The sequence below is a fragment of the Methylobacterium platani genome (assembly GCF_001653715.1).
Taxonomy (GTDB): Bacteria; Pseudomonadota; Alphaproteobacteria; order Rhizobiales; family Beijerinckiaceae; genus Methylobacterium; species Methylobacterium platani.
The window spans coordinates 226,254-274,500 of sequence record NZ_LWHQ01000006.1; the positions used below are offsets into that span (position 1 = coordinate 226,254).

A 48,247-nucleotide genomic window follows, 5' to 3' on the forward strand; every position below is an offset into this window, starting at 1 on the left:
GTCCGGGAAAGGGGGAGACTCGCGAGGATCGTCCGCCCCTATGGTCGGGCCGAGGTCGCGGTGTCGTGTACCGTGGCTGAGCATAGGATAGCCTCGGCTGTTCTAGAACTTGCGACAGACGACCCCGCCCGAACAGGCACCGGGTTCGCGGGCGGGAGGGTGGATGGTCGCGACGACGATCACCGGGGCGCCGTCGTGATGGCTACAGCCGGAAATCCTCGCCCAGGTAGAGCCGGCGCACGTCCTCGTTCGCCACGATCTCGTCGGGGGTGCCCTCGGTGAGGATGCGGCCCGAATGCACGATGTAGGCCCGGTCGATCAGGCCGAGCGTCTCGCGCACGTTGTGGTCGGTGATGAGCACGCCGATGCCGCGGCCCTTGAGGTGCATCACCAGTTCCTGGATGTCGCCGACCGCGATCGGGTCGATGCCCGCGAAGGGCTCGTCGAGCAGCATGAAGGAGGGCGAGGAGGCGAGCGCCCGGGCGATCTCGCAGCGCCGCCGCTCGCCGCCCGACAGCGCGATCGAGGGCGACTTGCGCAGGCGGGTGATGTTGAACTCCTCGAGGAGCGAATCGAGCTTGCGCTCCCGCGTCTTGCGGTCGGGCTCGACCACCTCGAGCACCGCCCGGATGTTGTCCTCGACGTTGAGGCCGCGGAAGATCGAGGCCTCCTGCGGCAGGTAGCCGATGCCGAGCCGGGCGCGCTGGTACATCGGCAGCCGGGTGATCTCCTGCCCGTCGAGGCTGATCGTGCCGCGATCGGCCGAGACGAGGCCGGTGATCATGTAGAAGATCGTGGTCTTGCCGGCGCCGTTGGGGCCGAGGAGGCCCACCGCCTCGCCGTTGCGCACGGTCAGGCCGGCATCGTGCACCACGGTGCGGGCGCCGTAGCTCTTCTTGAGGCCGGCCACCGCCAGGATGCCGGGCCCGCCGAATCCGTCGGCGGCGCCGGGCTGGTCGAGCGCGACGGCACCGGCCCGGCGCCCGCGGCCGAACAGGCGCCCGAGGCGCGAGACGGCCGGCGTCGCAAGGGCCGAACTTGCCGCCGAGCTTGCCGTCGAACTCGCCTGGGCTTGCAGCGGCAGGGCGGAAGAAAGGGTCACGGGCTCTCTCGCGAAGGATGCCGGCGAAGGATCCCGGCGGTGCCCCGCCGCGCCGGCCTTTCCGCCCCAGGCGGCCGTGCGACGGGTGAACGGCGCCGGTTTAGCCGAAGCCGGGCCCTGCCCGCAACGCGCGCCGCGCGCCCTCGCGTGTTCTGGAACACGCGGCCTCGTTACGCTTACAAAGGACCTCGACCGATCTCTCCCGCCCGGACGGCCCGATGCTCTCGCTCCTCGACCTCTGCGCCCGAATCGACGACGGCCGGCTGACGCCCGAGGGGGCGGTCCGCCTCGTGCGCGCGGCGATCGCCGCCCGCGAGCCGGAGGTCGGCGCCCTGGTCTGCGTCGATCCCGCGCCGGTCGTCGCGGCGGCCGGGCCGCTCGCCGGCATCGCGGTCGGGATCAAGGACATCATCGACACCGCCGACCTGCCGACCCGGATGGGCTCGGCGATCTACGAGAGCTGGCATCCGCGCGCCGACGCCCCGGTGGTGGCGCGGCTGAAATCCCTCGGCGCGGCGCCGCTCGCCAAGACCACCACCACGCCCTTCGCCTTCCTCGACCCCACCGCGACCCGCAACCCGCATCACCCCGGGCACACGCCCGGCGGCTCCTCGGCGGGCTCGGCCGCCGCGGTGGCGGCCGGGATGCTGCCGCTGGCGCTCGGCACCCAGACCGGCGGCTCGGTGATCCGCCCGGCGGCCTTCTGCGGCGTCGTCGGGGTCAAGCCGTCGTTCCGGCTGCTGCCGACGGTCGGGGTGAAGTGCTATTCCTGGGCCCTCGACACCCTCGGCCTGTTCGCGGCCGGGGTGGCGGATGCCGCCCACGCCCTGGCGCTGCTCGCCGACCGGCCGGCGATCGGGCGGACGCACGACGGGAGCGCGCCCCGCATCGGGATCGTGCGCCAGGAGTTCTGCGCCGCCCCGGACCCGGAGGCGGAGGCCGCCCTCGGCCGGGCGGCGGCGGCCGCCGAGCGGGCCGGGGCGGTGGTGCACGACCTCGCCCTGCCGGCCCGGTTCGGCGAGGCGTACGCCGCCCACGGCACGATCCAGGACTACGAGGCGCGCCAGGCACTGGCGTGGGAATACGCGGCGCACCGCGACGCCCTGCCGCCGCGCCTGCGCGCCGCCCTCGACGCCGCGCAGGGCATCGAGACCGCGGCCTACGACGCCGCCCGCCGCACCGCCCACCACGCCCGCCGCAGCCTGAAGGACGTCTTCTCCGAGGACGGCCCGGACGTGCTCCTGACCTATGCCGCCCCCGGCGCGGCGCCGGCCGGCCTCGACCAGACGGGCGATTCCCGCTTCAACCGCCTCTGGACCCTGATGGGCGTGCCCTGCGTCACCCTGCCGGTCGAGCGCACCCCCGCCGGCCTGCCGGTCGGCGTGCAGGTGATCGCCCGGTTCGGCGACGACGGGCGGGCGCTGGCGGCGGCGGGGCTGATCGAGCGGGCGCTGCGGGGCTGAGCGGGCCGGTCGTCGGGTCCGGCCGCGATCGCGGTCAGGCGGCGGCCGGGCGGCGGCTCGCGACCTCGGGCAGCTCGCCGGCCGGACAGGGCCGGCCGAACAGGAAGCCCTGCAGCTCGTCGCAGCCGACCTCGCGCAGGCGCGCGGCCTGCTCGGCGGTCTCGACGCCCTCCGCCAGCACGATCATGCCGAGCGCCCGGCCGAGGCCGACCGCGGCGCGGACGATCTCGTCGCTGCCGCCGCCCTCGCCGGCCTCCCCGAGGCCGGCCACGAAGCAGCGGTCGATCTTGATCTTGTCGAAGGGGAAGCGGCGCAGGTAGCTCAGGGACGAGTAGCCGGTGCCGAAATCGTCCATGGCGGTGCTGACCCCGAGGGCGCGCAGCCGGTGCAGGATCGCGAGCGTCGCCTCGTCGTCCTGCAGCAGCACCGATTCGGTGATCTCGAGCTCGAGCCGCCCGGGCGGCAGCCCGCTCGACGCCAGCGCCCGGGTCACCTCGTCGACGAGGGCGTCGCCGACGAACTGCACCGGGGAGAGGTTCACCGCCACCTTGATGTCGGCCGGCCAGGCGGCGGCGTCGGCGCAGGCCCGGCCGAGCGCCCAGGCGCCGAGCCGGCGGATCTGCCCGGTCGCCTCGGCGATCGGGATGAACTCGCCCGGGCTGACGAAGCCCTCGCGCGGATGGCGCCAGCGCAGCAGCGCCTCGCAGGCCCGCACCCCGGTGCCGTCGGCGGCGACGATCGGCTGGTAGTGGAGCTCGAGCTGCCCCTCGGCGAGGGCGCAGCGCAGGTCGGTGGCGAGCTGCCGGCGCCGCTGCAGGTCGGCATCCATCGCGGGATCGAACAGGCACCAGCCGTTCCGCCCCGCGGCCTTGGCCTGGTAGAGCGCGACGTCGGCCTGGCGCTGAAGCTCGGCGGTGGTGGTGCCGGCGGCCTCCGTCGTCGCGAGGCCGATCGAGACGCCGATGCCGATCTCGTGGCCCTGGACCTCGAAGGGCTGGCGCAGGAGCCGCACGATGCGCTCGGCGAGCGCCGCCACGCCGGCCGGATGCGAGGGCGCGCAGCGCATGACCGCGAACTCGTCGCCGCCGAGGCGCCCGACGAGGGCCGCGGTGCCGACCGCGTCCCGCAGGCGCCGGGCCACGAGGCGCAGCAGCTCGTCGCCGACCGGATGGCCGTAGGTGTCGTTGACCTCCTTGAAGCCGTCGAGGTCGAGGCAGAGCACGCTCACCGCCTCGCCGGCGCCGCGCTCGGCCAGCGCCGCGTCGAGGCGCCCCTGGAGCTGCGCGCGGTTGGGCAGGCCGGTCAGGGCGTCGTGGCCGGCCATGTGGGCGATGCGCGCCTCGCTGCGGCGGCGCTCGGTCACGTCCTCGTGGGTGCAGATCCAGCCGCCCTCGGGGATCGGCACGTGCACCACCGCGATGGCCCGGCCGTCGGCGAGGTCGCAGGTGAAGCGCGCCGGCAGGCGGCCGGCGGCGATGCGGGCGCAGGCCGCCGTCAGCAGGTCCGCCCGCGCGTCGGCCACGCCGAGATGGGCGATCAGCGCGGCGACCGGCGTGCCGGGCCGGCGCAGGGCCTCCGGCACCGCGTGCATCTGGGCGTAGCGCGCGTTCATCACGATCAGCCGGTCGTCGCCGTCGAACAGGCACAGCCCCTGGGTCATGTGGTCGAGGGCGATGCCGAACTGGGCGTGCTGGGCGCTGAGCTCCCGCTCGCCCCGCTCCCGCGCCTCCGCCGCCGCCCGGGCGGCCTCGGCCGCGGCGAGGCGCGCCTGGGCCCGCGTCTGGCGCAGGCCGAGCAGCGCCACGCCGGCGAGGCCGAGATCGAGGATCAGGGTGGCGGCGCCGATCAGCCAGGCCTGCTGGCGCCAGGCCGCGAGGCTCGCCTGCGCGGTCCGGCTGACGCTCAGGATCATCGGGTAGCGCGCCAGCGCCCGGGTGCCGGCGATGCGGTCCTGCCCGTCGATCGGGCTGACCGTGCGGAACACGCCGCCGGCCGGGCTCGTGAGGGCGATCCGCAGGGCCGCCGTGCCCGGGAAGGTCTGGCCGACGCTGCCGTCGCGCTCGGGGTAGCGGACGAGGAGCGTGCCGTCGTTGCGGAAGAGCGAGACGACGGCGTCGGGGGCCGGCGCGATCGCCGCGTAGAGCCGCGCGAAGTAGCCGAGCTCGACGGCGCCGAGCACCATGCCGAGGAAGGATCCGTCCGGCGCCCGCACCTTGCGGGCGATGTAGATCGTCCAGACCCCGTCGCCGCGGTTCTGCACCGGCCGGCCGATGGCGCGGTCGAGGGCCGGATCGCCCGCCAGCGCCTTGAAGTAGTCCCGGTCGGCGATGTTCACCGTCGGGATCGGCCAGTAGCGGCTGAAGTTCATGAGGTTGCCGTGCCGGTCGATCACCGTGACGGCGTTCACCTGCGGCAGGGCGGCGATGCGGGTCTTCAGGGCCTCGTGCAGGACAGGCGTCGCCGCGACGGCGGCGTAATCCGCCTCCCCGGCGACCCCGGCGGTCCGGAACTCGCGGATCACGCTGTCCTGGACCAGCTCGATCGCCTGCAGCGCCCGGTCGGCCTGGTCGGCGAGGACCGTGGAGAACCCGACGAGCCCGCGCTCGGTGGTGGCGACCGCGTGCCCGTGCAGGCCTTGCACCAGCAGCCCCGCGGAGGTCGTGGCGAGCACGGCGAGCAGGCCGGCGGACAGGGCCACCATCCGGAACGAGCGACCGCGCGGGCGATCGGGCGGCTGCGGGATGTCGGTCGGAGGGCCCACGACTGTCGCCTGATGCCTTGGGGTGCGGAGATCGTCCCCGTGTGCACCCGGCATCTTTAAGAAGCGTTGAAAACGACGCGCGACCGCTCCTCGTCGAAAGGTCATGACTTAGGGAAACGAACGACGTCGCGGGCGGGCGCGAGGACGGGACGGCGTGCCGATCAGGCCGGATATCCCCGGCGACGGCCGATCGGCCGCCCGCGTCCGGACCGCCGGGCCGGTCGCGGCGTCTGCGCGATCCGTCCGTGCGTCCAGAGCAGGGCCCGGTCACGTTGCAATCGGGCGCTGCTCTATAGCACTTCACGATCGCGTTGCAATCGAGAAGCTCTCCAGGTCTTTGATTTTGCCGCATTTTCTGAGACGGACCGGTATCCACGTCGTCGGAAAATGCTCCAGATCTTCGATTGTGCCGCATTTACTTCGCCCGACTGGCGGCCCTTCGGTCGGAAAATGCTCTCGGGGTGCATGCCGCCGATCGCGTGACGACGGCGCGACGGACCGGACGCGATTCTCGTCGATCGTGATCTTCGGATCGGTGCCGGATATTCCCCGCACCGTCGCCGGGCGCCGACGGTCCGCGCCGGCGCGCCGGGCGGCGGCGTCACAATCCTCCGTCCTGCAGCCGGTACCAGGTCACCACCGCCGAGGCGTAGAGCCGGTGCAGCCCGTGCAGCGGCAGCGGCGTGATCGGCGTCGGGGCGATCGGCAGGGCCTCGGCATCGCCGCGCGCGAGGTGGGCGGCGATGGCCTGGCCCATGCGGGTCTGGAGGCCGACGCCGCGGCCCTGGCAGCCGATATCGATCAGCAGGCCGGGCTCGGGCGCGTGGAGATGGGGCAGGTAGTCCCGGGTGACCGCGACCCGGCCGCACCAGCGATGGTCGAAGCCGATCCCGGCGAGCTGCGGGAACAGCTTCGGGACGATCCGCTCCAGATGCGCCCAGTCGCCCGCGCCCCTCGGCTCGCGGAACGGCCCGCGCCCGCCGAGCAGCAGCCGGCCGGTATGGTCGAGGCGGAAGTAGAGCAGCAGCTTGCGGGTGTCGGAGGAGACCTGGCCCTCGGGCAGGACGCTGCGGCGCAGGTTGTCGGAGAGCGGCGTCGTGGCGACCTGGAAGGAATTGGCCGCGATGATGGTCTGGCGGAGGTTCGGCCACAGGTCGCCCGAATAGCCGTTGGTGCACAGCACCACTCGCTCGGTGGTCAGGCTCGGACCGGGGCCCGTCCGCACCGTCCAGACGTCGCCCCGGCGCGACAGGCCGGTCACCGGGGTGTCGGTGTGGATGCGGGCGCCGGCCGCCAGCGCCGCCTTCGCGAGCCCGCGGGCATAGGAGAGCGGCTGCACCGCGCCGCCGCGCCCGTCGAGCCAGCCGCCGAGATAGCGCTCGGAGCCGATCAGCCGGGTGGCCTCGGCCTTGTCGAGGAGCTTGGTCGGGGCGCCGCGCCGCGCCCATTGCTCGGCCCGGCGCTCGGCCTGGGCCAGCCCTTCCGCCGTGTGCGCGCCCTGGATCCACCCGGTGCGGGTGTGCGGCACGTCCATCCGGTGCCGGGCGATGAGGTCGAACACCGCGTCGGCGGTGCCGGCCCCGAAGGCGGCGAGGCGCTCGCCGCGCTCCGGCCCGAACATCTGCACGAGTTCGTCGGGATCGTGCTTGAGGCCCGGGATCACCTGGCCGCCGTTGCGGCCCGAGCCGCCGAAGCCGATCTCGCGCGCCTCCAGCAGCACCGGCCTCAAGCCGGCCTCCGCGAGGTGGAGCGCCGTCGACAGGCCGCAGAATCCGCCGCCGATCACGACCACGTCGGCCCGGCCGGACTCCGCCAGCGGCGCGGTCGCGGGGGCCGGGGCGGCGGTGGTGGCCCAGAGGGCCGGCCCGAGCGGGAAGGGTTCGGTCATCGGGTACGCCTCGTCACAGCGGGTTCAGCACGCGCCGCAGGAAGTCCTGGGTGCGGGGCTGCTGGGGCCGGCCCAGCACCTCGCGGGCCGGGCCCTCCTCGACGATCACGCCGCCGTCGAGGAACAGCACCCGGTCGGCGACCTCGCGGGCGAAGCTCATCTCGTGGGTGACGACCACCATCGTCATGCCCTCCTCGGCGAGCTGACGCATCGTGCCCAGCACCTCGCCGACGAGCTCGGGATCGAGGGCCGAGGTCGGCTCGTCGAACAGGATCGCGTCGGGCCGCATCGCCAGCGCCCGGGCGATGGCGACCCGCTGCTGCTGGCCGCCGGAGAGCTGCGGCGGATGCGCCTCCTCCTTACCGGACAGCCCGACCCGGGCGAGGAGCGCCCGGCCGCGCTCGGTCGCCTCCCGGCGGTCCTCGCCCTTCACGTAGATCGGCCCCTCGACGACGTTCTCGAGCGCCGTGCGGTGCGGGAACAGGTTGAAGCGCTGGAACACCATCGAGACCTGGACCCGGACGGCGCGGATCGAGCGGTCGGCGCGGTCGACCTTGCGGCCGTTCACCGTGATCGTGCCGGAATCGTAGGATTCGAGCCCGTTGATGCAGCGCAGGACCGTCGACTTGCCCGAGCCGGACGGCCCGATGACGCAGACCACCTCGCCCTTGGAGACCCCGGCGGTGATGCCCTTGAGGACCTGGAGCGCCCCGTAGGACTTGCGGACGTCGGTCAACACGATCATCGCCGGCCGGCCTGCTTCTCGAAGTGGCGCACGATCAGGATCAGGGGCAGGCTCAAGGTCAGGTACATCAGGGCGACGAGGGTGAAGACGCTGGTGTTCTTGAACGTCGCCGAGGCGATGAGCTTGCCCTGCAGCGCCAGCTCCGCCACCGTGATGGTCGAGGCTTGCGAGGAATCCTTCAGCATCATGATCATCACGTTGCCGAAGGGCGGCAGCGCGGTGCGGAAGGCCTGCGGCAGCAGCACCCGCCGCATGGTGAGGCCCCAGCCCATGCCGATGGTCTGCGCCGCCTCGACCTGCCCCTTGTCGATCGCCTCGATGGCGGCGCGGAAGTTCTCGGCCTGGTAGGCCGAGTAGGCCAGCCCCAGGCCCAGCACGCCGGCCTGCACCGCCGACAGCGACAGGCCGTAATCCGGCAGCACGAAGTAGATGTAGAACAGCTGCACGATGATCGGGATGCCCCGGATCACGTTGATGAAGGTCGCGGCGAAGAACGAGAGGGCGCGCACGCCCGAGACCCGCATCATCGCCCAGACGAGGCCGAGCGCGGTCGAGACCACGAGCGAGCCCGCCGTGATCAGGATCGTCAGCCACACGCCCTGGAGCAGGATGGGCAGGAACTCGCGGGCATCCGACAGGAAGCTGTCCATGGAACCGATCGATCCGGTCAGGACGGGTTCACGGAGGGCTGCAGGCCCCACTTCTCCAGGATCTTGGCGAGCTCGCCGCTCTCCTTGATCTTGGTCAGCCCCGCGTTGATCTTGGCCAGCAGGGCCGTGTCGTCCTTGCGCACGCCGATGCCGACCGAGCCGACGACCACCGGCTTGTACGAGGCGACGAGGTGGGCGTTGGGGAAGTTGCCGCTCTTGAGGTTGTAGGCGATGATCGGCGCGTCGGCGAAGATCGCCTTGACCCGGCCGGCATTCACGTCGCGCAGCATGTCGGGGAAGGTGTCGTAGACCTTCACCTCGGCGAACTGGCCCGATTTCTTGAGCGCGTCGACGAAGGCGGTGCCGACCTGGGCGCCGACTGTCTCGCCCTTGAGGTCGGAGAAGGCGGTGTAGGCCTTGGTGTCGGCCTTGGGCACCACCATCCCCTCGCCGTAGGTGTAGACCGGCTCGGAGAAGGCGATCACCTCCTTGCGCGGGGGCGTGATGAACATCGCGGCCGAGATCGCGTCGATCTTCTTCGCCGTCAGCGCCGCGATCAGGCTCGAGAACTGGAACGGCTCGATCTGGACCGCGAAGCCGGCCTGCTTGCCGATGGCGGTGATGACGTCCACCATCACGCCCTGGATGGTGTTGGTCTTGGTGTCGAGGAAGGTGAAGGGGACGCCCGTCGGCGTCGAGCCGACCCGGACCGTCTCCTGCGCCAGGGCCGGACGGGCCAGCGCGCTTCCCGCCAGCAGCACCAGGGCCGCGCCCGCGGCCCGCATCAGACGCCTCATCGTCACGCTCCCCTGCCGATGTCGGGCGGCGCTCGACGCCGCCTCCGAATTTCATTGACATGAACATCAGGCCATAATTCGTTGCATCACGCAATCCGATTTCATGCACATGAAACAGGCGGCAGACGGACCACGAAACGAGCACGCGGCGGCCGACGGCGCGACGGACGGCCTGGCCGCCGACCGGGCGGTCGGGCAGCGCCTGCGCGGCCTGCGGCAGGAGCGCGGCCTGTCGCTGAAGGCCGTGGCGGCGGCGACCGGGCTGTCGATCGGCTATCTCAGCCAGGTCGAGCGCGGCCTGTCCTCGCCCTCGCTGCGGGTGCTGACCCGGGTCGCCGACATCCTCGGCGTCGGGCTCGGCGCCCTGTTCGACGGCCCGGGGGCGCCGGCCGCCGACGGCATCGTCACCCGGGCGGGCGAGCGGGCGGCGCTCACCCTCTGGCGCGCCGGCATCACCAAGCAGCTCCTCACGCAGGGCGACGGGGCCCTGAGCCTGTTCCTGATGCAGCTCGCGCCGCTCGCCGGCACCGGCGACGAGCCCCTGGTCCACGACGGCGAGGAGGCCGGGCTGGTGATGGAGGGCGCCCTCGTCCTCACGGTCGAGGGGCGGACGGCGGAGCTCGGGCCCGGCGACAGCTTCCGCTTCGCCAGCCGGCGCCCGCACCGCTACCGCAACCCCTCCCCCGACCGGCCGGCCGCGGTGCTGTGGGTCAACGCGGTGCCGCGACCGTGAGGCGCCCCCAGGAAAATCGTCTCAAATCCGCCGTTGCGCCGACAGCTTTTACGATGCGTGAAGTGAACAGGGGGAGGGTACCTGCCAACGGAGCCGGAGCGGCATCATGACCAGGCAGAGCGGGTGCGGGCAGTGCAGGAGCGGCGAGCCGCTGCCCTTCGCCTTCACCATGGCCTTCCACCCGATCGTCGACCTCGCGACCGGCGGGGTCTGGGGCTACGAGGCGCTGGTGCGCGGCACCGAGGGCCAGGGCGCGGGCTTCATCCTCGACCAGGTCAACGACGACAACCGCTACCACTTCGACCAGGCCTGCCGCACCAAGGCGATCGAGCTCGCCGGCGGGCTGTTTCCGGCCGGCGACGTGCGGCTGTCGATCAACTTCCTGCCCAACGCCGTCTACGAGCCGGCCGCCTGCATCCGCGCCACCCTGGAGGCGGCGCGGCGGATCGGATTCGCGCACCGGCGGATCATGTTCGAGTTCACCGAGAACGAGCGCATGACCGACGTCGCCCACGTCCAGCGCATCGTCACCGATTACCGCCAGCGCGGCTTCCTGACCGCGCTCGACGATTTCGGCGCCGGCTATGCGGGCCTGGGCCTCCTGGCGCGGTTCCAGCCCGACCTGATCAAGCTCGACATGGAGCTGATCCGCGGCATCGCCGGCTCGCCGGCCCGGCGGGCGATCGTGTCGGGGGTGATCGGCATCGCCCGGGCGCTCGGCGTCGCGGTGATCGCCGAGGGCGTCGAGACCCCCGAGGAGCTCGCCGCCCTGCGCGAGGCCGGCATCACCCTGTTCCAGGGCTACCTGTTCGCCCGGCCGGCGGTGGCGGCCTTGCCGGAGCTGAGCCTGCCGGGGATGCGGCAGGCGGCGTGATACGACCCCCGCCTGTCGCGCCGCCGGGCCAGCCGAGCCGCGCTCACGGCACCAGCACGATCGCCCCGGTGACCGCCCGCGCCTCGGCGGCCGCGTGCGCGTCGACGACCTGCTCCAGGGGAAAGCGCGCCCCGATATCGACCGCGACGTGGCCGCGGCCGATCGCGTCGAACAGGTCGGCGGCATTCGCCCGGAAGGTGGCCGGGTCGGCGTTGTGCGGGAAGACCGAGGGGCGGGTGAGGAACAGGCAGCCCTTCTTGTTCAGGAGCTCCGGGTCGATCGCCGGGGACGGCCCGGACGCCGCGCCGTACGAGACGACGAGCCCGAACGGGGCGGCGCAGTCGAGGGATTTCAGCAGGGTGTCCTTGCCGACCGCGTCGTAGACGACCCGGGCCCTGGCGCCGCCGGCGGCCTCCAGAAAGGCCTTGGGCCAGTCGGGATCGGTGAGGTCGACCACCGCCGCGCAGCCGGCGGCGAGCGCCGCGTCGCGCTTCTCCGGCGAGCCGGTGGTGCCGATCACCCGGGCGCCGAGCGCGGTCGCCCAGCGGGTCAGGATCTGGCCGACGCCGCCGGCGGCGGAATGGACCAGCAGGAGGTCGCCCGCCTGCACCGCGTGGGTCTTGCGCAGGAGGTACTGCGCCGTCATGCCCTTGAACAGCAGGGCGGCGGCGGCCTCGTCGCCGACGTCGTCGGGCAGCCGCACGAGCTTGTCCGCCGGCACGTTGCGCCGGTCGGCATAGGCGCCGACGCCGGCATTCATGGTCGCGACGCGGTCGCCGGCCTTCACGTCGGACACCTCGGGCCCGACCGCCTCGACGACGCCCGCCGCCTCGAAGCCGAGCCCGGTCGGCAGGTCGAGCGGGTAGGCGCCGCGGCGCTGGTAGATGTCGATGAAGTTGAAGCCGATCGCGGTCTGGCGCAGTTGCACCTCGCCCGCCGCCGGGGCGGGGAGCGGCCCGCTCTCCAGACGCATGACCTGCGGCGGGCCGAACTCGGTGACGACGACGCGGCGTTGGGTCGACATGTCGGGTGTCTCCTTCGGGGCTGCCCCGCTCGTCCGGCCGGGCTCAACCCGCCGGGCGGCGCGGGGTTGCGCCCCGGCGCGGGATCGTGTCGACGGGACGGCCCCTCAGCGCTCGGCCGGCGCGGCCGCGAGGCCCCGGCCCGGGCCCGGCTCGCCGGGCGCCAGCTCCTCGAGGCTGCGGTTGCGGGTCTCGATGCCGAACAGCCCGACGCAGACGGCCTGGAGCAGCAGGGCGCCGACCAGCATCGCCAGCACCGGCACGACGCCGCCCTCGGCGTAGAGCCAGACCACCCCTTGCGGGATGAAGATGCCGGCGATCCGCCCCGCCGTGCTGGCGACGCCGGTGCCGCGCAGGCGGTACTCGGTCGGGAACAACTCCGGGATATAGGCGGCGATGCCGAGCGCCACCATCAGGTAGATGCAGGTGAACAGCCCGAAGCCGACGACGGTGGCCAGCGCCATCGAGGGCGCCAGCGTGTAGGCGATGCCGAGGAGCGCCGCGACGACCGACGCGACGGTGAGGCCGTTGCGCCGCCCGAGGCGCTCGGCGATCACCGCGCCGAGGCAGGCCCCGACCGGCCCCCCGAGCGACATGAAGGTGGTGTAGCCGAGCGACGAGCCGACGCTGAGGCCCTGCTTGACCAGGAAGGTCGGCACCCAGGCGACGAAGCCGTAGATCGACACGTTGATCATCACGTTGATGACGGTCGCCACCAGCGTGCGGCGGATCACCGGGCGGCCGAACAGCACCCCGAGGCCGGGGTCGCGCACCGGCCCCGCCCCCGCGACCGGCTGCGGCGCCGGCAGGGTTCGGCCGTAGGACGCCTCGATCCCGGTCAGCACCCGGTCGGCCTCCTCGGTCCGGCCGACGGATTCGAGCCAGCGCGGGCTCTCCGGCATGCTCTTGCGGGCGTACCAGACGGCAAGCGCGCCGATGCCGGCGATCGCGAACATCGCCCGCCAGCCGAAGGTCGGGATCACCAGGTAGCCGACCAGCGTCGCGGCGAAGAGCGCCGTGTTGGTGATGATCGACAGGTAGGCGGCCCAGCGCCCGCGCTGCGCCGGCGGGATGAACTCGCCGATCGTGGCGTAGCCGATCACGATCTCGGCGCCTAACCCCACGCCCATGAAGAAGCGCAGGACGATCAGGGTCCACATGTCGGGGGCGAAGACGGCGGCGAGCGAGGCGAGCCCGAAGATCATCAGGTTCGCCTGGTAGGTGAACCGGCGCCCGAACCGGTCGCCGAGGATTCCCGCCGAGAAGCTGCCGATCACCATCCCGATGAAGGTCGCCGACAGGAAGGCGGCGTTGAGCCGGAGGTCCGACCAGCCGTCCTTGACGAGGGCGCCCAGGATGCCGCCCGCGAGGTAGATGTCGAAGCTGTCGAAGAACATCCCGGCGCCGATCAGCCACAGGATCCGGCGGTGGAAGCCGGAGATCGGCAGGCGGTCGAGGCGCGCCCCGGCCGAGATCGTTGACGCCATCGTCGGGTCCCCTCCCCTCTCCCGGCCGGGCTCTCCCGCCCGGCCGGCGCCCCTGTGCGCGGGCGGATTTCTCAAGTCGTCAGGCCGCCAGGATCTCGGGCCAGGCCGAGACGTGGGCGCCGTGGGCGGGCAGGCGCCGCTCCATCTCGCCCTCGAGCCAGCGCGTCGCGTCGCGCAAGGGCGCGAGCGCGATCCCGGTCGCGACCCGGTCGCGCTCCAGCATCGAGACGAGGTCCTCGGTCGCGATGTTGCCGGTGGCGCCCGGCGCGAACGGGCAGCCGCCGAGGCCGCCGAGGCTCGCATCCAGGACCGTGACGCCCGAGCGGAGCGCCGCGTCGGCATTGGCGTAGCCGGTGTTGCGGGTGTTGTGGAAATGCGCCCGCATCGGCAGGCCCGGCACGGCCTGCGCCAGGGCGGCGAAGCGCTCCTCGACGATGGCTGGCGTCGCGACGCCGATCGTGTCGGCGAGCGAGATCTCGTCGACGCCGGCCTCGGCGAGCGCCCGGGCGATCTCGATCACCCGGGAAAGCGGCACCTCGCCCTCGAACGGACAGCCGAAGGCGACCGCGATCGTCACCGACCGGAACAGGCCGGCCGCCTTCGCCCGCCCGGCGAGGCGGTCCCAGGCCTCGACGAGGCCGCGGGCCGTCGTCCCCTGGTTGCGGGCCGCCATCGTGTCGGTCGCCACCGCCACGAAGCTGATCTCGCGCAAGCCTGCCGCCAGCGCGCGCTCGAAGCCGCGCTCGTTGAGGACGAGGCCCGAGACGCTGAGGCCCGGCAGGTCGACGACCCGCGCCAGCACCGCCTCGGCATCGGCCATCTGCGGCACGCGCTTCGGGTTGACGAAGCTCGCCGCCTCGATCCGTTTCAGGCCCGCGGCCGCGAGCCTCTGGATCATCTCGACCTTGGTGTCGGTCGAGAGCAGCCGGTCCTGGTTCTGCAGCCCGTCGCGGGGGCCGACCTCGACGACGGTGAGGGAGGCGGGGCGTCGTGCAGTCATGGTTCCCTCCCGGCTCATGCCGCGTCGCGGGCGGACCCGCCGATCACCTTGTCGGCGACGAGCCGCGCGAGGTCGTCCGGCCCGAGGCCGAGGAGCCCGCGGAAGATCTCGTCGTTGTGCTGGCCGAGCTCCGGGCCGGCGGTGACGACCCGGCCGGGATTGGCCGAGAGGCGGGGCGCTACGTTCTGCATCTTGAGCGAGCCGAACAGCGGGTGGGCGACGTCGACGATGGTCTTCCGCGCCTTGAAATGCGCGTCCTCCAGCATCTCGGGGGCGCGGTAGATGTCGCCGCGGGGCACGCCCGCCTCGTCGAGGATGCGGCCGAGCTCCTCGCGGTCGAGGGTCGCCGTCCAGGCGGCGATGAGGGCGTCGAGCTCGGCCTGGCGCTGGCCGCGCTCGGTATGGGTGGCGTAGCGCGGGTCGGCCGCGAGCTCGGGCCGGCCCATCGCGGCGGCGAGGCGCTTGAACACGCTGTCCTGGTTGGCGGCGATCAGCACGTAGACGCCGCTCTTCGTCGGGTAGACGTTCGAGGGGGCGATGTTGGGCAGGATCGCGCCGGTGCGCTCGCGGATGTAGCCGGTCTTGTCGTACTCGGTGACGAGGTTCTCCATCACGGCGAGCACCGCCTCGTAGATCGCGCTGTCGACGATCTGGCCGCGGCCGGTCCGGGTGCGGGCGTGCAAGGCCATCAGTCCGCCGACGCAGGCGAAGGTGGCGGCCAGCGTGTCGCCGATCGAGATGCCGGCCCGCGACGGCGGGTTGGAGGGATCGCCCGCGACGTAGCGCATCCCGCCCATCGCCTCGCCGATCGCGCCGTAGCCGGCCTTCTGCGAGTAGGGACCGCTCTGGCCGTAGCCGGAGACGCGGATCATGATCAGCCGCGGGTTGATCGCCGAGAGTTCGTCGTAGCCGAGCCCCCACTTCTCCATCGTGCCGGGGCGGAAATTCTCGATCAGGATGTCGGCTTGCGCGACGAGGCGCCGGATCAGGTCCTGGCCCGCCGCCTCGCGGGCGTTGATCTCGATCGACTTCTTGTTGCGGGCGATGACCGGCCACCACAGCGACTGGCCGTGCGGCTTCTCGCGGCCCCATTCCCGCATCGGGTCGCCGGCGCCCGGCTGCTCGATCTTGATCACCTCGGCGCCGAAATCGGCCATCAGCTGGCCGCAGAACGGCCCGGCGAGGAGCTGGCCCATCTCGAGGACGCGCAGGTCCGACAGGGCTGGCGCAAGGGCAGGTTCCGTGGTCTGGATCATCGGGCGTTCCTCTTGTTCCCCAGACCCTAGTCTGGCAAATTTGTCTGGACAAGTGGCGAGCGCCGGCTTCGGAGGGAAATGTGTCCGGCAGGGCGATGGGGGTGCGGGAGCAGGGCGCCGAGGAGGCGGGCCCGCTCAACGAGCGGATCGCCCGGGCGCTCCAGGAGGAGATCCGCGCCGGCCTGCACCCGGTCGGCGCGACCTTGCCGACCGAGACGGCCCTGTGCGCCCGCTTCGAGGCGAGCCGCTTCACGGTGCGCGAGGCCCTGCGCAAGCTGGTCGAGAAGGGGCTGGTCGAGCGCCGCCAGGGCGCCGGCTCGACGGTGATCGCGACGAGCGCGCAGCCGGGCTTCGCCCAGGTCTTCGACGACCTCGCCGACATGTTCGAGTACGCCCGCGACACCCATTTCGACGTCGCCACGCTCGGGATGATCCAGATCGACCCGGAGGTCGCCGGCTTCGTCCAGGCGCCGGTCGGCGCGTCCTGGCTCAAGGCGGAGGGGGTGCGCTGGACCGCCGCGCGCGACGCGACGATCTGCTTCGTCAGCGTCTACGTGCATGCCCGCTTCGCCCCCCTGCTCGCCGACCTGCGCGAGGTGGGAGGCGCGGTCTACGGCCTCGTCGAGGCGCGCTCGGGCGAATTGATCGCCGAGGCCCTGCAGGAGATCACCGCCCGCCCGATGCCGCCCCCGGTCGCCCGTGCCCTCAAGCGCCCGCGCGGCAGCCCGGCGATGCGCTTCGTGCGCCGCTACTACGACGTCAGCGGCGGCATCATGCTGACCTCGGTGAACTGGCACCCGGGCGAGGAGTGCCGCTACACGACGCGGATCCGGCGGGGGGAGTGGCGGGCGTGAGGCCGCTCCCGATCGTGCGGGCGGTGCGAGGATAAGGCCGCGGGCTCCTCCTCTCCCCGTGGGCGGGGCTAGCGGATTCACGCTTCTCCTCCGAGAGCTAACCCTCCGTGAAGGTGCGCGTTTTCCCCTCCCCCTTGTGGGGAGGGGTTAGGGGTGGGGGTGGTGCAGAAGGCACCGTTGCGCTCTATCCGGCACCACCCCCACCTCCGGCTCCTCCCCACAAGGGGGAGGAGAGGCGCGCTACCTTGAGAGGGAAAAGCTCTCGAACCGAGATGTGTGAACACGCTAGGCCCGCGGGGAGAGGAGGAACTCCCGCGCCACACCGGGCCGCAGCTTCCGCCGTCCACCCTGCCCTGACGCCACCCGACATCGCCATTGACAGACCGGAAACGAAGGCTAACCTGTCCGGACAACTGCACCGATGCAGGATGGGGGATGCCGCAAAGGCGCCCCGCGCCCCTCGCGCCAGCGGGGTGGCCAGGGAGGAACGGATGGGTCAGGCCCGCAAGCTGCGCGCGCTCCTCGCGCGCCCCGAGATGGTCGTGGCGCCCGGCGCCTATGACGGCATCACCGCGAAGTTCATCGCCCAGGCGGGCTTTCCGGCGGTCTACATGACCGGGGCCGGCACCGCGGCGGCCCTCGGCTACCCGGATTTCGGCCTCGTGACGATGAGCGAGATGGCGGCCAATGCCGGCAGCCTCGCCCGCGCCGTCGACGTCCCGGTCATCGCCGACGCCGATACCGGCTACGGCAACGAGCTGAACGTCACCCGCACGATCCAGGAATACGAGATGCGCGGGGTCGCCGGCCTGCACATCGAGGACCAGGTGAGCCCGAAGCGCTGCGGCCATCTCGACGGCAAGGAGATCGTGCCGCGCGAGGAGTTCGTGGCGAAGATCCGCGCCGCCGTGGCGGCCCGGCGCGACCCGGATTTCTTGATCATCGCCCGGACCGATTCCCGCGCCGTCGCCGGCTTCGACGAGGCGGTGGCGCGGGCGAACCTCGCGCTTGCCGCCGGCGCCGACATGGCCTTCGTCGAGGCGACGCAGAGCCTCGACGAGATGCGGGCGGTGCCGGCCCAGGTGAAGGGCCCCTGTCTCCTCAACGTGGTGCGCGGCGGCAAGACGCCGGACATCGCCATGCCGGACGCGCAGGCGATGGGCTACCGGCTGGCGATCCTACCGAGCCTCCTGTTCGGGGCCGCCATGGAAGCCTTTGACGCGGCCCTGACGACGCTGCGGGAGACCAACGCCCCGCCGAGCTCGGCCGGCGCGCCGGCGATCCGCGAGCGCTTCCGCCGGCTGGGCGCCGACCAGTGGGAGGACTTGCGGACCCGGTTCCGGGACGGCGACCGCGACGCCCCCGCCGTCGCGGCCGAGTAGGCGCCATGGCCCGCACCCTCCTCGACAGGCTGTGGGACGCCCACGTCGTCGCCGATCTCGGCGACGGCTGGTCGCTCCTCCACGTCGACCGCCACCTGCTGCACGACCTCTCGGGCACGGCGGGGCTCGACGCCCTGGCGGCGAGGGGATTGCCGGTGCGCAACCCGGAACTCGCCTTTGCGACCGCCGACCACGCGGTGTCGAGCGCCCCCGGCCGGACCGGCGAGAGCTACGCCCCGGGGGCGCCGCTCTGGGCCGGCCTGCGGGCTCGCGCGGCGGAGGCCGGCCTGCACTATTTCGAGCTCGGCCAGGTCGGCCAGGGCATCGTCCACGTGATGGGGCCGGAACTCGGCATCACGCTGCCGGGCGTCAGCCTGATCTGCGGCGACAGCCACACCTGCACCCATGGCGGGCTCGGCGCGCTCGCCTTCGGCGTCGGCTCGTCGGAACTGACCCACGCGCTTGCCACCCAGACCCTGCGCCAGAAGAAGCCGAAGAACCTGCGGGTGCGGTTCGAGGGCGCGATGGGCCGGGGCATCGCCCCCAAGGACCTGATCCTGCACCTGATCGGCCGGCTCGGCGCCGATGCCGGCACCGGCTACGCGATCGAGTATGCCGGTTCGGCGATCCGGGGCCTCGGCATCGCCGGCCGGATGACGGTCTGCAACCTCTCGATCGAGCTCGGCGCCAAGATCGGCTTCGTCGCGCCCGACGACACCACCTTCGCCTACGTCGAGGGCCGGCGCTTCGCCCCGAAGGGCGCGGATTTCGAGCGGGCGGTCGCCCATTGGCGCAGTCTCGCGAGCGATGCCGACGCGGCGTTCGACCGCGAGGTCGTGATCGACGTCGCCGCGGTGACGCCGACGGTGACCTGGGGCACCAGCCCCGAGCACGCCATCGCGATCGACGCGGCGATCCCCGATCCGCGAGCGGCGCCCGATGCCGAGCGGCGCGAGGCCTGGCGCGCGGCCCTCGACTATATGGGCCTCGAGCCGGGCCGGCCGCTCGCCGGAACCCCGGTCGACTGGGTGTTCATCGGCTCCTGCACCAATTCGCGGATCGAGGACCTGCGCGAGGCCGCCGCCCTCGCCCGCGGGCGCCACGTCGCGCCGGGCGTCACCGCCTGGGTGGTGCCGGGCTCCGAGCGCGTGAAGCGCGACGCCGAGGCCGAAGGCCTCGACCGGGTGTTCCGCGAGGCGGGCTTCGCCTGGCGCGAGCCGGGCTGCAGCCTCTGCGTCGCGGCGAACGGCGAGCGGGTGCCGCCGGGCGCGCGCTCCGTCTCGACCTCGAACCGCAACTTCGTCGGGCGCCAGGGCCCGGGCGCGCGCACCCACCTCGCCAGCCCCGCCATGGCGGTCGCGGCGGCGGTCACCGGCGCGATCACCGACGCGAGGCGGATCTGATGCAGCCCTTCACCGCCGTCACCGGCCCGGCAGCCCCCTTCCTGGAGCCGAACGTCAACACCGACGTCATCATCCGCATCGAGCGCCTGACCGGGGTGCCGCGGGAGGATCTCGGCCGCTACGCCTTCGAGGCGCTGCGGCACGGGCAAGAGGGCGATTCCGCCTTCATCCTCGACACGCCGACCTTCCGGGGCGCGCCGATCCTGATCGCCGGGCGCAATTTCGGCTGCGGCTCCTCGCGCGAGGGCGCGGTCTGGGCGCTGATGGGACTGGGGGTCCGGACCGTCGTCGCCGAGAGCTTCGGCGACATCTTCTTCAACAACTGCTTCCAGAACGGCGTGCTGCCGGTCGTGCTGCCGAAGGACGCGGTCGACCGGCTCGCCGCCGAGGCGACGGGCGGCGCAGGGCTGACGGTCGACCTCGTCGCCGGCGAGGTGCGCGCGCCGTCCGGCGCGGTCGTTCCCTTCACGGTCGATCCGCAGCGCCGGCAGGCCCTGCTGGAGGGGCTCGACGAGATCGGCGTCACGCTGACGCGCGCGGACGAGATCGCCGCGTGGCAGGCGCGCGACCGCGCCGCGCGGCCCTGGATCTGGGCCGCCGCCTGACGACGCATCCGAAGAAAAGCCGGCGAGACGGGAGAGAAGCGATGATCGTGAGAACCTTGCGGGCCGGTGCCTTGAGCCTGCTCATCGCCGGCGCGGGCCTCGCCGAGGCGCCGGCCCGGGCCGAGACCATCACGGTGACGCATTGGGGCTCGGCCTTCTACGGCGCGCCCTACGCGGTGGCGCTCGAGAAGGGCTTCTTCAAGAAGCGCGGCCTCGACATCACCGGCTTCCTCACCTCGGCGGGCGGCGGCACCTCGGTGCGCAACACGCTCGCCGGCGAGGTGCCGTTCGGCGAGGTGGCGCTGCCGGCCGCCATCCTGGCGATCCAGTCCGGCCAGCCGATCAAGATCATCAGCGGCGGCGTCGAGAGCGTCGAGGACATCCTCTGGATCACGCAGCCCGACGGCAAGGTCGGCTCGCTCGCCGACCTCAAGGGCAAGAAGGTCGCCTACACGGCGCCGGGCTCCGTCACCAACATGATCATCCTCAACTGCCTGCAGAAGGCGGGGCTGGAGCAGAAGGATTTGCAGCTCGTCGCGGCGGGCGATCTCGGCGCCAACCTGTCGGCGGTGCTCAACCGCGCGGTCGACGCCGCGATGTCGGGCGAGCCGCTGTGGTCGGGCAACCAGGGCAAGGTCAAGGCGGCGTTCTGGGCCAAGGACTGCATGAACCCGGCGCTCACCCAGACCGTGGGCATCACCACGGCCGAGTTCGCCAAGACCGGCGGCGACAAGCTGCGCGCCCTGATCGAGGCCCGGCGCGAGGGCGTCGCCTACATCAAGGCCCATCCGGACGAGGCGGCCGACATCGTCGCCAAGGCCTATAGCGGCGACCCGAAGATCTTTCGCGAGGTGTTCAAGCACTTCGTCGGCTTCGAGTATTTCGGCGACGGCCGGCTGCACTACGACAACATGAACCGCATGCTCGACGGCATGAAGCTCGTCGGCCGCCTCAAGGGGCCGGTCGAGTGGGGCCAGGTCGTCGACACGTCCTTCCTGCCGAAAGACCTGCAGGCCTCGCAGTAGGGAGCCGTCATGGCCGTCGTTGCCCTCAGCGCCGATCCCCGCGGCATGCCCGCTCAGACCCGCGAGGTTCACGCCGCCCTGCGCGGGGTCACCCGCGTCTACGGCCGGCTCGCCGCGCTGGGCCCCCTCGACCTCGACCTCGTCAAGGGCGAGTTCTTCTCGGTCGTCGGCCCGTCCGGCTGCGGCAAGTCCACCCTGCTCGACGTCCTGTCCGGGCTCGGGCGGCCGAATGCCGGCAGCGTGACCTTCGAGGGCGCGCCGGTCGCCGGCGTGCCGGACGGGGTCGGCATCGTGTTCCAGGAGGACGCCTCGTTCCCCTGGCTCACGGTCGCCGACAACGTCGCCTTCGGCCTGCGCCGGGCCGGCACCGATCCGGCCGAGATCGCCCGCCGGGTCGATTACGCGCTCGGCTTCATGGGGCTGACCGACTTCGCGGGCGCCTACCCGGCGCAGCTGTCCGGCGGCATGCGCCAGCGGGTCTGCATCGCCCGCACCCTGGTCACGCAGCCGCGCCTGATCCTGCTCGACGAGCCGTTCGGGGCGCTCGACCAGCAGACGCGCCTGCTGATGGGCGACGAGCTCCTGCGGCTGTGGCGCGAGACCGGCGCCACGGTGCTCCTCATCACCCACGCCCTCGACGAGGCGGCGATGCTGTCCGACCGCATCGGCGTGATGTCGTCGCGGCCCGGCCGCTTCATCGAGATCGTCGAGACCGGCTGGCCGCGCGAGCGCGACAGCCGCATCGTCGCGGAGGAGCGCTTCGGCCACGTCACCGCCCGGCTGTGGTCGCACCTGCGCGAGGAATCGCTGAAGGCGATCGGCAAGAAGAGCGTGCCATGACGCGGGAGCGTGAGGTGATCATGACGCGGGAGCGCGCCGTCACACTGACCCGCATCGCCTGGATCGCCGGCTTCGTCGTGCTGCTCGAGGCCGTGTGCCGCCTGCACCTCGTCAACCCGCTGACCCTGATCCCGCCGAGCGAGATGGCCACGACCCTGTGGGGCATGCTCGCCTCGGGCGAGATCGCCGGCGACATCGCCCGCACCTTCTCCACCGTGGCCATCGCCGTGGTGCTGGCGGTGGCGATCGGCTTTACCCTGGGCGTCGCGATCCACGCGCTGCCGCGGGTCCGGCAGGGCCTCGATCCGCTGCTCGCCTCGTACTACTCGATCCCGACCTTCGTCTTCTACCCGCTCTTCGTCGCCATCTTCGGGCTCAACAGCGTGCCGCTGATCGTGCTCGGCATGGCGTTCGGGGTGCCGGCGATGATCCTCGCCACCCTCAACGGGCTCGACCGGGTGCCGCGGGTGCTGATGCGCACCGCCCGGTCCTACCGGCTCGGGCGGCTCGCCACCCTCGCCCACGTGGTGATGCCGAGCGCCCTGCCCTACCTGCTCACCGGCGTGAAGCTGGCGCTCGCCTACGCCTTCATCGGCATCATCGCGGGCGAGTTCATCCTGGCCGATGCCGGGCTCGGCCACGCCATCGCCTACGCCTATGACGGCTTCGAGAACCGCACGATGTACGCCCTGATGCTGTTCGTGCTCGTGGTGGTCACGGGATTGAACATGACCCTGCACGCCTGGGAGGGCCGCCTGATGCGCCGGCGCGCACGCGCATGAGCGGCTCCGCCGCGCTCCCCGCCACCGGCCCGCGCGGCCCGTGGCTCCTCGACGGGCTCGTCACCGTCCTCGTCCTGCTCGGCCTGTGGCAGGGGCTCCACGCCTATGCCGGCGAGGCCGCGATCGCCTCGCCGCTCGCGGCCTTCCGGCACCTGTCGGGCCTTCTCGCGAGTGCCGGCTTCTGGTCGCATGCCGGCGCCACGCTCACCGCCTTCGCGGGGGCGCTCGTGATCTCGGCGCTGCTGGGCATCGGGCTCGGGCTGGTCCTGGGCCTGCGCCGTTTCGCCGGCGAGGTCGCCGAGCCGATCCTGGCCGGCCTCTACTCGATCCCGAAGGTCACGCTGTACCCGGTGATCCTGCTGGTCTTCGGCCTCGGCCTCGGCGCCAAGGTGGCGTTCGGGGTGATCCACGGCGTGATCCCGATCACGCTGTTCACCCTGACGGCGGTGAAGGGCATCAACCCGGTGCTGATCCGCACCGCCCGGGCGATGCGCCTGAGCCAGGCCGCGACGATCCGCACGATCCTCGCCCCCGCCGTGCTGCCCGAGATCGTGACGGGGCTCAGGGTCGGGTTCTCGCTGACGCTCCTCGGGGTGCTGGTCGGCGAGATGTTCGCCTCGCAGAAGGGGCTCGGCTTCCTGATCGTCAACGGCATCAGCCTGCACAACGTCAAGCAGACGACCGCGGTGATCCTGATGCTGGTGATCGTCGCGGTGGCGGCGAACGGCGTGCTGCTGTGGCTCGACCGCCGGTTCATCCACCGCGCCGCCTGAGCGCAGCGCCCGACCGCGCAGCCTCCCGGAACACCGGTCCCTGGTAGCCACCATCTGCATACAGCTTCAGCAGGAACGGATGGAGACTAAACAGCGTCGCCATGACCCATACCCTGCCATCACGATCCTGCATGTCATACGGCTTCCGCTTGATCTGTTCGGAAAAATGTAGAGCGCGTCTCCCCTCTCCAGGCGATGCCGGGCAAGCCCGGCATCGCCTGGAGAGGGGATCCCGCGCCCTGCTCGTCTTGGAATGGATCAGCCGGAAGCCGTACCAGCCGGATGTACCAGAGCGCGCATCAGCAGATCTCGCGTATCGACGAGGAGACGGCGCTTCCTACCCTTGATATTCTTGCTCGCATCGTAGCCGGACGGGTCGATCCTGCGCCCCTTTTTCTGCGCTCTTGACGCTTTGGCTGTCGATGATCGCTGCGGTAGGAATGACCTCACGTCCTGCCTGTTCGCGGCAGAGGACGGAGAGGGCGTGATGGATGCGCAGGAGGGTTCCGTCATTTTTGGGACGAAGCGGTTTCCACTTCGTCCGAAAATGCTCGAACCTCGCAAGTCGAACTGGGCTCAGGGTGCCCGGTAGCGCGCCTCCCGTGCGTCCCAGGCCTCCTTGTCGACCGCCCGCTGGCGCTCCTCGAACGAGGCGAGGCGGTCGGCCACCTCGGCGAGCGAGCCGTCGCGCTTGAGCGCGCCGAGCACGTCGAAGGAGGCCTTGAGCGCCGCCTGGAGCGCCGCATTGGCGTAGAGGACGATCGAGAAGCCCATCCCGGCCAGCCGCTCGCGCCCGGGATCGGGCGTGCGCCCGCCGAACACGATGTTGGCGACCTGCGGCACCGGCAGGTCGCGGGCGATGCGCGCCAGCTCCTCGACCGAGACCGGCGCCTCGACGAAGGTCGCGTCGGCCCCGGCCTCGACATAGGCCTGCGCCCGCGCGATCGCCCGGTCCAGGTCCTCCACCGCCCTCGCGTCGGTGCGGGCGATGATCTGGAGGTCGCCGTCGCGCCGCGCATCGACCGCGGCCTTGATCTTCTGCACCATCTCGCCGGGCGGAATCACGTCCTTGCCGGTGAAGTGGCCGCACTTCTTCGGGAAGACCTGGTCCTCGATCTGGATGCCGGCGGCGCCCGCCCGCTCGAGCAGGCGCACGGTGCGCACCATGTTGACGGCGTTGCCGAAGCCGGTGTCGGCATCGACGATGATCGGCAGGGTCACGGCGTCCGCCACCGCCGCGACGGCGCTCGCCACCTCGGTGACGGTGGTGAGCCCGATATCCGGGGCGCCGAGATGCATGTTCGCGACGCCGGCGCCGGTCACGTAGACCGCCTCGAAGCCGAGATCCTCGATGACGCGGGCAAACAGCGCGTTGGCGGCGCCCGGCACGCTCACCGCCTCGCGGCGCGCCAGGATCGACTTCAGGGTCTCGGTGGCTCGCATCGTCTCGCCCGTCCTCATATCGGCGGCATCGCCCCCGCTCCGGGACGCGGGCCGGTCGCCCGGCGCCGCCCCGCGCGAGGAGGCTTCGCGAGCCGCCCCGGCCTGTCAATCGCGGCCGGAACGCGGCTCCCGTTCGCTCCGCGCATGCGGCATCCGGTGCGCCGGGCCGGCTTCGTTCCGGCACCGATTGACAACCCGCATCCCCGATGCAACTTTGTACGGACATACAAACAAATAGGGAGGAGCGCGGTGCCAGATGCCCGCCATTCCGCCGCGAAGGCGGACCGAACGGAGCCGCCCGGCGAGGGCCTGCTCTCCGGGCTCCGGGTGCTCACCTTCGAGCAGTTCGGCGCCGGCCCCTACGGCTCGATGTTCCTGGCCGATCTCGGCGCCGAGGTGATCAAGGTCGAGAATGAAGCGGCCGGCGGCGACGCCTCGCGCCAGATGGGCCCGCACCTGCTGGGCGGGAACGACAGCCAGTATTTCCAGACCTTCAACCTCAACAAGAAGAGCATCGCCCTCGACATCAAGACCCCGGCCGGCCGGGAGGCCTTCCGGCGGCTGGTGGCGAGCGCGGACGCGGTCATCAACAACCTGCGCGGCGACCAGCCGGGCAAGCTCGGGATCGACCATGCGAGCCTGAGGGACGTGAATCCGCGGATCGTCTGCCTGCACATCTCGGCCTATGGCCGCGACAACGCTCGCCGCGACTGGCCGGGCTACGATTTCCTGATGCAGGCCGAGGCCGGGCTGATGAGCCTGACCGGCGAGCCCGACGGGCCGCCCGCCCGGATGGGCGTATCGATGATCGACTTCATGACCGGCATGACCGGGGTGACGGGGCTGCTGGCCGCGGTGATCCGGGCCCGGGCCACGGGGCGGGGCTGCGACGTCGATACCTGCCTGTTCGACGTCGCCCTGCACCAGCTCACCTATCCGGGCACCTGGCACCTCAACGAGGGCGAGGTGCCGGCGCGGCTGCCGCGGGGCTCGCACCTCGCCCGCACGCCGGTGCAGACCCTGCGCACCGCCGACGGCTGGATCTTCGTCGGCTGCATGATGGACAAGTTCTGGGACGCGCTCGTCGCCGGGCTCGGCCGCCCCGACTTGGCTGCCGATCCGCGCTTTGCCACCGCGGGCGCCCGCCGGGACAACCGGGACGCGCTGACGGCCGCCCTCGACGATGTCTTCGCGACGAAGCCGACACAGGCCTGGCTCGAGATCCTGTCCGGCCGCCTGCCGGTGGCGCCGGTCCACGACGTGGCGCAGGCGCTCGCCAACCCGTTCGTGGCCGAGACCGGCATGATCGCCCGGATCGACCATCCGGCGCGGCCCGGCCTGCGGGTGCTGGCGAATCCCCTCAAGATCGACGGCCACCGGCCGGCGGCCGCCCCCTGCAGCCCGCTCGGCGCGGATACCGGCGACATCCTCGGACTTGCGGCGGAGGCCGTGGCATGAAGCTCACCGGTCTCAAGGTCGTCGATCTCTCGGTGTTCCTGCCCGGTCCGTACCTGACCATGGTGCTGGCCGACCACGGCGCCGAGGTGATCAAGGTCGAGCCCCCCGGCGAGGGCGATCCCGGCCGCGCCATCGGCCCGGCGGACGGGCCCTCGACGGTGTTCTTCCGCAACGTCAACCGCGGCAAGCGCAGCGTCGTCCTCGACCTCAAGTCGCCGCAAGGCCGCGAGGCGCTGCTGGCCCTGTGCGCGGAGGCCGACGTCTTCGTCGAGACCTTCCGGCCCGGCGTGGTGAAGCGCCTCGGCGTCGATTACGAGGCGGTGCGGGCGCGCAATCCCGGCATCGTCTACTGCGCGATCAGCGCCTTCGGGCAGACCGGGCCCTATGCCGGAATGCCCGCCCACGACCTCGCCACCGAGGCGCTGGCGGGCTCGATCGGCATCACGCTGGGGCGCGACGACGCGCCGGCGATCCCCGGCATCCCGGCCGCCGACATGCTGGCCTCGCTCCACGCGCTCTCGGGCGTGCTGATGGCGCTCCTGCGCCGCCAGCAGACCGGGCGGGGCGACTACATCGACGTCTCGATGCACGAGAGCGTCCTCGCCTCGATGCCGAACGTGCTCGGGCCGGCGCTGGCAGAAAACCGCCACGCCAACCCCAAGCACGAGCGCAGCATGGGCGGCTCGGCCTTCTACCAGGTCTACGAGACCGCCGACCACCGCCACGTGGTGCTCGGCGGCCAGGAGATCAAGTTCGTGCGCACCCTGCTCGGCAAGCTCGGCCGCCTCGACCTCGTGCCGCTCTGCGAGGCGGGCCCCGGGCCGCACCAGGCGCCGCTGATCGCTTACTTGCGCGAGGTCTTCCTCACCCGGAGCCAGGCCGAGTGGGTGGAGTGGTTCCGCCCGCTCGACGTGTGCTTCGCTCCCGTGAAGACCCTGCCGGAGGCGCTCTCCGACGAGCACGCGCTTGCCCGCGGCATGATCCTCACCGACGCGGCCGGGCGGCGCCACGTCGCCCCGGCGATCCGCTTCCGCGACGAGCCGCCGGAGCCGCGCCTGCGCGAGCCGGCCCTCGGCGAGCATACCGGCGCGGTCCTCTCCGGCCGGCCCGCGACCTGACATCCCCCCCCACCGAGGACGACGACCCATGCCGAGCGCGACGATCAACGGACACCGGATGCACTACGAGGTCCACGGCACGGGCGAGCCCGTGATCCTGTCGGGCGGCTGGGGCACCTTCTGCCACGGCGGGGAGCGCCACCTGCCGCAGGGGCTCACCGAGCGCTACAGCGTGGTGATCTTCGACCATCGCGGCATCGGCGAGTCGGACGACGACCTCTCCGTTCCCGCCACCACCGCCCTCTACGCCGAGGACGTGATCGGGCTCTCCCAGCATCTCGGCATCGCGCAAGCCCACCTCGTCGGGCTGATCGGGATGGGCGCCTGCATCATGCAGGAGGTGGCGATCCGCCGGCCGGAGCTGGCCCGCTCGATGGTCAATACCGGTGCCTGGATCGCGGTCGACCGCTTCCTCGCCGACCAGTTGCAGATGCTGCTCGACGTCCACGCCGAATCCGGCTTCCTGACCTTCCAGAAGGTCGTCTCGCTGCTCTCCTTCGAGCCGGACTACTACGCCCGCACCATCGACCGGCTGCTCGGCGAGACCGGCGTCTGGAGCGAGCTCAACGGCCGCGTCCCGGCCCATGCCCGCCTGATCGAGGCCTGCCTGGCCCACGACGCCCGCGACCGGGCGGGCGCCATCCGGGCCCCGACCCTCGTCCAGCATGCCGGCCTCGACCAGGTGACGGGGCCGCGCACGACGAAGCCGATCGAGGCGGCGATCCCGAACGCCGAGGGGCTCGACATGCCGCTCGCCGCCCACGTCATCGCCGGCTCGACGCGCAAGGCCGAGTTCGCCGACGCGCTGCTCGGCTTCCTCGCGCGGCACTAGAGCATTTTCCGACGAAGTGAAAACCGGTTCATCGCAGAAAATGTAATAAAACAAAGACTTAGAGAGCTTCGCGATTGCAGCGCGATCGTGAAGCGCTCGAGCGACACCCGAGACAGACGGCCGCCAAAGGCCGCGTCACCAGGAGGAAACCCCATGGCCCACATCGTCAATGCGGGGGCGCGGCTCGACCGGCTCCCGGTCTCGCGCTTCCACTGGCGAATGCTCTGGCTGATCGCCGCCGGCGGCTTCGTCGACGCCTTCGACGTCTACCTCGCCAGCAGCGTCGTGGCGGCGCTGGTCAAGGACGGCTTCGCCACCCTGCCGCAGGGCGCGCTGTTCGTCTCGAGCGGCTTCTTCGGCATGCTGATCGGGGCGGCCAGCTCCGGCTATCTCGGCGACCGCTACGGAAGGCGCTTCTCCTACCAGACCAACCTGGCGATCTTCGGCCTCGCCTCGCTCGCCGCGTGCTTTGCCCCCAACATCACGGTGCTGACGCTCTGCCGCTTCGTGATGGGCATCGGGCTCGGGGCCGAGCTGGTGGTGGCGGCCGGGACCTTGTGCGAGTTCATCCCGCCCTCGCATCGCGGACGCTGGGGCGCGCTGCTCGGCATGCTGATCAATGTCGGGCTGCCCGCAGCCAACGCCGCCGGCTACTTCCTGATTCCCCAGTTCAGCTGGCGGGTGATGTTCGTGCTCGCCGGGATCGGCGCCTTCGGGGTCTGGATCCTGCGCAAGCAGATGCCGGAATCGCCCCGCTGGCTCGAATCCCGCGGCCGGCTCGACGAGGCGGAAGCGACGCTTTCGAAGATCGAGGCCGAGGTGGCGGCCGAGCGGGGGGCGCTGCCGGCGGTGCCGGTCACCCGCGACCTGCGCCAGCCCGGGATGCCGATGCGGGCCCTGTTCTCGCGGGCGCTCGGAGGGCGCACCTTCGTGGCGGCGCTCTCGCACGTCGCGATCAACATCGCGGTCTACGGCATGATCGCCTGGATCCCGACCTTCATGGTCAAGCAGGGCCTGTCGGTGGTCCAGTCCCTCGGCTTCACCACCCTGATGACGGTCGGCGGGCCGTTCGGCGCCCTCGTCGGCTTCCTGCTGGCGGACCGGCTGCCGCGCAAGGCCTCGATGGTCGGCGCCTGCGCCGTCGTCGGGCTGTTCGCCCTCCTCTACCCGCAGACGACCGACCCGGCGGCGGTGACGGCGGTCGGGTTCGGGCTGGTGAGCGCGATCTACTTCCTCGTCGCGGTGGCGTTCTACTCCTACGGCCCGGAGCTGTTCCCGACGGCGCTGCGCCTGCGCGGCGGGGGCTTCGCCAATGCCTGCGGCCGGCTCGCCTCGATCACCATGCCGTACGCGGTGGTCTGGCTGTTCACCGCCTTCGGCGTCTCGGGCGTCGTCGGGATGGTCGTGAGCGTGCTGGCGCTGCTCGCGGTCAGCGTCCTGCTCCTGCCGGTCGAGATGCGGGCGAGCTCCCTCGAGGAGGCCGAGAGCGAGGGCGCACCCGATCCCGTCCGCGGCCTCGCCCGCGGCCGGCTCGCCTGACCCTGTTCTCTCCGGAAAGGATTCTTGTCATGCATCCCTCCTACGTCGATCTCTTCACCCGCCGGGTCGCCATCGATCCGCGCCGCACCGCCCTCGTCCCGGTCGACCTGCAATACGCCTCCGGCAGCCGCGACCACGGCCTCGGCGCGCTGCTTGCCCGCGAGGGCCGGCTGCACGAGGCCGCCTATCGGTTCGACCGCGTCGACCACGTGGTGGTGCCCAACACCCGCCGGCTGCTCGACGGCTTCCGGCATGCGGGCGCCCGGGTCGTCCACGTCACCCTCGGCTGCGAATTGCCGGACTTCTCCGACGCGCCGCCCAGCACCGCGGCGTTCTTCCGCGCCACCAACAACACGGTTGGCACCCGCGAGCACGAGATCGTCGACGCCCTCGAGCCGCTCCCGGGCGAGCTCGTCATCAACAAGCGCACCCAGGGCGCCTTCGCCTCGACCGGCATCGAGGGCGTGCTGCGCTCCCTCGGCATCGACACGATCGTGGTGACGGGCGTCTCGACCAACAACTGCGTCGAGACCACGGCGCGGGAGGCCTCGGACCGCGGCTTCGGGGTGGTGATGGTGTCGGACGCCACCGGCACCTGCAGCGAGGCGATGCAGGAGGCGACCCTGCGCGGCTTCTCGCGCCTGTGGGGCCGCGTCGCCGACACCGCCGAGGTGCTGCGCGAGATCGCCGCCGCGCCGGGCGCCCGCGCCGCGGCCTGAACCCGTCCCGGGGGCGCCCCGCCCCCGGGACGCGACACCGGCCTCATGGAACCGGGGCGCCCGGCGGAGGCTTCGAGGCCCATCGCCGGCGCGCCCCGCGCCGCCCTGCACGGAAGATCCCATGCCCCAGCTCGCTCCCGCCGACGTCGCCATCCTCTTCGCCGACCTTCAGGACAGCATCGTCGGCCACGCCGCCACCGCCGACGAGGCCGCCCTCCGCAAGTCGGCCGGGGCGCTCGCCGGCGTCGCCCGCGACCTCGGCCTGCCGGCCTTCGCCTCGGTGGTGCCGTTCGGCACCGACGACCCCCGGCCGATCGCCGAGATCACCGCGATCCTGCCGGACATCCCGGTCCTCAAGCGCGGCGGTCCCGCGGTCTTCGCCCACCCGCCTTCCCGCGACGCGCTCATCGGCACCGGCCGGCGGGTGCTGGCGATCGCCGGGGTGGCGAGCGAGGTGGTGGTGCTCCACGCCGCCCTCGCGGCCCGGGCGGCCGGCCTCGACGTCCACGTGCTCCTCGACGCCGGCGGCGGCTTCTCGGACCGCACCGAGGCGGCGGCCCTGCGCGAGATCGAGGCGGCGGGCGGGATCACCAGCTCGGTCGCGAGCTTCGCCACCCGGTTCGCCGACACGTTCGACACGAGGGAGGGGCAGGCGGCGATGGGGGCGCTGGTGCGGTTGATGGGGTGAGGGGGTGCCCCTCGAGCCCCGTCGATCGAGATGTTCCCGGACCAGGATGAAGCGCGGGCTTTCTCCTCTCCCCGCGGGCGGGGAGAGGCCTTCGCCCCCCCTGTCGGGGGCGAAGGGAGCGGAGGCGAAGCCGGAGCGAGGGTGAGGGGGTGTCTCCGGAAGAGCCACATCCGGCACCTCCCCCTCACCTTCGGCTACCGCCTCGCCGTATCCCTTGAACAGGGACACGGCCCTCTCCCCGCCCGCGGGGAGAAGGGAATGCGCACCCTCGTTCTGCGAATTGTCCAGATCCCTGAGAGCGAGTTCAGCCCGCGACCCGCAAGACCACCACCCGCAGCGGCTGGCGCAGGACGAACCCGCCTTCCCCCCGCGCCGCCTGCGCGCGGACATCCTCGCCGATCGCCGCGCGATCCGCACGCGCCGCGGCCGCGCGTCCAGGGTCGCCGGCGGTGACCCGGGCGAGGAAGGCGTCGAGATCCGCGAAGGTCTCGACACGGTCGACGACCGTGTCCCGCTCGATCGCCACCACGCCGTCGGCCGCAAAGGCCGCGAGCGCCGCCGCCGCCTCGGCGCGGATCGCGGTCTCGTCCTCGATGCGGCGCATCGCCCGGAAGAAGCTGCCCTCGGCCAGGGGCTCGACCACCACGATGCCGCGGCCCGGGCCGGTGACCCGGGCGGCCTCGCGCAGGGCCGCCCCCATGCCGGGGCCGGGGACGTGGTGCAGGGAGTTGACGAAGACCGCGCCGTCGAAGGTGCCGTCGGCCCAGGGCAGCGCCTCGGCCGCGCCGGGGCGCAGGTCGGCCTCCGGCAGGCTCGCCCGCGCCTGCGCCAGGGCCGTCGCCGACGGATCGAGGCCCGCGACCGTGGCGCCGCGGGCGGCGAGGGCGCGGGCGAGCGCACCGGCGCCGCAGCCGATATCGAGGAGGCGCCGGCCGGGGAGCGGCGCGAAGGCCTCGGCGATCAGGTCGAGGGCGGTGGTCATGCGCCTCGAGCCGAAATCATCTGAGCCAGAATCGCTTCGGCCTGGAGCAGGATCGGCCGGTCGACGAGCTTGCCGTCGACCACGATCGCCCCGGGGCCGGTGGCGCTGGCCTCCACCACCCGGCGGGCCCAGGCGATCTCGTCCTCGCTCGGCGACAGGCCGGCATTGACCGCCGCGACCTGGGACGGGTGGATGCAGAGCTTCGCCCCGAAGCCGAAGCTGCGCGCCCGCGCCACGTCCTCGGCGAGCACGTCGTCGCGCTTCACCGCGACGGTGACGCCCTCGACCGGCGCCCGGAGCCCGGCGAGCACCGATTCGAGCACCAGCTGGCCGCGGACGAAGTCGAGCTCGCGGCCCTGGCCGCGGATGCCGGTCTCGGTGCAGAAATCGACCGACCCGAAGGCGAGGCGATCCAGGCCCTCCGCCCCGGCGAGCGCCCGCAGGCCCGCGATGCCCCGCACCGTCTCGACCAGGGCGACGATCGTCCGCTCGGGCGCCAGGACCGCCCGCAGGGACCGGATCTGGTCCGGCTGTTCCGCCTTCGGCAGCATCAGCCCGGCGAGGCCCGGCAGGCCGGCGAGCGCCGCGACGTCGTCGGCGTGCCAGGGCGTGCCGGCGGCGTTGACCCGCACCATCGCGGCGCCGGGCGCGGCGCGGGCGAGCCAGTCCGCCAGCGTGTCGCGCGCCGCAGCCTTGGCGTCGGGCAGGACCGCGTCCTCGAGGTCGAGCACCACCCGGTCGGCGCCGCTCGCCAGCGCCTTGTCGAAGCGCTCCGGGCGGTCGCCGGGACAGAACAGGTAGCTGCGCTCACGCCTCATCGGTTTCCTCCTGCCTGGATCGGGCCGCCGGGCGCTCGCGCCGGAACACCGCCGAGTAGCTGAACCGCTCGGCCGGGTGCACGCTGGTCGCGACCTCGATCACCTCGGCCCGGCGGTTGAGGTAGAGCCGGCAGATCCACAGGGCCGGCGCGCCGGGCGCGGCGCCGAGGCGTTCCGCCTGGTCGGGCGTGAGCACCACCGCGCGGATCTGCTGCTGCACCTCCGCGACGCTCTCGCCGAACTGCTCCTCCAGGCGCACGTAGACCGGCACGGTCGAGCGCCCGCCGACCTCGCGCACCGCGCGGAAGGCCGGATGGATGTAGATCTCGGTGACGCAGAGCGGCGCCTCCGCCTCGCCCTCGCGGTGGCGCAGGCCCCGCATGTGCAGCCAGGACTGCCCGACGGGCGCCTGGGCCAGCGCCGCGATGTCCTCGGCGAGCGGCGCCATCTCGACGTCGAGAATCTCCAGCACCGTCTCGGCGGTGTATTGCTGCAGGTCGTCGAGGCCCTGCATCACCTGCCGGTAGGCGGTGCGCGACTGCGCGCTCAGCACCCTCGTGCCGACCCCGGCCTGCCGGCTGACGAGGCCGAGCTCGACGAGGCGCTTGATCGCCTCGCGCACGGTGAAGCGGCTCGCCCCGAACTGCTCGCACAGGGCGAACTCGGTCGGCATCAGGGCACCGACCGGGTAGCGGCCCGATTCGATCTCGCTGATCAGGGTCTGGGCGAGCTGCAGGTAGCGGGGCTGCGGAGCGATGAGGGCCATGGGACCGGGGATTGGGGGAAGCGGGATGACCGCGGGTGAGGTCGCGATCATCACATATGATGGCGGTCGCGTCTGTCATCTCCCCGGCGGTGCCGTTGGTGAGGGTTGCGAGCGGATGGGCCGGCGCTTCGTCAGATCGTGGGGCGCGGCTGCTGCGGCTTCCGCATGATCCGTTCGAATGAAGGTTGGACGCGCCTCCCCTCTCCCGTGTGGGAGAGGGGCCGGGGGTGAGGGTGCTACGGTTCCGCAGAAGACGCTGACAGTCCCGCTGTCAGCACGACGGTCACAGTTCCACACGGAAGCGTGTCACCCTGCGCGATCTTCGATCGCCCCTACCCCTCTCCCACTGGGGAGAGGGGATCCCGCGATCTCCCGGTCCCGGCGGCTCGTCCCCTCACCGCACCACCGCCCGCTCCCGCAACCCCCGGATCGCCTCGCCGGAGAACCCGGCCCGCCCCAGCACCGCGTCGGTATCCTGCCCGAGATCCGGCGCCGCCTTGACCGGATGGGCCGCACCCGCGACCCGGACCGGCGAGGCGATGCCGCGGATCGCGCCGTGGCGGGGATGGGCGAAATCGAGGACCCGCTCCTGCTCGTGGACGAAGCCGTTCTCGAGGGCCTCGCGCACGTCGTGGACCGGCGCCACCGGCACCGCGCCGCCGAGGATGTCCATCCACTCGGCGGTGGTGCGGACCGAGAGCGCGGCGTCGATCGCCGCGTTGACCCGCGGCCGGTTGGCGAGCCGCGCCTGGAAGGTCGCGAAGTCGGGATCCTCCAGCCATTCCGGATGGCCGACGCGCTCGGCCAGGATCCGGAAGAACTTCTCCTTCTGGCACATGATGAAGATCCAGCCGTCCCCGGTGCGGTAGAGCTGGCTCGGGGTGAGCGAGGGGTGGCTGGAACGGGGCTCGCGGGTCGTGACGACGCCCTTGTTGAGGTACCACGACCCCACGTAGCAGAGGTTGTGCAGCGCGACGTCGAACAGGCTGACGTCGTAGTCGCGCCCGCGCCCGGTGCGGCGCGCTTCCACGACACCGGCGAGCAGCGCCATGGCGGCGGTGGTGCCGGTCATCAGGTCGATGATCGACAGGCCCATCCGGGCCGGCGGGCCGTCCGGCTCGCCGGTGACCGAGAGGTAGCCGGCCTCGGCCTGCATCAGGTAGTCGTAGCCGGGCCAGGCCGCCCGCGAGCCGGTGCGGCCGTAGGCCGAGAGGTGGACGCAGACCAGCGCCGGGTTGACCGCGCCGAGGCTGGCGAAGTCGAGGCCGAGTTTGGCCGGCAGGTCGCCACGCAGGTTGTTGAACACCGCATCCGCCCCCGCCGCCAGGGCGCGCAGGACCTCCCGGCCCTCCGGCGCCTTGAGGTCGAGGGCGAGCGAGCGCTTGTTGCGGTTGAACGCCTCGTAGAAGTGGCTGTCGCCCGGCTCCAGGAAATGGGGACCGACATGGCGGCCGATATCGCCGCCATCCTGCAGGTTCTCGATCTTGACGATCTCGGCGCCGAGATCGGCGAGGTGCTGGGTGCCGAACGGCCCGGCACCGTACTGCTCGACCGACAGCACCTTGAGGCCGGCGAGCGGCAGGGCGGGCGAGGGACCGGAGGCGGGTCCCGCCTCGGCGGCGTGGTCGGGCTGGAGAGCCTGCGCCGCCCCGACCGCGAGATCGTCGTGCAGGGCGTCCATCAGACCGGGTTCCTCTCGACGAGCTGCTTGGCGATGATGATGCGCTGCATCTCGTTGGTGCCCTCGCCGATGACGAGGAGGGGGGCGTCGCGGTAGAGCCGCTCGACGTCGTATTCCTTCGAGTAGCCGTAGGCGCCGTGGATGCGCATCGCCTCGGTGGCGTTCTCGACCGCGGCCTCGGTGGCGAAGTACTTCGCCATGCCGGCCTCCATGTCGCAGCGCTCGCCCCGGTCGAAGGCCTCGGCGGCGCGGTAGGTCAGGAGCCGGGCGGCCTCGACCCGGGTCGCCATCTCGCCGAGCTTGAGCTGGATCGCCTGGTGCTCGCAGATCGGCTTGCCGAAGGTCTTGCGCACCTGCGAATACGCCACCGCCTCCTTGAGCGCCGCCTGGGCGACGCCGACGCCGCGGGCCGCGACGTTGATGCGGCCGAGCTCGAGCCCGCCGAGGATCTGCTGCAGGCCCCGCCCCTCGGCGCCGCCGACCACCCGGTCGACGGGCACGCGGTAATCCTGGAACGAGATCTCGCAGGTATCGATGCCCTTGTAGCCGAGCTTCGGCAGCTTGCGGCTGACCTCGAAGCCCGGGCCCTTCTCGGCGATGAGGAGGCTCATGCCCTTGTGGCGCGGGTTCGCCGCCGGGTCGGTCTTCACCAGAAGGGCGAAGGTATTGCCGTAATAGCTGTTGGTGATCCAGGTCTTGGTGCCGTTGACGACGTAGTCGTCGCCGTCGCGCCGGGCGGTGGTGCGGATCGCCTGGAGGTCGGTGCCGCAATCGGGCTCGGTGAGCGCGATGCCGCCGCGCAGCTCGCCGGTGGCGAAGCGGGGAAGATAGGCTTCCTTCTGCTCCTGCGTCCCGTAGCGCTGCACCGCCATCGCCATGATCAGGTGCGAATTGACGATGCCGCTGATCGACATCCACACCGCCGACATCCGCTCGATGATCTTCGCGTAGGTCGCGGTCGAGAGGCCCAAGCCCCCGTATTCGGGCTCGATCAGGCAGCCGAACAGGCCGAGCTCCTTCATCGCCTCGACCATGGCGGCCGGGTACTCGTCCCGGGCCTCGAGGTCGTGGACGTAGGGCTTCACCTCGGTGGCGAGGAAGCGGTCGACGGAGTCGAGGATCAGGGCGTCCTCGTCGAGGTGGTCGGCAGGCGTCTTCATGTCCATGACGGCAATCCTTCTCGGACGAATTCAGGCGGGGCGGCGCAGGCCGGCGGGGGCCGGCGCGGGAGCGGGCTCGGCATCGGCCTCGTCGAGGGAGAGGCCGCCGGTCTCGACCCGCAGCAGCAGGATCGCCGCGCAGAGCAGCACCAGCATGCAGGCGACCATGCCGAGCACGCCCGGCAAGCCGAAGCGGTCGAACAGGGCGACAACCAGGAACGGCGTCGCGATCGAGGTGGCGCGCCCGCACATGCCGGCGAATCCGGTGCCGCGCAGGCGCAAATGGGTCGGGAACAGCTCCGGGATGTAGGCGTAGAGCCCGAGCGTCACGAGCGTGTAGATGCTGGTGACGAGGGTGAATCCCACCACCGTGATCGCGACCGGCTCGCGCAGGGTGGCGTAGACCGAGCCGAGCGCCATGATGGCGAGGCAGGTGCCGACGAGCGAGCGCTGGCGCGAGACCCGGTCGCCCAGGCCCATGCCGACGAGGGCGCCGGCGACGCTGCCGAGCGACATCAGGGTGGTGAAGCCGAGCGAGCGCACCACGCTCATCCCCTGCCCGACCAGGAAGGTCGGCAGCCAGGCGACGAAGCCGTAGACCGCGACGTTGACCGCCATGCAGGTCAAGGCCGCCGCCACGCTGCGCCCGGCCATGCCGGGGCGGAACAGGGCGGTGAACGGCACCGCGGGCGCCTCCAGGCTGCGCACGGTCGCCACGGGCGGCAGGGTGCGGCCGGCGCCGACCTCCGCCTCGATCGCCCGGAGCGTGCTCTCCGCCTCCTCGCGCCGCCCGACCGCCTCGAGCCAGCGGGGCGATTCCGGCATCTGCTTGCGCATCACCCAGATCGCCAGGGCGCCCAGGCCCGCGATCGCGAACATCGCCCGCCAGCCGAGGTTCGGGATGACGAGGTAGCCGATGCTGGTCGCGAGGAAGAGCCCGGAATTGGTGAGGATGCCGAGGATCGCGATCCAGCGGCCGCGATAGGCAGGCGGCACGAACTCGCAGAGCGTGCCGGCCGCCACCACCAGCTCGGCCCCGAGCCCGATGCCCATGACGAAGCGGCAGAGCGTCAGGATCTCGATGGTCGGGGCAAAGCACGCCGCGATCGAGGCGAGCCCGAACAGGCCGAGATTGAACTGGTAGGAGACCCGCCGTCCGTAGCGGTCGCCGACATAGCCGGCGAGGCCGGCGCCGCCGAGCATGCCCGCGAAGGTGACCGCCACGAAGGTGGCGTTCTGGGCCGGCGTCGAGAACCCCTCCTGCAGCATCGCCGCGATCACGCCGCCGGCGAGGTAGATGTCGAAGGCGTCGAGCGCCGCGCCCGCGCCGATCAGCCCGAGGATGCGCCAGTGGAACCGGGCGATCGGGAGCCGGTCGAGGCGGGCTCCCGCGTTCACGATCGGTGCCTGGACGATGGATGGCTGTGCCATGGAACCGCGTCCTCCCTGGAACGCCCGGCCGTTCTCGGCTCGGGTCCGATGCGGATCTCGGGTACGGGTCTCAGGCCTCGCCGACGCCGTGGCCGCGCTTGGGCACCAGCGCGCTGCGGACGAAGTCCATCACCGGCGTGCCGTCCTGCTTGAACGCCCGGGTCTTGACCGTGACGATCCCCTGCGTCGGCCGGGAGCGCGACTCGCGGGTCTCCAGCACCTCGGATTCGGCGTAGAGCGTGTCGCCGGGGAAGACCGGCCCGGTGAGGTTGATCTCGCGCCAGCCGAGATTGGCGATCGCCTTGCCGCTGACGTCGGCCACCGTCATCCCGAGCACGATGGCGAGGCTGAGCCCGCTATTCACCAGCGGCTTCCCGAACTCGCTCTTCTCGGCGAAGGCCCGGTCGCAATGCATCGGGTGGAAGTTCATCGTCATCAGGGAGAAGTTGATGTTGTCGCTCTCCGTGATCGTGCGCCCGGGGCGGTGCTCGTAGACGTCGCCGATGGCGAACTCTTCCAGGTAGCGGCCGAACGGGGTGACGTGGCGGGTGCCGCCTTCGCGCATCGGATCCTCCCTTATTTGTACGGACAAACTCACAAAATGAGCGACCGGTGTCAAGGGCGGGATGCGGGCGCGGGGTTTTTCGCGTGGCGCATGGCGCGACGCCCGGCGCATCACGGGTTGCAGTCCGTACAGGGAAGTTGATCGAGCAGATTTTCCAGAGAAAATTCGAGACAGCCGGACCTATCTCAGCCATCGGTCTCATCCAGGGAGGCTATTTTCGCAGGATCGTCTGTCAGGAAGCTGGAAGCAGCGGGACATATCCTGGACGCGACCTCATCCTGTGGTGTCGGTCGATTGTCAATCGACCGACACCACAGGATGAGGTGGGAGCGCAGCATATCCCTGATCGTCAAGATCCTGACGACAGGCAAACCCCTCAGACAGGCTCCGATGTGAGGGGATGGGATGGACGAGCCGATGTCGTCCGGGCCGCCGCGACGGCCTCCTCGCCTCCGACCCGCACCAGCAGGTTCGCCATCACGGCGATCCGCGGCCCCAGGCTCGCGAGGTCCAGGTGCTCGTCATGGGCGTGGAGCCCGGCGCCGCGGGGGCCGAGCCCGTCGAGGGTCGGCACACCGAGCGCCCCGGTGAAGTTGCCGTCCGAGCCGCCGCCCGACACCTCCGGCGAGACCGCGACCCCGAGCAGCGCCGCCGCCGCCTGCGCGGCGTCGTAGAGCGCCCGGTCCCCCGCCCCGGTGCGCCAGAGCGGGCGCTCGCTCGCGAGCTCCGCCGTCAGCCGCTCGTCGGCCTCCGCGGCGACGATTCCCTGGATCTCGGCGCGCCGCGCCGCGTCGGCGGCGACGCACAGCATCTCGGCCGCGGCGCGCTCGGGCACGCAATTGACCCAGCGCCCGCCGCCGATCACTCCGACGCTGAGGCTCGCCCCCGTCACGCTGCGGCTCTCGAGCGCCACGATCGCGCGGGCGAGCCGGTGGATCGCCGACACCCCCTGCCCCGGATCGCGGCCGGCATGGGCGGGCCGGCCGCTCGCCGACAGGGCGTAGCGCAGGATCGCGTGGCGGCCGACGACGAGGCCGCCGTTGTCGCGGGCGGGCTCGGGCACGAGCACGCAGGCCGCACCTCGCGCCCGCGCCTCGATCAGCCCGCGGGAGCGGGGCGAGCCGATCTCCTCGTCCGAGGTGATCAGGATCTCGACCGGCCGGGCGAGATCGGGACCGGCCCGGCGCAACGCCTCGAGCGCCAGCACGATCCCGCCCTTCATGTCGAGGATGCCGGGCCCGAAGGCGCGGCTCCCCTCGATCCGCCACGGGTTGGTCCCGAGTTCGCCGACCGGATGCACGGTGTCGAGATGGCCGAGGACCAGGATCGGCGGCCCGGTCAGCGCCCCGCCCCGGTCGTAGCTCGCCCGGACGGCGCCGGCCGCCGCGAGGGCGGGATCGGCGGGCGCGACCGCGAGGCCGTCGGCCGCCAGTTCCTCGCGCATCAGGGCGAGGCCGGCGGCGAGCGCGCCGGGATCGTAGCTCGGCGTCTCGCACGCGACGAGGCGGTGCAGGCGGTCGAGGGCGGGCCGAAGCTCCGCCGGGCCGGGCGCGGGAATCATCTCACAGCGCCGTCGCCGCGTGGGCGGCGATGTCGGCATGCGTGGCGAACCACACGTCGCCCTTCGCCTTGGCGGCGCGGATCAGCTCCTCGACGATCCACAGCCGCGAGCGGTAGCCGATGATGTGCGGGTGCATGGTGAGCTGGAACAGGCCGCCCTCGCGGTAGGCGCCCTCGAACTCGCGCATGAAGATCGCGAGCACGTCCTCGGGCCCGATATGCGGCCGCAACCCCTCGAACCGGCTCATCATGAAGTACGGCGCGTCGTCCCGGATCCACTCGACCGGGATCTCGACCACGCCGGTCCGCTCGCCGTCCTCCATCAGCTCGTAGCAGCTGTCGTCGGCCATCAGCGACGAATCGTACCGCAGCCCCATCTCGCGGATGATCGCCAGCGTCGCGTCCGAATAGTCCCAGGACGGGGTGCGCAGGCCGACCGGGCGCGTCCCCGTGATCCGCTCCAGGGCGTCGGCGCTGCGCAGCATCAGGTCGCGCTCGGCCTCCCGCGGCAGCACCGAGTTCAGCTCGTGGATCCAGCCGTGGATGCCGATCTCGTGGCCGGCCGCCACCACGGCGCGCTGCTCGTCGGGGTAGAGCATCGCCACCACGGCCGGCACGTAGAAGCTCGCCGGGACGTCGTGCTCGGCGAGCAGCCTGAGGATGCGCGGCATCCCCTGGCGGTTGCCGTACTGGCCCCAGGACAGCCGCCCGAGGGACTTGCCGCCGTCGCGCAGCTCGTTGGTCTCGTGGTCGACGTCGAAGGACAGGGCGACCGCGCAGCGCTTGGCCCCGGGCCAGGCCGGCGCCAGGGTGCGGCCGGCCCGGACCTTGTCGACGCGCCGGCGCCAGTGGCTCTCGGGCCATTGCCACGGCTTGAGATCGGAGAGGTCGGTCATGATCGGCGCTCCTTCGCGTCAGGCGAGCCGCGCCCTGCCGGTCTCCGGCATGCGCACGAGGACGGCGAGCGTGACCGCCGCCATCGGGATCAGGTAGGCGACCGCCGGCGCGAGCGCCGAGCCGGTCGCGGCGATGAGCCAGGTGGCGACGAAGGGCGCGAAGCCGCCGAACACCGCGACCGCCAGCGTGTAGCCGATCGACATCCAGGTCGAGCGCAGGTGGCTCGGGAAGATCTCCGAGATCGCCGCCGGCCCCGGGCCCGAATAGAGCGCGACGATCACCCCGAACACGACCTGGATCGCCACCACCGTGAGGAAGCCCGCGCCGTCGGCGACGACCCGGAACAGCGGGTAGGACAGGAGGATCGCCGCGACCGCGCTCGCGATCAGCAGCGGCTTGCGGCCGATCCGGTCCGAGAGGTGGCCGAAGACCGGGACCGTCAGCACCATCGCGACGAGCCCGATCGTGTTCGACCACAGGGCCTGCGAGGCGGTGAGCGCGCCGAACTTCTGCGTGAAGGTCGGCATGTAGGACAGCAGCATGTAGTACGACACGGTCCAGAAGATCGTGAAGCCGAAGGCGCGCAGGCCCAGCCGCGGGCCGCTCTCGGAGGGGGCCGCGGCGGCCTTGCGCTCCTGGACCTCGGCCTCGAAGACCGGCGTCTCGTCGACGCTGCGGCGGATCAGGATGCCGACGACGAGGAGCGAGGCGCCGAGCAGGAACGGGATCCGCCAGCCCCAGGCCAGCATCGCCTCGGGGCTCAGGAGCGAGGTGAGGAGGGCGGCGACCCCTGAGCCGAGCAGGATGCCCGACGCGGTGCTGACCTGCTGGAACGAGCCGAACAGGCCTCGGCGCCCCTCCGGCGCCCACTCGATGATGAAGGCGGTCGAGGCGCCCCACTCGCCGCCCGCCGCGATGCCCTGGAGGATGCGCAGGGTGACGAGCAGCACCGGCGCGGCGATTCCGATCTGGGCGTAGGTCGGCAGCAGGCCGAGCCCGATCGTGCCGAGCGCCATCATCAGCAGGGTGAGGACGAGGGCGACCTTGCGCCCGCGCCGGTCGCCGAGGCGCCCGATCACCGCGCCGCCCAACGGGCGCGCCAGGAAGCCGACGCCGTAGGCCGCGAAGGTCGCCAGCAGCGAGGCGGTGGGATCGCCGGACGGGAAGAACGCCGCCGAGATCGCCCCGGCCAGGAAGGCGTAGACCCCGAAATCGTACCATTCGAGCATGTTGCCGATGCAGGCGGCGGAGATCGCCTTGCGCGCCCGCGGATCGAGGGCGGAGCGTGGCCCCGCTGCGGCGACCGTCCCTTGCATCCCGGTTCCCCAAATTCACTTGTATTGCCATGCAATACGCTGCATTGCATCTTATGCTGGGACAGGGAGGCGCGCGGTGTCAACGGAGGATGGGCCGGAAACGGCGCGAAGCCGGCTCTTTGTGCAATCCGTCGAAAAAGCTTTCAGCATCCTCGAAGCATTCGGCGGCACCCGCTACCTGTCGCTGCAGGAGATCAGCGCCCGCTGCGGTCACGACAAGAGTACCTGCCAGCGGATGACGCACACGCTGGCGCAGCTCGGCTATCTCGAGCAATGCGCGACGACGCGGCGCTACGCCCTGTCGGACCGGGTGCTGGATCTGAGCTATCACCTGCTGCGCAACCACCCGCTGATCGAGCGGGCGACCCCGATCCTGATGGAGGTGCGCCGGGACTGCGATGCGCGGGTCGACCTGAGCCTGTTCTCGCATGCGTCGCTGGTCTACGCGCTCAGGCTGCAGGCGCGGGCCGAGCCCTACTACACCAACCTGGTCGGGCGCCGGATCCCGCTGTTCTGCAGCGCCGGCGGCCGGGCGGTGCTGGCGGCCCTGGCGGAGCCGGAGGCGCGGGCCCTCGTCGAGGCGGAGGACCGCCGGCCGCTGACCCGGTTCACGCAGACCGGGGTCGCCGCCGTGATGGAGGCGGTGGCGGCGGCGCGGCGCGACGGCTACGCGGTCGCCACCCACGAGGTGATCGAGAACGAGGTCGTGGTCGCGGCGGCGCTCCGCGACGCGGCCGGGATCCCGTTCGGGGCGCTCCACGTCGCCGGCGAGGCCGGGCGCTGGAGCGAGCGGGAGATCGCCGGGCGGATCCTGCCGATCCTGATGCGCGCCGCCGCCCTGGTGAGCGGCGCGGCGTGAGGATCAGTACTCCACGAACTCGCCGAGGCGGCCGGCGAGGCGGTAGGCGCGCTCGCGGGAGAGGCCGCGCAGGATCACCCGGGAATCGCTGTGGAGCGAGAAGGTGCCGTCGGGATCGGCCTGGATCCGGATACCCTCGTGCATGGTCTGGCGCTCCCCCGATCGTCGCGGCATCCGCTCCGGGATGCGGGGGGAAACGCGCGGCGGCACGGGGGGATACGGCAGCCGGCAAGATTTTTTTAAGCACGGGCCCGACGAAAAACGATCGTCTCTCCGGAACCTATGCCGTTGGATGAATCTTTCCCGTGACCCGCCCCGAGCGGGAAAGCCCGCCTCGTCCGGCGGGCGGGTTCCCGCCGCGCGGCGGGGATCGCGCATGAGGAGACACCCAAGATGAAGAAGATGACTCTGGGCCTCGCGGCGGCTGCCGTTCTCGGCACCCTCACCTTCGGCATCGGCGCGGCCTCCGCCGCCCCGGCGAGCCCGGCCGGCATCCAGGCCGCCCCGATGGTGGAGACGGTGCAGATGACCCGCGGCGAGCGCCGGATGATGCGCCACCACCGGATGCACCGGCACATGATGCACCGGCGGCACATGATGCGTCACCGCATGATGCACCGCCACATGCACCGCATGTAACGAATTCACGCTCCGCCCAGCCCCGGGTCGTCCCGCGGCCGGGCGGAGCCTCGCGTCAGAACGACCGGTTGGACAGGGCCGGCTGGCCGGCCAGGATCCGCTCGTCGACCTGGCGCACGTCGCGCAGGCCGCACATCGCCATCGTGACGTCGAGCTCCTTGCGGATGATGTCGAGGCACTGGGTCACGCCCGCCTCGCCGCCGGCGCCTAAGCCGTACAGGAAGGCGCGGCCGATGAAGACGCCGTGGGCGCCGAGCGCCAGCGCCTTGATCACGTCCTGCCCCGAGCGGATGCCGCCATCCATCAGGACCTCGATCCGGTCGCCCACCGCCTGGACGATCTCCGGCAGCGCCGCGATCGACGAGATCGCCCCGTCGAGCTGGCGGCCGCCGTGGTTGGAGACGATCATCGCCTCGGCGCCGCTCTGGGCGGCCAGTTCCGCATCCTCCGGATCGAGGATCCCCTTCAGGATCAGCTTGCCGCCCCAGCGGTCGCGGATGCGCTTGACGTCGTCCCAGTTGAGGCGGGGGTCGAACTGCTCGGCGGTCCAGGACGAGAGCGAGCGCAGGTCGCCCACCCCTTGCGCGTGGCCGACGATGTTGCGGAAGGTGCGGCGCTGCGTGCGCAGCATGTTCAGGCACCAGCGCGGCTTCGTCGCCAGGTTGACGATGTTGGGGATCGTCATCCGGGGCGGGGTCGAGAGGCCGTTCTTCACGTCCTTGTGGCGCTGGCCCAGAATCTGGAGATCGAGGGTGAGCACCAGCGCCGAGCACTGCGCCGCCTTGGCGCGGTCGATCAGCCGGTCGATGAAGTCCCGGTCGCGCATCACGTAGAGCTGGAACCAGAACGGCGCGTCGGTATTCTCGGCCACGTCCTCGATCGAGCAGATGCTCATGGTCGAGAGCGTGAACGGCACGCCCGCCTTGGCGGCGGCGCGGGCGGCGAGGATCTCGCCGTCGGCGTGCTGCATCCCGGTGAGGCCGGTCGGCGCCAGCGCCACCGGCATGCTGACGGGCAGGCCCACCATGGTACTGGCGAGCGTGCGGTTCGTCATGTCGACGGCGACGCGCTGGCGCAGCTTGATCTTCGAGAAGTCGTCCTCGTTCGCCCGGTAGGTGCCTTCCGAGTACGAGCCGGAATCGGCGTAGTCGTAGAACATCCGCGGCACCCGCCGCTCGGCGAGCACGCGCAGGTCCTCGATGCAGGTGACGGGGCCGCTCGTGAAGAACCGCGACATCCAGGATGGCGGCCGCGACGAGGGCATTCGGGTGGCGTGCATGGCGTCTCGCTCGTTCCGTCTCTTCTCGTCCTGCGCGGGACAGCGTGCGCCCGGGCACAGGTTTTTCGTCTCAAGCCCGTCCGGGATACAATCAACCGTCCGGGTCTGACCATCGTTTTTGCCGTGCGCCCGGCGCGGCCCGGCACCGCGCCGGCGCCGTCACGGCGCCACCTCCTCCCGCGGGGTGGCGCTGAGCTCGGCCCAGTCGAGCTCCTCCTCGAGGCGCAGATAGGCGTCGTCGCCGATCTCGTCGCGCTCGCGCAGATCCAGGATGACCGCGCGGGCGGCCCCGACGGCGCGGCGGCGCAATGCGTCGGCGGGCAGGCTCGACGGGGCGAGGCCCTGGTCGTGCTCCTCGGCCTCGCGGATGCCGGCCTCGAATTCCCGCCGCAGGGCCTCGGCGTGGGGCGAGGTGTCCTCGGCGAGGCTGTCGCGGGCGGCCCGGTAGGCCGCCGCCCGGGCGCGGCCGATCTCGATCCCGACCGGATCGTCGTCGCCGAGCGAGAACCGGGCGAGGAGCGGGCGCAGGGTGAGGCCCTGGATCACCAGGGTGCCGAGCACGACGCAGAACGCCGCCAGCACCACGAGGTCGCGATGCGGGAAGTCGCCTGGCAGCGCGAGCGCGAGCGCGATGGTGACGACGCCGCGCATGCCGCACCACGCCACCGTGGTGCCCGAGCGCAGGCCGATCGGCTTCGGCCCCACCGGCCCGGCGAGCCGGTGCCACAGCCGGGCCATCGCCCGCGCGCCCATCACCCAGGCGAGGCGCACCGCCACGGTGGTGCCGAATACGCCTGCGGCGACGAGGGCGTAGCGGCTGCGCTCGGCCGGGCTCAGGCCCTCGAGGATCGGGCCGATCTGCAGGCCGATCAGCACGAAGGCGAGCACGTTGAGCACGAACACCGCCGTCTCCCAGACGGTGTTGGAGGTGATCCGCAGATGGGCCGGCATGGTCTGGGGCGAGAGCCGCGACACGGTGAGGCCGAAGCTGACCACCGTCAGCACGCCCGAGACCTCGACCCGCTCGGCGGCGAGCCACAGCCCGAAGGTGGTGACGAACTGCAGCACCACCGCGCTCGGCGGATCGGTGACCCGGCGCATCAGCCGGACATAGAGCCAGGCCAGCGCGGGCCCGGCGACGAGGCCGCCGACGACGCCGACGAGGAAGGTCGGGGCGACCTCCGCGGCCGAGAACGAGCCGGTGGCGACGGCGCCGAGCGCCAGCCGGTAGATCAGCAGCGACGAGGCGTCGTTGAACAGGCTCTCGCCCTTGAGGATGGTGACGAGGCGGTGGGGCAGCCGGAGATGGGCCAGCACCGAGAGCGCCGCCACCGCGTCCGGCGGCGCCACGATGGCGCCGAGGACGATGCAGGCGGAGAGCGGCATGTCGGGCACGAGCCAGTGCGCGACGAGCGCGACCGCCGCCGTGGTGACCCCGACCGCGCCGACGACGAGCCCCGCCACGGGGACCCAGTTGCGCTTGAGGTCGCGCAGGCTGGTGTCGTAGGCCGCGTCGAGCAGGACCGGGGCGAGGAAGAGCGCGAGCGCGAGGTCGGGATCGAGGCGCAGGTTCGGGACCTGCGGCACGAAGGCCAGGACCGCCCCGCCGATGGCGAGGAACGCCGGGAACGGCGCCCCGAGGCGCCGCGCCAGCCCGGCGAGCAGGACCGCGACGACGAGCACGCCGGCGATCCATTCGAAGATCAGCATCACCCCTCCGATTCTCAAGAGAGGCAACGCGCGCGGGGCGTGAGAGGTTGGAGGACGATCCGTCGCTGGGGGGGGCGGCCCGACGCCGTCAGCCCGACGTCATGGCCGCCCGAAGCTCGGCGATCTGGCCGGGGCGCAGGATGCGCCCGTCGGCGAGCACGATCCAGGCAACCCCCGCCGCGATGGCGCCGGCGGCCTGCACCGCCTCGCGCAGGGTCGTGACGGGGCGCTCCTCGGTCTCCTCGCCCGGCCAGACGACGAGCTGCGCCGGCGCGGTCCAGTCGATGCGGGTGCGGTCGGTCATGCGCTCGTCAACACCATCCGATTGCGGCCGGGCCGGGGCGGATTGGTTGCGCAGGCGTGTCAGGCCGCGTCGGTGGCGGGGGCGAGGCGCGACAGCAGCGTGCGCTCGTAGGCCACGAGTTCGCGGCCGGCCTTCAGGGCGCGGTGGTACTGCCGGTTGGCCAGTTCGTCGTGGATCGCCACCAGGTAGGGCGCGCTCGTCGGCATGCTCCGCAGGATCTCGAGCGATTGCCGCACCAGCAGGTCGTCGGCCTCGAGCGGGTGGTCGGCGAGGTAGATCAGCTGCAGCGTCACGCAGAGCCGCTTGCAGGCCGTATCGGCCCCGCTCTCCGGGATGATCTCGGTCTCGCGCAGGAACTTGCACGTGTTCTCGATCAGCAGGCTGGTGGCGCGCTCGCCGTTGCGGATCGCCGCGCCGTTGATGATCAGGCGCTCGTTGGGCTTCAGATGGATGCGCAGGGGCATGGGCGGTGTGTCCGATGGCCTGTCCGTGTGGGTGTCGCGAGGGTCTCACCGCCCGGCGGCGGTCGGCATCTCTGATGGGAGTGGAAATCCGGTCATGCGCCGACGCTAGGGCCGAGCAGATTAAGGAATTTACCATGCCATCAAGCAAAGTCGCGCCATATTCGGACATTTACTGCCGATTAACCATGATTTTATGAAGCCGCCACCCGCGAAATTAGCCTTAAGAGAAGGGTAACGTCCGCCCGGTCAATCTGCCGACGTCGTCAAAACGATGGCTCTACCGATCAAAAGGGTCGCCCCATGTCGTCCAGCATCACCCTCACGGCCGCGACGCGCCAGAACCTCCTGACGCTCCAGGACACCGCCGACCTGCTCTCGACCACCCAGAGCCGCCTCGCCTCGGGCAAGAAGGTCAACAGCGCCCTCGACAACCCGAGCAGCTTCTTCACCGCCCAGGGCCTGTCCTCGCGCTCCTCGTCGCTCACCAACCTGCTCGACGCGGTCTCGAACGGCGTCCAGACAATCCAGGCGGCCAATACCGGCATCACCAAGCTGAAGGGCCTGACCGACCAGCTCA

46 protein-coding genes and 2 pseudogenes are annotated in these 48,247 nt (G+C 71.9%); 20 read left to right on the forward strand and 28 right to left on the reverse strand.

From position 1 onward, the window contains the following. Positions 1-202: 202 nt before the first annotated feature. Positions 203-1,102, reverse strand: a complete 900-nt coding sequence (lptB, locus tag A5481_RS02530; protein WP_048433597.1) for an LPS export ABC transporter ATP-binding protein — start codon at positions 1,100-1,102, stop codon at positions 203-205. A 218-nt stretch (positions 1,103-1,320) separates the two neighbouring features. On the opposite strand from lptB, the gene A5481_RS02535 reads away from it, so the two are divergent. Further along, entirely contained in the window at positions 1,321-2,565 is a 1,245-nt protein-coding gene (locus tag A5481_RS02535) for an amidase (protein ID WP_048433596.1), read from the forward strand. A 34-nt stretch (positions 2,566-2,599) separates the two neighbouring features. Here A5481_RS02535 and A5481_RS02540 read toward each other — a convergent pair whose 3' ends face one another. From A5481_RS02540 to A5481_RS02560, 5 genes are all read right to left on the reverse strand, one after another. Then, on the reverse strand, positions 2,600-5,326 hold the full coding sequence (locus tag A5481_RS02540) for a bifunctional diguanylate cyclase/phosphodiesterase (protein WP_048433595.1): 2,727 nt from the start codon (positions 5,324-5,326) through the stop codon (positions 2,600-2,602). Positions 5,327-5,927: 601 nt separating this feature from the next. Continuing rightward, complete coding sequence (locus A5481_RS02545) at positions 5,928-7,214, reverse strand: NAD(P)/FAD-dependent oxidoreductase (RefSeq protein ID WP_048433594.1); 1,287 nt, start codon at positions 7,212-7,214, stop codon at positions 5,928-5,930. Between the two features lie 13 nt (positions 7,215-7,227). Next, the gene (locus tag A5481_RS02550) at positions 7,228-7,959 is read right to left on the reverse strand and encodes an amino acid ABC transporter ATP-binding protein (protein ID WP_048433593.1); all 732 of its coding nucleotides are present in this window, start codon (positions 7,957-7,959) and stop codon (positions 7,228-7,230) included. Continuing rightward, entirely contained in the window at positions 7,956-8,609 is a 654-nt protein-coding gene (locus A5481_RS02555; protein ID WP_048433592.1) for an amino acid ABC transporter permease, read from the reverse strand. The genes A5481_RS02550 and A5481_RS02555 overlap by 4 nt, the downstream gene beginning before the upstream one ends. Before the next feature lie 17 nt (positions 8,610-8,626). After that, entirely contained in the window at positions 8,627-9,406 is a 780-nt protein-coding gene (locus A5481_RS02560; RefSeq protein ID WP_048433591.1) for an ABC transporter substrate-binding protein, read from the reverse strand. A gap of 109 nt (positions 9,407-9,515) precedes the next feature. On the opposite strand from A5481_RS02560, the gene A5481_RS02565 reads away from it, so the two are divergent. Together A5481_RS02565 and A5481_RS02570 are read left to right on the forward strand one after the other, a co-directional pair. Further along, the gene (locus tag A5481_RS02565; protein ID WP_048433590.1) at positions 9,516-10,139 is read left to right on the forward strand and encodes a cupin domain-containing protein; all 624 of its coding nucleotides are present in this window, start codon (positions 9,516-9,518) and stop codon (positions 10,137-10,139) included. A gap of 106 nt (positions 10,140-10,245) precedes the next feature. Continuing rightward, positions 10,246-11,013 (forward strand): EAL domain-containing protein, encoded by a 768-nt coding sequence (locus A5481_RS02570; protein WP_048433589.1) that lies wholly within the window; start codon positions 10,246-10,248, stop codon positions 11,011-11,013. A 43-nt stretch (positions 11,014-11,056) separates the two neighbouring features. Here the strand turns inward: A5481_RS02570 and A5481_RS02575 are convergent, their stop codons facing one another. The 4 genes from A5481_RS02575 to A5481_RS02590 form a co-directional block, all read right to left on the reverse strand. Then, positions 11,057-12,037: a quinone oxidoreductase family protein gene (locus A5481_RS02575; protein WP_048433588.1), complete on the reverse strand. Its 981-nt coding sequence runs from the start codon at positions 12,035-12,037 to the stop codon at positions 11,057-11,059. A 105-nt stretch (positions 12,038-12,142) separates the two neighbouring features. After that, on the reverse strand, positions 12,143-13,522 hold the full coding sequence (locus A5481_RS02580; protein WP_048433587.1) for an MFS transporter: 1,380 nt from the start codon (positions 13,520-13,522) through the stop codon (positions 12,143-12,145). A 79-nt stretch (positions 13,523-13,601) separates the two neighbouring features. Beyond that, positions 13,602-14,522: a hydroxymethylglutaryl-CoA lyase gene (locus tag A5481_RS02585; protein WP_048433586.1), complete on the reverse strand. Its 921-nt coding sequence runs from the start codon at positions 14,520-14,522 to the stop codon at positions 13,602-13,604. A gap of 14 nt (positions 14,523-14,536) precedes the next feature. After that, on the reverse strand, positions 14,537-15,778 hold the full coding sequence (locus A5481_RS02590) for a CaiB/BaiF CoA transferase family protein (RefSeq protein WP_048433585.1): 1,242 nt from the start codon (positions 15,776-15,778) through the stop codon (positions 14,537-14,539). 80 nt (positions 15,779-15,858) lie between these two features. Between A5481_RS02590 and A5481_RS02595 the strand changes: the two genes are divergently transcribed. The 8 genes from A5481_RS02595 to A5481_RS02630 all read left to right on the forward strand — a co-directional run bounded on the left by A5481_RS02595 (position 15,859) and on the right by A5481_RS02630 (position 23,442). Further along, a complete protein-coding gene (locus A5481_RS02595; protein WP_156311805.1) occupies positions 15,859-16,632 on the forward strand; it encodes a GntR family transcriptional regulator in 774 nt (257 codons plus the stop codon). 491 nt (positions 16,633-17,123) lie between these two features. After that, positions 17,124-18,014, forward strand: a complete 891-nt coding sequence (locus A5481_RS02600; RefSeq protein WP_048433315.1) for an isocitrate lyase/PEP mutase family protein — start codon at positions 17,124-17,126, stop codon at positions 18,012-18,014. A 5-nt stretch (positions 18,015-18,019) separates the two neighbouring features. Further along, positions 18,020-19,417 carry a 3-isopropylmalate dehydratase large subunit gene (leuC, locus tag A5481_RS02605; RefSeq protein ID WP_048433314.1) on the forward strand — a complete coding sequence of 466 codons (1,398 nt, stop codon included), beginning with the start codon at positions 18,020-18,022 and terminating at the stop codon, positions 19,415-19,417. Then, positions 19,417-20,022 carry a 3-isopropylmalate dehydratase small subunit gene (gene leuD / locus A5481_RS02610; protein ID WP_048433313.1) on the forward strand — a complete coding sequence of 202 codons (606 nt, stop codon included), beginning with the start codon at positions 19,417-19,419 and terminating at the stop codon, positions 20,020-20,022. The genes leuC and leuD overlap by 1 nt, the downstream gene beginning before the upstream one ends. A gap of 41 nt (positions 20,023-20,063) precedes the next feature. Beyond that, positions 20,064-21,047 carry an ABC transporter substrate-binding protein gene (locus A5481_RS02615; protein WP_048433312.1) on the forward strand — a complete coding sequence of 328 codons (984 nt, stop codon included), beginning with the start codon at positions 20,064-20,066 and terminating at the stop codon, positions 21,045-21,047. Positions 21,048-21,056: 9 nt separating this feature from the next. Further along, positions 21,057-21,887: an ABC transporter ATP-binding protein gene (locus tag A5481_RS02620; protein WP_048433311.1), complete on the forward strand. Its 831-nt coding sequence runs from the start codon at positions 21,057-21,059 to the stop codon at positions 21,885-21,887. Further along, the gene (locus A5481_RS02625) at positions 21,884-22,669 is read left to right on the forward strand and encodes an ABC transporter permease (protein ID WP_197514122.1); all 786 of its coding nucleotides are present in this window, start codon (positions 21,884-21,886) and stop codon (positions 22,667-22,669) included. Before A5481_RS02620 ends, A5481_RS02625 begins: the two co-directional genes overlap by 4 nt. After that, positions 22,666-23,442, forward strand: a complete 777-nt coding sequence (locus A5481_RS02630; protein ID WP_048433310.1) for an ABC transporter permease — start codon at positions 22,666-22,668, stop codon at positions 23,440-23,442. The genes A5481_RS02625 and A5481_RS02630 overlap by 4 nt, the downstream gene beginning before the upstream one ends. A gap of 19 nt (positions 23,443-23,461) precedes the next feature. Here A5481_RS02630 and A5481_RS33230 read toward each other — a convergent pair. The 3 genes and pseudogenes from A5481_RS33230 to A5481_RS02635 all read right to left on the reverse strand — a co-directional run. Further along, a pseudogene (locus tag A5481_RS33230) lies at positions 23,462-23,578 on the reverse strand (IS5/IS1182 family transposase); the annotation flags it as partial. Positions 23,579-23,718: 140 nt separating this feature from the next. Then, positions 23,719-23,953, reverse strand: a pseudogene (locus A5481_RS34520) (IS5/IS1182 family transposase); the annotation flags it as partial. A 65-nt stretch (positions 23,954-24,018) separates the two neighbouring features. After that, a complete protein-coding gene (locus A5481_RS02635) occupies positions 24,019-24,885 on the reverse strand; it encodes an isocitrate lyase/PEP mutase family protein (RefSeq protein ID WP_082173047.1) in 867 nt (288 codons plus the stop codon). A gap of 249 nt (positions 24,886-25,134) precedes the next feature. On the opposite strand from A5481_RS02635, the gene A5481_RS02640 reads away from it, so the two are divergent. The 6 genes from A5481_RS02640 (at position 25,135) to A5481_RS02665 (ending at position 31,239) form a co-directional block, all read left to right on the forward strand. Further along, positions 25,135-26,343: a CaiB/BaiF CoA transferase family protein gene (locus tag A5481_RS02640; RefSeq protein WP_197514123.1), complete on the forward strand. Its 1,209-nt coding sequence runs from the start codon at positions 25,135-25,137 to the stop codon at positions 26,341-26,343. Then, complete coding sequence (locus A5481_RS02645; RefSeq protein ID WP_048433308.1) at positions 26,340-27,461, forward strand: CaiB/BaiF CoA transferase family protein; 1,122 nt, start codon at positions 26,340-26,342, stop codon at positions 27,459-27,461. The genes A5481_RS02640 and A5481_RS02645 overlap by 4 nt, the downstream gene beginning before the upstream one ends. 28 nt (positions 27,462-27,489) lie before the next feature. Then, positions 27,490-28,293, forward strand: a complete 804-nt coding sequence (locus tag A5481_RS02650) for an alpha/beta fold hydrolase (protein ID WP_048433307.1) — start codon at positions 27,490-27,492, stop codon at positions 28,291-28,293. Positions 28,294-28,446: 153 nt separating this feature from the next. Further along, the gene (locus tag A5481_RS02655) at positions 28,447-29,832 is read left to right on the forward strand and encodes an MFS transporter (RefSeq protein ID WP_048433306.1); all 1,386 of its coding nucleotides are present in this window, start codon (positions 28,447-28,449) and stop codon (positions 29,830-29,832) included. Positions 29,833-29,861: 29 nt separating this feature from the next. Then, complete coding sequence (locus A5481_RS02660; RefSeq protein WP_048433305.1) at positions 29,862-30,551, forward strand: cysteine hydrolase family protein; 690 nt, start codon at positions 29,862-29,864, stop codon at positions 30,549-30,551. A gap of 121 nt (positions 30,552-30,672) precedes the next feature. Next, positions 30,673-31,239, forward strand: coding sequence for an isochorismatase family protein (locus A5481_RS02665; RefSeq protein WP_048433304.1), 567 nt, complete (start codon positions 30,673-30,675; stop codon positions 31,237-31,239). Between the two features lie 304 nt (positions 31,240-31,543). Here A5481_RS02665 and A5481_RS02670 read toward each other — a convergent pair whose 3' ends face one another. From A5481_RS02670 to A5481_RS02715, 10 genes are all read right to left on the reverse strand, one after another. Further along, entirely contained in the window at positions 31,544-32,221 is a 678-nt protein-coding gene (locus A5481_RS02670) for a class I SAM-dependent methyltransferase (protein ID WP_048433303.1), read from the reverse strand. Next, positions 32,218-33,039, reverse strand: a complete 822-nt coding sequence (locus tag A5481_RS02675) for an HpcH/HpaI aldolase/citrate lyase family protein (RefSeq protein WP_048433302.1) — start codon at positions 33,037-33,039, stop codon at positions 32,218-32,220. Before A5481_RS02675 ends, A5481_RS02670 begins: the two co-directional genes overlap by 4 nt. Next, positions 33,029-33,805, reverse strand: a complete 777-nt coding sequence (locus A5481_RS02680) for a GntR family transcriptional regulator (RefSeq protein ID WP_048433301.1) — start codon at positions 33,803-33,805, stop codon at positions 33,029-33,031. The genes A5481_RS02675 and A5481_RS02680 overlap by 11 nt, the downstream gene beginning before the upstream one ends. A gap of 394 nt (positions 33,806-34,199) precedes the next feature. Then, positions 34,200-35,486 carry a CaiB/BaiF CoA transferase family protein gene (locus tag A5481_RS02685; RefSeq protein WP_048433300.1) on the reverse strand — a complete coding sequence of 429 codons (1,287 nt, stop codon included), beginning with the start codon at positions 35,484-35,486 and terminating at the stop codon, positions 34,200-34,202. Further along, a complete protein-coding gene (locus A5481_RS02690) occupies positions 35,486-36,652 on the reverse strand; it encodes an acyl-CoA dehydrogenase family protein (protein WP_048433299.1) in 1,167 nt (388 codons plus the stop codon). The genes A5481_RS02685 and A5481_RS02690 overlap by 1 nt, the downstream gene beginning before the upstream one ends. A 24-nt stretch (positions 36,653-36,676) precedes the next feature. After that, positions 36,677-38,077: an MFS transporter gene (locus A5481_RS02695; RefSeq protein ID WP_048433298.1), complete on the reverse strand. Its 1,401-nt coding sequence runs from the start codon at positions 38,075-38,077 to the stop codon at positions 36,677-36,679. 70 nt (positions 38,078-38,147) lie between these two features. Continuing rightward, on the reverse strand, positions 38,148-38,642 hold the full coding sequence (locus tag A5481_RS02700; protein ID WP_048433297.1) for a MaoC family dehydratase: 495 nt from the start codon (positions 38,640-38,642) through the stop codon (positions 38,148-38,150). A 376-nt stretch (positions 38,643-39,018) separates the two neighbouring features. Further along, a complete protein-coding gene (locus tag A5481_RS02705; RefSeq protein ID WP_048433296.1) occupies positions 39,019-40,203 on the reverse strand; it encodes a M20/M25/M40 family metallo-hydrolase in 1,185 nt (394 codons plus the stop codon). 1 nt (position 40,204) lies between these two features. Further along, positions 40,205-41,098, reverse strand: coding sequence for a polysaccharide deacetylase family protein (locus tag A5481_RS02710; protein ID WP_048433295.1), 894 nt, complete (start codon positions 41,096-41,098; stop codon positions 40,205-40,207). Between the two features lie 18 nt (positions 41,099-41,116). Next, on the reverse strand, positions 41,117-42,415 hold the full coding sequence (locus A5481_RS02715; RefSeq protein ID WP_048433294.1) for an MFS transporter: 1,299 nt from the start codon (positions 42,413-42,415) through the stop codon (positions 41,117-41,119). Between the two features lie 121 nt (positions 42,416-42,536). Here A5481_RS02715 and A5481_RS02720 point away from each other — a divergent pair, with 121 nt between their 5' ends. Next, positions 42,537-43,274, forward strand: a complete 738-nt coding sequence (locus A5481_RS02720) for an IclR family transcriptional regulator (RefSeq protein WP_167350045.1) — start codon at positions 42,537-42,539, stop codon at positions 43,272-43,274. 3 nt (positions 43,275-43,277) lie between these two features. Here the strand turns inward: A5481_RS02720 and A5481_RS34525 are convergent, their stop codons facing one another. Continuing rightward, a complete protein-coding gene (locus tag A5481_RS34525) occupies positions 43,278-43,418 on the reverse strand; it encodes a hypothetical protein (protein WP_167350044.1) in 141 nt (46 codons plus the stop codon). 249 nt (positions 43,419-43,667) lie between these two features. Here A5481_RS34525 and A5481_RS02725 point away from each other — a divergent pair, with 249 nt between their 5' ends. Continuing rightward, positions 43,668-43,913 (forward strand): hypothetical protein, encoded by a 246-nt coding sequence (locus A5481_RS02725; RefSeq protein ID WP_048433292.1) that lies wholly within the window; start codon positions 43,668-43,670, stop codon positions 43,911-43,913. Between the two features lie 55 nt (positions 43,914-43,968). Here the strand turns inward: A5481_RS02725 and A5481_RS02730 are convergent, their stop codons facing one another. The 4 genes from A5481_RS02730 to A5481_RS02745 form a co-directional block, all read right to left on the reverse strand. Beyond that, entirely contained in the window at positions 43,969-45,150 is a 1,182-nt protein-coding gene (locus A5481_RS02730; RefSeq protein ID WP_048433291.1) for an alpha-hydroxy acid oxidase, read from the reverse strand. Between the two features lie 201 nt (positions 45,151-45,351). Then, entirely contained in the window at positions 45,352-46,902 is a 1,551-nt protein-coding gene (locus A5481_RS02735) for a Na+/H+ antiporter (RefSeq protein WP_048433290.1), read from the reverse strand. A gap of 88 nt (positions 46,903-46,990) precedes the next feature. Beyond that, a complete protein-coding gene (locus A5481_RS02740; protein ID WP_048433289.1) occupies positions 46,991-47,206 on the reverse strand; it encodes a hypothetical protein in 216 nt (71 codons plus the stop codon). A gap of 59 nt (positions 47,207-47,265) precedes the next feature. Then, a complete protein-coding gene (locus tag A5481_RS02745; protein WP_048433288.1) occupies positions 47,266-47,670 on the reverse strand; it encodes a flagellar biosynthesis repressor FlbT in 405 nt (134 codons plus the stop codon). Between the two features lie 300 nt (positions 47,671-47,970). Between A5481_RS02745 and A5481_RS02750 the strand changes: the two genes are divergently transcribed. After that, a partial coding sequence (locus A5481_RS02750) for a flagellin N-terminal helical domain-containing protein (protein ID WP_483428636.1) occupies positions 47,971-48,247 on the forward strand: 277 nt, incomplete at its 3' end.

Bases quoted from the DNA above. Each gene is read 5' to 3' on its own strand.
- A5481_RS02535 (WP_048433596.1), top strand. From the start codon at position 1,321: ATGCTCTCGCTCCTCGACCTCTGCGCCCGAATCGACGACGGCCGGCTG.
- A5481_RS02545 (WP_048433594.1), bottom strand. From the start codon at position 7,214: ATGACCGAACCCTTCCCGCTCGGGCCGGCCCTCTGGGCCACCACCGCC.
- A5481_RS02550 (WP_048433593.1), bottom strand. From the start codon at position 7,959: ATGATCGTGTTGACCGACGTCCGCAAGTCCTACGGGGCGCTCCAGGTC.
- A5481_RS02555 (WP_048433592.1), bottom strand. From the start codon at position 8,609: ATGGACAGCTTCCTGTCGGATGCCCGCGAGTTCCTGCCCATCCTGCTC.
- A5481_RS02560 (WP_048433591.1), bottom strand. From the start codon at position 9,406: ATGAGGCGTCTGATGCGGGCCGCGGGCGCGGCCCTGGTGCTGCTGGCG.
- A5481_RS02565 (WP_048433590.1), top strand. From the start codon at position 9,516: ATGAAACAGGCGGCAGACGGACCACGAAACGAGCACGCGGCGGCCGAC.
- A5481_RS02570 (WP_048433589.1), top strand. From the start codon at position 10,246: ATGACCAGGCAGAGCGGGTGCGGGCAGTGCAGGAGCGGCGAGCCGCTG.
- A5481_RS02575 (WP_048433588.1), bottom strand. From the start codon at position 12,037: ATGTCGACCCAACGCCGCGTCGTCGTCACCGAGTTCGGCCCGCCGCAG.
- A5481_RS02580 (WP_048433587.1), bottom strand. From the start codon at position 13,522: ATGGCGTCAACGATCTCGGCCGGGGCGCGCCTCGACCGCCTGCCGATC.
- A5481_RS02585 (WP_048433586.1), bottom strand. From the start codon at position 14,522: ATGACTGCACGACGCCCCGCCTCCCTCACCGTCGTCGAGGTCGGCCCC.
- A5481_RS02590 (WP_048433585.1), bottom strand. From the start codon at position 15,778: ATGATCCAGACCACGGAACCTGCCCTTGCGCCAGCCCTGTCGGACCTG.
- A5481_RS02600 (WP_048433315.1), top strand. From the start codon at position 17,124: ATGGGTCAGGCCCGCAAGCTGCGCGCGCTCCTCGCGCGCCCCGAGATG.
- leuC (WP_048433314.1), top strand. From the start codon at position 18,020: ATGGCCCGCACCCTCCTCGACAGGCTGTGGGACGCCCACGTCGTCGCC.
- leuD (WP_048433313.1), top strand. From the start codon at position 19,417: ATGCAGCCCTTCACCGCCGTCACCGGCCCGGCAGCCCCCTTCCTGGAG.
- A5481_RS02615 (WP_048433312.1), top strand. From the start codon at position 20,064: ATGATCGTGAGAACCTTGCGGGCCGGTGCCTTGAGCCTGCTCATCGCC.
- A5481_RS02620 (WP_048433311.1), top strand. From the start codon at position 21,057: ATGGCCGTCGTTGCCCTCAGCGCCGATCCCCGCGGCATGCCCGCTCAG.
- A5481_RS02625 (WP_197514122.1), top strand. From the start codon at position 21,884: ATGACGCGGGAGCGTGAGGTGATCATGACGCGGGAGCGCGCCGTCACA.
- A5481_RS02630 (WP_048433310.1), top strand. From the start codon at position 22,666: ATGAGCGGCTCCGCCGCGCTCCCCGCCACCGGCCCGCGCGGCCCGTGG.
- A5481_RS02635 (WP_082173047.1), bottom strand. From the start codon at position 24,885: ATGCGAGCCACCGAGACCCTGAAGTCGATCCTGGCGCGCCGCGAGGCG.
- A5481_RS02645 (WP_048433308.1), top strand. From the start codon at position 26,340: ATGAAGCTCACCGGTCTCAAGGTCGTCGATCTCTCGGTGTTCCTGCCC.
- A5481_RS02650 (WP_048433307.1), top strand. From the start codon at position 27,490: ATGCCGAGCGCGACGATCAACGGACACCGGATGCACTACGAGGTCCAC.
- A5481_RS02655 (WP_048433306.1), top strand. From the start codon at position 28,447: ATGGCCCACATCGTCAATGCGGGGGCGCGGCTCGACCGGCTCCCGGTC.
- A5481_RS02660 (WP_048433305.1), top strand. From the start codon at position 29,862: ATGCATCCCTCCTACGTCGATCTCTTCACCCGCCGGGTCGCCATCGAT.
- A5481_RS02665 (WP_048433304.1), top strand. From the start codon at position 30,673: ATGCCCCAGCTCGCTCCCGCCGACGTCGCCATCCTCTTCGCCGACCTT.
- A5481_RS02670 (WP_048433303.1), bottom strand. From the start codon at position 32,221: ATGACCACCGCCCTCGACCTGATCGCCGAGGCCTTCGCGCCGCTCCCC.
- A5481_RS02675 (WP_048433302.1), bottom strand. From the start codon at position 33,039: ATGAGGCGTGAGCGCAGCTACCTGTTCTGTCCCGGCGACCGCCCGGAG.
- A5481_RS02680 (WP_048433301.1), bottom strand. From the start codon at position 33,805: ATGGCCCTCATCGCTCCGCAGCCCCGCTACCTGCAGCTCGCCCAGACC.
- A5481_RS02685 (WP_048433300.1), bottom strand. From the start codon at position 35,486: ATGGACGCCCTGCACGACGATCTCGCGGTCGGGGCGGCGCAGGCTCTC.
- A5481_RS02690 (WP_048433299.1), bottom strand. From the start codon at position 36,652: ATGGACATGAAGACGCCTGCCGACCACCTCGACGAGGACGCCCTGATC.
- A5481_RS02695 (WP_048433298.1), bottom strand. From the start codon at position 38,077: ATGGCACAGCCATCCATCGTCCAGGCACCGATCGTGAACGCGGGAGCC.
- A5481_RS02700 (WP_048433297.1), bottom strand. From the start codon at position 38,642: ATGCGCGAAGGCGGCACCCGCCACGTCACCCCGTTCGGCCGCTACCTG.
- A5481_RS02705 (WP_048433296.1), bottom strand. From the start codon at position 40,203: ATGATTCCCGCGCCCGGCCCGGCGGAGCTTCGGCCCGCCCTCGACCGC.
- A5481_RS02710 (WP_048433295.1), bottom strand. From the start codon at position 41,098: ATGACCGACCTCTCCGATCTCAAGCCGTGGCAATGGCCCGAGAGCCAC.
- A5481_RS02715 (WP_048433294.1), bottom strand. From the start codon at position 42,415: ATGCAAGGGACGGTCGCCGCAGCGGGGCCACGCTCCGCCCTCGATCCG.
- A5481_RS34525 (WP_167350044.1), bottom strand. From the start codon at position 43,418: ATGCACGAGGGTATCCGGATCCAGGCCGATCCCGACGGCACCTTCTCG.
- A5481_RS02725 (WP_048433292.1), top strand. From the start codon at position 43,668: ATGAAGAAGATGACTCTGGGCCTCGCGGCGGCTGCCGTTCTCGGCACC.
- A5481_RS02730 (WP_048433291.1), bottom strand. From the start codon at position 45,150: ATGTCGCGGTTCTTCACGAGCGGCCCCGTCACCTGCATCGAGGACCTG.
- A5481_RS02735 (WP_048433290.1), bottom strand. From the start codon at position 46,902: ATGCTGATCTTCGAATGGATCGCCGGCGTGCTCGTCGTCGCGGTCCTG.
- A5481_RS02740 (WP_048433289.1), bottom strand. From the start codon at position 47,206: ATGACCGACCGCACCCGCATCGACTGGACCGCGCCGGCGCAGCTCGTC.
- A5481_RS02745 (WP_048433288.1), bottom strand. From the start codon at position 47,670: ATGCCCCTGCGCATCCATCTGAAGCCCAACGAGCGCCTGATCATCAAC.